This window comes from Ekhidna sp., from assembly GCF_965221965.1.
Lineage (GTDB): Bacteria > Bacteroidota > Bacteroidia > Cytophagales > Cyclobacteriaceae > Ekhidna.
This window is the reverse complement of the sequence record NZ_OZ244926.1, coordinates 57672-115342: the sequence shown is the minus strand read 5'-3', so window position 1 is coordinate 115342 and position 57671 is coordinate 57672. Positions and strand designations below refer to the sequence as shown.

The following is a 57671-nucleotide window of genomic DNA, read 5'->3' as shown; positions in this document are numbered from 1 at the left end:
CTTCTCAATTTTTCGATACACCATGCTGTATGGAGATTGTGTAGATGCCAGTTCAGTGACTGCCATGGCTTTTTTCATTAATGCCACATTGTGGTTGGAAACACCAACTGCTCGAATTTTTCCCTCCTTCTTTAGTTTTTCCATTTCCTCCATAGTTTCTTCAATTGGGGTGGTGGCGTCCGGTCGGTGAATCTGGTACAAATCGATGTAGTCTATCCCCAGTCTTCTCAGGCTGTCTTCCACCTCCATGCGGATGCCATCTTTTCCGGCATAAGAATACACTTTTTGAGATGGTCCTCCGGGTTCAGCTCCATCCATCACATACTCTCCTTTATCCATTTTCCAGTTCCAGCCATATTTAGTGAGGATCTCTACATTCTCCCTTCCCACTTCTTTGATGAATTTTCCGACCACTTTCTCACTATGACCTAAACCATAGATCGGTGCAGTATCAATGGAGGTCACTCCCAAATCATATCCGGCCTTCATTGCCTCGAGCGCAAGCTTATCATCAGTACCGCCCCACATCCAGCCACCAATGGCCCAGGCACCAAATACGATAGGAGATATTTCTAAATCTGATTTTCCGAGTTGTACTTTATCCATACCCAAAAAAACAAAAAAAGCGAGGAATGATTCCTCGCCTTCAGACTAAACTCAACAGTCATTACTGTCTCGTATTCATTCTACTGGTTAGATCAACTAGCTCAATAAACTCCGCTCGATAACCAAAATCATCTTTTCCTTTGGCTGACCTTGCAAGACTTAAAATATCTTCATAAGCTAACTTTCCCTTGTATTCAGAATCTCTCAAAAGCATTCCAAATCCTGCCACTGCCATCGACCAATCCAGGTTGTTACTTGACTTTCTAATTTCATTTTCCACAACCTGAGTGATCAACTTACTCTTTGATCCATCCGGTTCTTTGTAGCGGAATTTCACCGTAAGCAGCTCATCTGTAGAACTCGTTGTTTTTTGATCGTTGGACTGATACTTCAATGGATCGATATCCTTCACAAACGCACTCTCCACTCCCACCGGAATGATTTCATAAAGCGCAGTTACGGTGTGTCCACTTCCCAGCTCACCCGCATCTTTCTTATCGTCATTGAAATCTTCGTCATTGAGCAAACGATTTTCATACCCAATCAATCGGTAGGCCTGAACGACAGCCGGATTGAACTCCACCTGAATTTTTACATCCTTCGCGATGGTGAACATGGTGCCTCCAAACTCATTGACCAAGACCTTCTTTGCTTCTTTCATCGTATCGATATAGGCATAATTTCCATTGCCCTTGTCTGCCAAGATCTCCATTTTGGAATCTTTGTAATTGCCCATTCCAAATCCAAGTACTGTTAAGAAAACCCCTTCGTCTCGCTTCTCCTCAACCAATCGCTCCATCGATGCATTGCTGCTGGCACCTACATTAAAATCACCATCAGTAGCTAAAACCACTCTATTATTTCCACCCTCTACAAATTGCTCTTTGGCTAGTTTATAGGCCAGCTGAATCCCTGCACCTCCGGCAGTGGAGCCTCCAGCTTGTAAATTATCCAACGCCTCCATGATCTTCTTTTTATCATTTCCATCGGTCGGCTCAAGCACCACTCCTGCTGCTCCGGCATATACCACTATAGAAACTTTATCTTGAGGTCGAAGCTCATTCACTAAAAGTTTGAATGCAGACTTCAATAGTGGCAGTTTGTTTGGTGCGCTCATTGAGCCGGACACATCTAATAAAAACACAATGTTCGATGCAGGAAGATTTTCCAATTCGATCTTTTTTCCTTGCAATCCGATTTGTGCAATCAAATGCTGTTCATTCCAGGGGGCTCTAGCAACTTCCGTATTAATCGAGAAAGGATCTTTTCCGGTCGGATTTTCATAATCATAATTGAAGTAGTTGATCATTTCTTCAATGCGAACCGCATCCTTCGGAGGCAGTTGACCATTGTTGATAAATCTTCTCATGTTGCTGTAAGAAGCCGCATCCACATCAATTGAGAATGTGGAAAGCGCATTGTCAAGCACTTTTTTGAATCCATTTTCATGGATGGTTGCATACTCTTCGGTGTTGTGATACTGACCTTGATCATAGTAAGTAGGAGCATAGCTCATTGCCATATTTCCTGCTCCTTTTGCCAGTTTACTACGTTCCATCATGGGTCTGCTTACTGCATCTTCAGCAACCACCACTTCTTCAAGTTCAAGCTTGCCAATCTTAAGTGTAACATCCAGCACTTTGCTTTTCCCAACCTTAACCTCTTTACTTTCATAGCCAATAAGTGAGAACACCAGAATGGACTTCTCACTTTCGACCTCAACCGAGTAAAAACCATTTACATCTGTAGTGGTGCCATTACTTGTTCCCTTAATTAAAACATTTACCCCTGAGAGGGTCTGACCGTTTTCATCATATACGGTTCCGTTTACATATCTGGCATCAACATTGAGAGCCAGTATCATTGAGAAGAAGATTATTAGATTTTTCATGTCATTTTAATTTATGTTTTAAAAGGAGACATGGAATTCGCTGAAAAAAAGAATAATGGTTCATAGTTGTCATTCGCGAATTTTCGGCTCATTTCATGCCATTTTTCGTTTGATTTGACATTGAGATGCAGGCATGAATGGGATTCCATAAAAAAAAGTTGATTTTTTTCTGAGCCAGTCAAAATCAAGAGAAAATCAGTCAGCATGTCATCTCGACCATGGGGAGAGATATTTACCTTCAATGATTTTTTGAAATCAAAAAAAGATTTCTTTTATGTTCCAAGAAACGGAAAGAGAAACAGCAAATTTGTCATCTCGAACGAAGTGAGAGATATTTACTAAAAATGAATCACAACTACTTCGTTTATATAGCTACCAATCCGGCACGAACTGTAGTTTATGTAGGAATGACAAATGACCTCCCTACGAGACTTCTCCAGCATTATGAAAACAGAGGTAAAAGCAAAACATGGGCTGGTAGATATTATTGCTACAATCTCGTTTGGTACGAAAGACACCAGTATGTAACTAATGCAATTGACCGAGAACATGAGATAAAAAAGTGGCGAAGAAGTAAAAAGAATCAACTGATTGAATCAGTGAATCCAAATTGGAAATTCTTAAATGAAGAGATTGGAGCTTGGGATTATTTAAATAACAAGTAAAGATTTCTCGGTGAGCCTGCCGACAATGGCAGGCTAGAAATGAGCGAGCAATATTTCTTTGTCATCTCGAACGAAGTGAGAGATATTTACCAATAATGTATTTCTCGCAACAAGTAAAGATTTCTCCTTCGTCGAAATGACAGAAAACGGGAATATATCACCCACAGACGAATTACAGCTTCGGTTTTATCGGAATACCGGTAATCAGGAGGTGCTCGGTGAGATATTCAACAAATACATACATCTGGTGTATGGTCTTTGCCTGAAGTATCTGAAAAATCGAGACGATGCGCAGGATGCCGTGATGTCGATCTACGAGCAGATCTCAGAGAAACTCTTATATACGGAGGTGCAGCACTTCAAAAGCTGGCTGTATATGGTGAGTAAAAATCACTGTCTAATGGAGCTTAGAAAAAAGAATCCGGAAATTCATACTGAAGTTTTTATGGAATTGGGAGAGGAGGTGCATCTCAATGACGAAAAAATAGCATTAGAAAAAGATTTGGAAGCATTAGAAGCCTGCATTGAGGAATTAAAAACAGAACAACGTAAATGTGTAAAGCTCTTTTTCATTGAAAAGAAAAGCTATCAGCAGGTGAATGAAGAAACAGGGCTTGACTTAAAAAAAGTGAAAAGCCACATCCAAAATGGAAAACGTAACTTGAAAATGTGTTTGGAAAGCAAGAATGTCAAACGATAAAAACCATAGCGAACAATTTGAACGGTATCTAAAGGGCCAAATGAGTCCAGAAGAGGCGCATGCTTTTGAGCGTGAGGTTTTGGATGATCCATTTGCCCAAGAGGCCCTGGAAGGATTTGAAGAACAGAATGCTGATGCGCTGAAGGATCTGACACATTTAAGGTCACGAATTCGAAGAGAAAAGAAGAAGGCTTGGTCATGGATGCGCATGGCAGCTGTTGTTGCATTGCTAATGGTCGGGTACTTCACCGTTTATTTCTTCACCGAACAAATGGAGGGTGAGCAATTAGCCATGGAAAAAGAGCCGATCGAAGAACATACACAATCAGGCCCAAAGCCAGATACAATTCCTGCATCCAAGGAAATCCCGGAAGATGAGGCTTCATCAAAAGAAGTAGGCAATAAAGTAAAAGAGCTCGAAGAACGAGAAGAAATTTTAGCTAAAAAACCTGCACCTGAAGTAGAAGAGAGGGAAGCCCTTGCAATGTCGGATGATGTTGATGAAGTAGGTCAACTTGAAGGCAAAGGCGAGGCACTGCAATTAGCAGAAGCGGAAGATATTGAAAAAGAAGTGGTGATAGAGCCCATGACAGATGAAATGATAGTGATGGAAGAAGAGGTCGTAGTACCTATTCAAAGTTTTTCTGCGAAGAAAATAGAGGCCATAGAAGAGGTAAATTCAGATCAACCTGCTGCAGCCCGTTCTGCAGCAAGAAGTAGTGGAGCTACGATTGCTGAGATGAATGATCGGGAATCAATTGAAATTATTCCTCCAAAACCTTCCTTTGGAGACAGTCTATATCAAGAATATTTGAAACAAGAATTGATTTACCCGAAGGCGGCAAAAGAAAATAATATTGAAGGAGAGGTGATATTGAGTCTGACAATCAGTGAATTCGGGGAAATCCTTGATATTAAAATAGAAAAAAGTCTTGGATATGGATGTGATGAAGAGGCTATACGGTTAGTTAAAGAGGGGCCAGCATGGAATGCAGCAAAAAAAGATGGCTCCACTATTGAAGGCATAGCAACAGTTCGTGTGAATTTTCAGTTTGATTAATATTTTTGAACCATGAGCGATCTGATTCAAGAGCGAAAGAAAATCATTGAATCCTGGAACACTACCTGGAACATTAACAAGACTAGTAAAACAGGCCCCATGGGCTTTAGGTATGCATTCCCATTTCTTGCATTCATTATCATTTTAGGATTTGCAATAATTAATTACGCAATGCTCAATGAATTCTTTGAGCTAACAGAAAAATTTCGGTGGAATAATACAGCATTCTTTGGTGCAATGATGATTTCACTGATTTTTAATGCGCATCATCGAATACACCTGAAGAGCTTTTTATACGAACATTACAATGAGCTTGATTCAAAGAGCTTTAATCTGACCGAGGAGTCTAATCAACGGCTAAAGAGCCTAATCAACTTTGATAAACGACCAATCCACATAATTTTAATGATTCTCGGGGTACTGATTATGCTAGTTGGTTTTTTAGCTCATTTGGGAGATTACTTCTTGATTTGGCATTATACATGGCCTGCAGTCCTCATTTTCGAAGTGCTATATTTTTTTAACGCCAACATGTATCTTAAAGCGTTTAGGAACATGAAGACCGCACTTGGTTAATCATAAATTTCCACTCACCATCCGATCCTTGCCCTGCATATCTTTGTGAACTACAACATCTGAATAGCCTGCTTTTTTTAAACCCATTTTAACCTCAGAACCAAATCTCTCATGGATTTCAAAGTAGAGCTTACCCCCCCTTTTTAAAGATTTTAAGCCTTCTTTGGCAATTCTTTTATAAAAAATCAGCGGATCATCATCAGGAACAAAAAGTGCCAGTTCCGGCTCATGGTTCGTTACATTTTTTGCCATCTGTTCAAACTCCTTTTGTGGAATGTAAGGTGGATTGCTCACCAAAATATCCAGCTCATTCACCGGCAGGCGTTCCGATAGAATATCGCTTTGAATCAAATCAACGTTGGCGTTCAATCGATCCGCGTTGGATCGGGCAATGGAGAGTGCCTCCTCTGAAATGTCTGTTCCAAAGACTTCTCCTTTTAGTTCAAGTGCCAGTGCAATAGCAATACAACCTGACCCAACTCCAACATCCAGCACTTTAGGTTTTTCTATTCGATTTTCCTTCACAATCAAATCAACCAGCTCCTCTGTTTCTGGTCTGGGAATCAATGCACCGGGAGCCATTCGAAATTTCCTCCCATAAAAGTCTGCAACACCCGTTACATACTGCAATGGCTCATGATTAAGCAATCGGTTAATCGCCTGCTTAAGTTTTGCATGATCTACATCCAATGACTCTGCTGAGAGAATGGAAGCACGAGATACATCAAACAAATCTTCTAAAAGCAGATAACTAATATTCCCAGCTTCACGCTGATCATAAACTTTTTCCAGCTGTTTCGCTGTTTCTTGCCAGATTTGCTTCACATTTTTCATTCAAAAGCGAAATTACACACTCAGTGGATGATAGCCGATACATGCAAAGGGCCCTTGATCTGGCCAAGCGAGGCAAGGGCTCTGTCTCCCCCAACCCAATGGTTGGTTGTGTCATCGTACATGATGAAAAAATCATCGGTGAAGGCTATCATCAAAAATATGGAGAAGCACATGCTGAAGTGAATGCCATAACATCCGTAAAAGATCAATCATTACTCACGGAAAGTACTGCCTATGTCACTTTAGAGCCATGCGCTCATCACGGCAAAACCCCACCGTGTGCAGACTTACTCATTGAAAAGAAAATAAAGCGGGTGGTTATTGCTTGTCGGGATCCGTTTGATCAGGTTGATGGAAAAGGGATTGAAAAATTAAAATCAGCAGGAATAGAAGTAACCCTTGGTATAATAGAGCAGGAAGCACTTGAACTTAATAAACATTTCTTTACCTCGGTTCAAAAAGAACGACCTTATGTCATCCTCAAATGGGCCCAGACAGCTGATGGCTTTGTCGCTCGAGAAAACTTTGACTCTAAATGGATCAGTGAACCTTACTCCAGACAGCTTGTCCATAAATGGCGAACGGAAGAAGACGCCATTCTAGTTGGGAAAAACACAGCGATTCATGATAATCCTTCACTAACTGCCAGGGAGTGGACAGGCAGAAATCCAGTGAGGGTTTTATTGGACAGCAATCTGGAAGTACATAAGGATTTTAAACTATTTGATTCCTCAGCTTCTACCCTAATTCTCAATGCATTAAAGGAAGAGAAGAAAGAAAACATCGAATGGATCAAAACCGACCTGAATAATCCCTGGAGTGTATTGCGAAAACTCCACGAGAGGAAAATACAATCTGTCATCATCGAGGGAGGAGCACAAACAATGAACTCATTCATCAATGAAAACTGTTGGGATGAGGCAAGAGTGTTCACTTCTCCCACTACTTTTGGCAAGGGTATTCCCGCACCGGAAATAGAAGGTAAGCCGGAAAAAGAAGAGACTATTTTTGCAGATCGATTAACCATTTATAAAAACAACCATGGCTGAGGATTTAGCATTAATTAAGGAAGGAACGAAAGAGGAAAAATACGAATCGTTGATACCTCAAATCAATGGACTACTTTATGGTGAGACCAATCTGGTGGCTAACCTTGCTAATATCGCCGCTGCTCTGAAGGAAGCTATGGATTTCTTCTGGGTAGGTTTTTACCTCGTAGATTCAGAAGATGAATTGGTTCTTGGCCCGTTTCAAGGCCCGGTTGCTTGTACACGTATCAAAAAAGGGAAAGGGGTCTGTGGTTCCAGTTGGCAGAGGGAGCAAACACTTATTGTTCCAAATGTGGACGAATTTCCCGGTCATATAGCGTGTGCGTCAGCTTCTAAATCTGAGATCGTCATCCCTGTAGTAAAAGGGGGAAAGGTGATCGGCGTTTTAGATGTAGATAGTGACCAGCTGAATGATTTTGATGAGGTAGACAAAAAATATCTGCAACAAATTCTCAATCTACTTCCTTAACATACTTTAACCGGTTAAACCCACTCTTTAACCCTTTTGTAGCCTAAGGTCTGTATTTTTGTCGCCGTGTCGGACAAGGTGAAAATAAGACTTAGCTTTCTTGGAGCTATTATTTGCTGGCTGCTATTTACCGGCTCCAGCATTTACCTGCTTTTCGTACAGAGCTATGACATGAAGGTGGACTTCTCCAACTTCTTTCCACAGCTGTGCTTCACTGGCTTTGTGCTTTCCACATTTGCCTATTACAGATACATAATCACAAAAGCTGATAGCCTCAACTTCACCGACCTTCTGTGGAAAGTTTTTATTACAGGTTTAATCACAACGCTCATTTCGCTTGCGATTCAATTGTTCTTCAATCTATTCGCAAGTACTACGCTTGTAGAAAGCCCACTTACGATCAATTTCTTTTATAACATCTTAGTGGGGTTGGTGGTAATATTTATGGTTTCTACCCTCGTGGTTTGGAAACGTTTGATTCTTTACCAGAAATCCAAAAACCTTCTACAGCTATGGGGATTTTTTGAAATCGCTTTGGTTGCAGCACTTTTTTTTGATTTTCTGGGAGCCGGTGTTGCGCAAGCGAATTTTAGGGTAGCACTTGTTATACTGGGATGTTTTTCACTGATCCTTGTTTTCAATCTTAAGTGGGTAGCCTACCTGAATTTTAAGCAGAAATGGAAAGGCATTCTTTTTATTTTGTTATCCGGCATTTATCTCTATCACTTTCTTCTAAACCTGTTAAAATTCTCTTATACGGATGTGCTGGTGATTGACCTACTGGATCGAACTTTCACCTATGGGATTTTCGGATTCTTATTCCTCTATGCTGTCATCTCCATCCTGGTTACACTCTTCAACCTACCAACCTCTTCTGTTTTTGAACAGAAGCTCAAAGAGGCACTTGATTTTCAAAAACTTAGCCAGTCGATACCTCGAGGTGAGACGAAAGATCAAACCTACGAAATACTCCTGGAAAGCTCCATGAGTGCCGTTTTTGCAGATGCCGCCTGGCTGGAAGTAAAGGAAGAAAGCGGGACTACACAGATAATCCGCAACCTAAAAGATGAAGAGGTAGAAGAGGTAAAGTCAGCGATTAAAAGTGAAACCATAAAAAATATTCTTAGCCTAACGCTTAAAAGCGAGGCAAACCCCGGTAAACTCACGGATGACCTAAAACACTCGCAATACAAATCCATCATTGCTCTGCCGATCATGGTTCAAAATAGGCAAGTGGGATTCATTGTGTTGCTCAATGAAGTTTCTGAGGCATTCAATCGAGAGATGGTAAACATCATTACCACCTTCGTAAACCAAGCCAGCATCTCTTTGGAAAACCTTTCGCTGATTCAGGAGTCGATTGAAAATGAACGATACAAAGAGCAGCTTAAGATCGCAAAAAATGTTCAGAAGAGTTTGCTGCCAACTTCACTTATCAATAATGATCACCTGACAATGGCAGCTTTCTCCATGGCAGCCGATGAAGTAGGGGGTGACTATTACGATATCCTGGAGTACAGAAAAAATCGGTTTAGTTTGATTATTGGAGATGTATCCGGAAAAGGTACAAGCGCGGCTTTTCAGATGGCCCAAATGAAGGGTATTTTTCATAGTCTGGCTAATCAGGGCGTATCACCTGAAGAGTTTAACAAAAAGGCCAATATCGCGTTAGGTCAGTGCCTGGAAAAAACGTCATTCATTACGGCCACTTATTTCGATATTGATACCAATAAAAACATTTTAAATTTCTCCAGAGCTGGCCATTGCCCAAGTTTGTTTTATTGTAAAAATGAAAACTCTGTTGATTTCCTAAAGTGTGATGGCATGGGTTTAGGGATGGTGAGAAACTCAAGCTATGAAGATTACGTTCATAGCAATACTGTAAATTATCATGCGGGTGATACACTGCTGCTATATACAGATGGTATCACCGAGGCAAAGAATCCTGAAGGAGAGCAGTACGGAAGTGAGCGACTAAAAAAAGCTTTCACCACTCATGCCTCAAAAGCACCCGACCAAGTAAAAGAAGGAATTAAAAGTGATCTCTCTCACTTTATAGGAGATGAGATCATTGATGATGATTATACATTGGTAGTAGTCCAATTTAAAGACAAGAAAAATGGCTGAAATAAGCACAGAAAATAAAGATGGCGTTTACTTCATTGCCGTAAATGGAGAGATTGATGCAGGCTCAAGCATCTACCTGGACAATGCGCTAAAAGAGGCTATGGGAAATGGAGAAAAAAAGATAGTGGTTGATTTGTCCGGGCTAAACTATATCTCTTCCGCAGGTTTAGGCGTATTTATCTCTCACTTAGATGAATTCAAATTGCAAAAAATTGAGCTTGCAATTTTTGGAATAAATGAAACTGTGAAACAAGTTTTTGACATACTGGGTTTAGAAAAATTATTAACCATAGTAGAAACCAAAGAAGCAGCTGTAGAGACTTTGAATGGGTAAAAAGCTGACCATAGGATGTAAAAAAGATGAGCTGGTAAGAATACGCCAGTTCACGTCAGATATGCTGGAGGAGTACAATGTACCCGACCTTCAGGCACATAAGCTTGTGCTTGCAGTGGACGAAGTATGTGCTAACTTGATTATCCATGCAAACGACTGTAATCCACAAAGTCACATTGAATTCAACATAGATTTTAAGCCAAAACAAATCATTTTTACTTTTAGAGATAGAGGGGCAGGTTTCGATATCAATGAATATGAATCTCCATCCATGGAGGAGCTGGTCTCGACCAGAAGGCAAGGTGGTCTGGGTCTCATGCTTGTGAAAAGAATAATGGATAAAATTGAGTTCTCTACTGAAAAGAATCACAATATTTGCAGGCTCATAAAAATGTATCCTTAAAAGTGAGAAATATCCTCATTTTCAACATATTACTCATTACCGGATGTCAGTACTTTCAGCCAAAAGAGCAGACTGATGAAGAAGTAATCGCCAGGGTTGGAGAAAAGGAATTGTTGGCCTCCAACATCAGTGCATTGATTCCTGCCAATCTTACAGCAGCAGACAGCACAGTTTTTGTTGAAAAATTTGTGCTGGACTGGGTGAAGAAGCAGCTAATGATTAGTCGGGCGGAAGAAGCCATTGACTTCAATGAAGCAAGAATTCAGAACAAAGTACTCGACTACCAATATGCTCTTATGGTACATGAACTTGAAAAAAAATACATTGAAGCTAACCTCAATGAGGAAGTAAGTGATGAAGAGGTTCGCGGGTATTACGATGAAAAATCTGAGAACTTTGTTCTTCGACAGAACCTGGCCAAGTGCATTTATTTTAAGGTGCCATCAAAAGCACCTAATGTATGGAGACTCAGAAGGGCGTTGAGAAATTACCCTCAAGATACGACTGAAATCTGGAGCTATGCAGAGGAACATGCTGTAAAGGCTTTTGTAGAGGATTCTGTCTGGGTGAAATTTGACGAGGTTCTCATTGAAACACCACTTAAAGACGTAAACGACAAAACAGCATTCCTGAAAGCAAATAGCTCCATCGAAGTATCAGATGAAGAATTTATTTACTTCCTGAAAATTTTTGAGTACAAAACTGTGGGAGAAATTGCCCCGCTCGAATTCATTCGAGAGAGTGTAACTGATATCATCATCAACAAACGGAAAATTGCTCTGAAGAAGGAGCTGGAAAAGAAAATTTATGAAGAAGCAGAACAGACAAATGCGTTTGAGATTTACAGCAATTAGTGCGGCGATAATGTTTGCATTTTCCTCGTTTGCTCAGGAAAACGAGGTAGTGATCGATAAGATCATCGCCAAAGTAGATGACTATATCATTCTCAAATCGGAGCTGGAACGCTCCTATCTGGACTTCCTCTCTCGAGGGGAAATGCGTGGCAGTAATGCCAAATGTCAGATTTTGCAACAGTTGGTAGTCAATAAGATGCTAATGGCACAATCAGAAATCGATTCAATTTTTGTTGATGATGCTGAAGTAAATAATAACCTTGACCGAAGAATGTCAGTCATGGCTCAACAATTCGGTGGTGAAGAAGCAATCGAAAATGCTTATGGCAAAAGTATTGAGCAGATCAGATCAGAAATTTTCGATAACATCAAAGAGCAACTCACTATTCAGCGTATGCAATCTGAGCTCACATCCGGCCTAAAAGTGACTCCTGCAGAGGTTAGGAAATTTTTCAAAAACATACCCCAGGATTCTCTTCCGTACTTCTCAACAGAGGTATCCATTGCTCAGATTGTAAAAGAAGCCGAGCCAGGTAAGACCCAGAAAGACAAGGTGAAAAACCTTATGTTAGACATAAGAAGCCAACTCGAAAGCGGTATTGACTTTGCAGTTTTAGCTAAAAAATACTCTCAGGATCCCGGATCAGCCGCTAAAGGTGGGCAGCTTGGATTTTATAGTAGAGGAGAGTTAGCACCGGAATATGAAGCGGCAGCCCTTTCAATGAAACCCGGAGAGGTTTCTATGCCAGTAGAAACCCAGTTTGGTTTTCACTTGATCCAACTTCAGGAAAAAAGGGGTAACACATTTAAAACCAGACACATTTTGATTAGCCCACAACCAAATCAGAACGACTATCAGCGAGCAGAAAATTTTCTTGATAGCTTACGAACCCTAATTCAGCTTGATAGCATAACTTTTCAAGCTGCTGCCAAAGAGCATTCAGATGACCAGGAAACGTCATCCGCCGGTGGGTTTTTTCAGGATGAGACTGGTGCATTAAGAGTTCCTGCAGAACAGCTGGACCCGAATATTTTCTTCACCATAGATACAATGAAAATTGGTAACATCACGAAACCAATCCGGTTTCAGAAAAAGGATGGAACCTATGCTTTTAGGATAATCTATTACAAGAATAAAATAGCGCCACATCAGGCTAATCTGGATGAAGACTATCAGAAAATTGCCAACGCTGCACTCGCCCAAAAGAAAAACTCCAAAATCTCTCAGTGGTTTGAAAAAGCACGAGGCAATGTCTTCATTGAAATTGACCCTGAATACGATTATTGTAACCTCGAAAACTAAATTACGATTAAAAGGAGCAGTCACTTAAAGGAATAATTGAGCAATGGCAGAAACCACAGATGTGAAACTTGCAGATGAATTAGCAAATGATTTTCAAAATCTAGAGTCAGAAGTTTCGAAGAAAATTATCGGACAATCAGATGTAGTCCGACTGCTTATAACTGCTCTATTCTGCAATGGGCACTCACTTCTGGTTGGGGTACCAGGCCTTGCCAAAACATTGTTGGTTCAAACGGTTTCGAAGTGTCTGGGATTAGATTTTAACCGGATCCAGTTTACCCCGGATTTAATGCCGTCAGACATTCTTGGTGCTGAGACATTGGATAAGGAACGCAATTTACGATTTATCAAAGGCCCTGTTTTTTCCAATGTAATACTAGCTGACGAAATAAACAGAACTCCTCCTAAAACACAATCTGCTTTGCTAGAGGCCATGCAGGAAGGTGCTGTTACCATCGCAGGACAAAATTATGATTTGGATAAGCCATTCTTTGTCTTAGCTACCCAAAACCCAATAGAGCAAGAAGGAACATACCCCCTTCCGGAGGCGCAGCTGGATCGTTTTATGTTCATGATTAAGCTGGATTATCCTAAATATGAAGATGAAGTCGAGGTGATTAAAAGCACTACCTCTCAGCAATTAGGAGAAGTAAAAGAAATCATTTCTAAAGATAAAATCCTGAAATATCAAGAGCTGGTACGAAAAGTACCTGTAGCTGATAATGTGTTTGAATATGCTGTGAACCTTGTGTCAAAAACACGTCCATTAGGAGAGAAAGCTGATAAATTAGCTCAGGAATATCTGGAATGGGGTGCCGGTCCACGTGCTGGTCAGTTTCTAATACTGGCTGCCAAATGTAATGCCCTTATCACAGGAAAATATTCTCCTGATATTGAAGATGTGAAGCTGGTTGCTGCTCCAGTTCTTCGTCATAGAATCGTCCGGAATTTCAAAGCTGAGGCAGAAGGTGTTACGGAGGAAAAAATCATTTCAGACCTTCTTTAAAATTGCTTCAAAAAGCGGACGTCATTTTCTGAGAATAACCTAAGATCATCGATTTGGTATTTAAGCATAGTAATACGTTCTATGCCCATACCAAAAGCAAATCCGCTGTATTTGGTCGAATCGATCCCGCAGTTTTCCAAAACGTTGGGATCTACCATCCCTGATCCTGCAATTTCTACCCACCCCGTTTGCTTACAAATCTTACAGCCACTTCCTCCACAAATGAAACAGCTGATATCAATTTCAGCACTTGGCTCTGTAAACGGAAAATAAGAAGGTCTTAACCTGATCTTAGTATTCTTACCAAACATTTCCTTAGAGAAATGATAAAGTGTATTCTTCAGATCTCTGAAACTTATATTTTCACCTACGACCAATCCTTCAACCTGATGAAAAAAGCAATGAGCTCGAGCTGAAATAGCTTCATTTCGATACACTCTGCCAGGCATAATGGATCGAATGGGTGGTTTTTTCCTGCCCATCAATCTGATCTGAACATTGGAGGTATGTGTTCTCAACAGAATATCCGGATTCTTTTCAATGAAGTAAGTATCCTGCATCTCTCTGGCAGGATGATTTTCCGGGAAGTTGAGGGCAGTGAAGTTATTCCAGTCATTATCAATTTCCGGACCATCTTCCACATTAAAACCCTGACGCTCAAAAATCTCAATGATTCGACTTTTTGTTTGAGAAATGGGGTGGATAGACCCCTCCACTCCATATGCTCCGGGTAGTGTTACATCGATATCACTAGATGATGACTTTCCCGCGCTCACAGTGCTGGACAACTCCTTTAGCTTGTTCTGAGCAAGATTTTTTAAATTATTAAGTGCAGGGCCAAGTTCTCTTTTTTGCTCTGCCGGAACTTGCTTGAACTCTTCGAAAAGATCATTAATCACATTGTTTCTTCCGACAAACTTTAAGCGGAAGCTTTCCACCTCCTCTTCCGTTTTAGCAGTAGCATTTTCTACTTCAGAAATGAATGATTTTACCTTTTCGAGCATAAGTTTTGCAGTTCAAGAATTAACCGCAAAAATAGCAATTAAACTGAGGTATGCGATTTGCTCACCCTGATTTCAGGAGGAATGAGCTTGGCCAGTCTGGCAGACTCTCTTCTCATCAGTTTTCTATCCAGCAAAGCCCCGATGATTATAGTCGTTAGCGTCATGGTAAGCATGATCCACAGTTCCCCTATACTTTGAAATGTTACTGCAAACACGATCATTATCACATTATAGCCTGCGAGACAAACCGTTGATTGACCGTGATTTAATCCTAACTTTAGTAATACATGGTGAATATGATTTCTGTCTGGAGAGAGTGGTGGCCTTCCTGTAAATATCCTTATTAGCATCACTCTTAATGTGTCGTAGACAGGCAATACGAAAAGTGCCAAACTTGTAGCTACCGGCGATAAGATTGTTGATGGAGGGATAGGTGTAGTTAAAAACTTAACCATTAAAACGGTGAGCATAAATCCGAAAACCATCGACCCTGTATCACCCATGAAGACTTTAGATGGATACCAGTTATAAAGCAAAAATCCCAGAGTAGCTCCTGAAATAGCGAATGCCAGTGCTGAGTTAACATGGAGTCCACTTTCAAAGGCCGTCCAACCCAAGAATACTGATATGATCAGTGCAACACTTCCTGCTAACCCATCAATCCCATCGATCAGGTTAAATGCATTGGTCATAACCACAATGACAAATACGGTAAAAATCTCATCAAAGAGCCACGGGAAATTATTTACTCCAAATAAGCCATTGAATCCTTCTATCTTAACACCCCCCAAAAAAACCACAAGGAATGCAGCAAAAACCTGAACTACCAGCTTATGCTGAGCCAAAAGACTTGACAAATCATCCCTTACACCAAGTAAAAAAATAAGAGCGGTTGCTCCTAATAGATACTTCTCGGTTGCTAAATCAGCGATGGGCAGTGCCATCAATAGCGCCATGATTATTCCAATAAATATGGCGATACCGCCTAGAGATGGTGTGCTAACACTATGAATCTTTCTCTTATCCGGACGATCCAGCAGGTCAATAGATCTAAAGATCCTAATAACTACAGGCATCAGGGTAAGCGTTACTAAGAACGAGGTGGCTATGGCGAGCGGCAGTCCCATTATTTTAATTTTCAGACTTATGGAAATACACCCAAAGTCTTCTTCAAAAATGTTGATTTTTTAAGGGATATTTTAACTATTTCGGCAAACGGATGAATTTTATAGTTGAAATGCACTTTCGAAACATTATAAACTTTTTTGCCAGTCCCATGCTGACCGGGTCATATCATCCAGTCCCAATTCTGCCTTCCAGCCCAATACACTATTCACTTTAGTAGTATCGGCATAGATCTTCTCTATGTCCCCAGATCTACGGTCGACTATCTCATAATTCAGATTCACTCCGGAAACTCGTTCGAATGACCTGATCACTTCCAGCACAGAGTATCCATTTCCCGTTCCAACGTTGAACAAATCATAATTCTCTTTCATCTTCTCAGCATATTTAAGAGCCTCAATATGTGCCTTGGCCAAGTCAACTACATGGATATAGTCTCGGATGCATGTGCCATCCGGTGTGTCATAATCTCCACCAAATACCTTCAGTTTTTCTCGAATACCAGCAGCTGTCTGGGTGATGAAGGGAACAAGGTTATTTGGAACACCAAGAGGCAGCTCGCCTATTAGTGCTGTTTTATGTGCGCCAATCGGATTAAAATACCTAAGAGAAATTGCTTTGAAAGACGGTTTTACTTTGCAATAATCCTCTATAATCTCCTCACAAATTTGTTTCGTGTTTCCATAAGGTGATTCCGCAGGCTTCTTTGGTGTGTCCTCTGTAACAGGAAGCTTATCAGGCTGGCCATATACCGTACAGGATGAGGAAAAGACAAACTGGTTGACTCCATATACCCCACTCATTTCCAACAGATTAAGTAGAGATATCAGATTGTTTTGATAGTAAAGAATGGGCTTTTCCACAGATTCACCTACTGCTTTTGACGCTGCAAAATGAATGATAGCGTCTATTTCATGATTTTCAAATAGCACCTTGACAGATTCCTTATCTGCCAAATCACTTTGAATGAAATCAATTTTTTTACCAGTTATTTTCTCTATTCTGTCCTTTACTTCAAGTTCAGAATTAGAAAGATTATCAACAACGATGACTTTGTACCCCTGGCTTAGCAATTCCCCACAGGTATGCGAACCGATAAAACCCAGCCCTCCCGTCACTAATACTTTTTTCATGTGTATATAATTTGTTTTTCAGCGGCCACATGCCTGCCGTCAGGCAGGGAATTCGCATGAACCATATTCATCAACTGTTGGTATTCTATCAATAAGCTTTTTGATCCCCGCGAATGATTGAAATAGCAGTTAGCAAAATGATTTTAAAGTCAAGTGTCAGTGACCAGTTCTTTACATAAAAACGATCCAGCCTGACCCTTCCACTCATGTCGCTAAATTCAGCAGTCTCACCCCTAAACCCCCTTGCTTGCGCTAACCCGGTAATTCCTGGTTTTACAGCATGTCTTTGCCAAAATCGATCGATCTGAGGCTGGAATTCCTCATTCAAGGCAATTGGATGAGGACGGGGGCCAACCACCGACATGTCTCCTAAAAAAACATTAATGAACTGTGGTAACTCGTCGATCGATGTTTTACGTAAAACAGCACCAATTTTGGTTATTCGATTGTCATTTCTCTGAGCTTGCTTAAAGGCAGCATTCTTTTGGTACGTCATTGTGCGAAACTTCCAGCACATGAAATCCTGATTATCCTTGCCATGCCTCTTTTGCTTAAAGAATACGGGCCCTTTTGACTCGAGCTTAATAAGCAATCCGATTACGGGAATCAACCATGAAAGAATACAAATAATCACAAGGGAAGAAAACAAAATATCGAAGGTTCTTTTTACAATTCGATTCACTTCATGATCGAGAGGGATTGTATTTACATTGATAATTGGAATGTTTCCATACTGCTCTATAGATAGGTTGTGAGTCATGAGTCTACTGAACTGCGATATTAAGTTGACCTTAATTAAATTATTCTCAGCAAAATCAATAATCTCTTTGACATCATCTTCACTAAGATTTGGTAAATGGCAAAAAATGATGTCTGTATTTTTTTCTAAGGCCACCCGTTCCAACTTATGTATCGGGCCCTCTTCATTGATTTCAAAAACACCAACAAGATTATATCCCAACTCCGGATTTTCATGAAAATGTTGGATCAATGTATCAGTAAGGTCTCCACCCCCAATTACCATCACATTTCGAAGGTTATAGCCTTTAGTTCTGGAGTATCGAATGAAATAGTGCCAAACCGATCGCCAGCATATTATTGCTACAGTAAATATTAAATATGTGACAAAAAGGTACTTCCTTGAGTAGTCGACAGGCTGTAGAGCAAACCACAGCGCAAAGACTATAGAAAGATTAATTACTAATGCTGACAATACTCGATTTAGGTGATCTAAGAGTTGAGACTGTCTATTAATATCTTGTAACCGGCTACTAAAAAAAATTAGCACCCAAAGAATATTTAGAAAGAAATGAAGCGTTGTATATTTTGGTGGATAATCTAAGGAGTTGAACTGATAAAAAGAAGCAGCCAGTACTCCTATATTTAGTGAAATTAAGTCTCCCAAAAGGAAAATAAGGAGGAAGTATTTGGAGTAGCGGTGTTGCGGCATTCCAACATGAATTAGAGCGCAATTTTAACGAATTAAATGGTCATTATCACTTTAGCAGAGTTTTAAAAAAATTGTAGTATTGATCAGTTATTTTTTCCCATGTGTAATTCTCTATTATTCTATTACGTGCTGACTTGCGAAGTTCCTCAAGATGTCCGTTATCATTATCCACCTGCTCTATTAGCGATCTAAGATTTCCTTCTTCTTTAGAAAAATAAAATCCATGTTGATTACCTGACAGCATTTCCTGGGTAAAGGGAGTGTCTATTGCTAGAATTGCGCATCCATAAGCAAGTGCCTTAAGCATTGTTGGGTTGGTGCCACCAAATTCATGCCCGTGGAAGTAGGCATAACAATTATGATATAGCTCTGCTAATAAATCCTGATCTTTTACATATCCAGTAAAAACCACTCGAGGATCATTAACACTTTTAATCCTGTCTGCGTAGGCATCCTTATACGGCACGTCACCAACAATTACTAATTTCTTCTTCGACGTGGAGCTTATAAACTCACGAACGATAACATCTGCATTATTGTCGGGTATTAGACGACCGACAATAAGATAGTAAGATTGAGATTCTAGTTGCCACTGCTGTAAAATTTTAGGATTTTTTGATTCCCGGATATTTGCCCCATAAGCAATTACAGTTGAATCCGTATTGAATTCCTTTAAATAAAAATCACGCATTGCATCTGAGTCGTTAACAATCTTGTTAAAGGTTTTTGTGCAAAGCTTCGATGACCAGTAAAAATACTTAGCCCCGAGACCTTTCCATTTCGGCCTTAACCATTCCAGTCCATCTACATTTATCGCTGTTTTCTTCCCAAAAAGACGTGGTATCCAGCCAAATGGTCCGTTTGCAGAATTCACCGCAAATACAATATCGTAATTTGAAAAAGAAGCGTGAATAAATGACTGAAAAGAATGAACAAGCTGACTTAATGATTTGCTCTTAATGGTTGGAATATACTTCAACTTTATTCCATTGATTTCTTTTGGTCTAACCTCAAAAAGATTTTTATGACAGTATACAGTAATTTCAACATCATCCAACTTGACCAATCGTTCGCATACTTCCTTAACAAAAGTTTCATACCCACTATATACATACGGATAGCCTCTGGATCCTAAAATTGCTATTTTCATCCTAATACTTTGTCGATATATTCCTTAGCTATCGAATCCCATGAAAATTCAGATTTGACATACTCCCTGGCATTCCTGGATATTTTTTGCTTTAGATCTGAATTTTTTGCCAGCAAAGAGATAACATGAGCCAAAGATTTTGAATTGCCTTGCTCAAAGAGTAAGCCGTTTTCATTGTCTTCTATTATTTCTTTAAATGCTTTTATGTTTGATACAATTGGGCACACACCATATGACATAGCCATTAAAAGTACCCCACTTTGATACACTTCATCGTATGGCAAAACAATTGCATCAGCGGATTTAAAAAGATTTTCTCTTTCACTATCAGATATATAGCCAATATCTAAAGTAAGGCAAGTCGAGTCCTTACTATCAATAATCCGCTTATAGCTATCAAAATCATCTTTCCAGACCCTTCCAGCAACATGGTATCTAATATTCGAACCACATTCCACGGCCAATAAAAAAACATCCAGCCTTTTAATTCGCTTGATCTGTCCGAAAAAAACAGCAAAAAAATCACCTTCCTTAAGACCATACCTTTTTCTGGCTTTCTCCCTGGTGATGGAGCTATCAACCAGGTTTTCAAACGAGCCATGTTTGATGCTTACAATTTTATCCTTTTTATTAATCAATGGAAGTGTGGATTCCAAGGAGTAGGCATTATGAACAATGATTCTGGATGCTAAAATGTTATAACAAAATTTTCTCAGACCCATAGATTCAGATCCGGCAAAACTTTGAGAATCATGGCTAATCAGAATCAACCTTTGGCCTGAAATTTTCAATAATAGAAGTAGAAAAACATAATATAAATCAGCACTGAACAAGTGGACAATTGAATGCTTAATCCTATTTTTCTTCAACGAAGAAATAGCCAATGCAAACCCTCTGAATATGCGAACAAATCGAAGTATTGGATTCTTTACAAAGAAAGGAAAAACACTAAATGCTTTATAAGATGTGTTTGACACAGCAAAGTTTGAATAAATAAACACATCTGCACCATTTTCTGCAAGCCCTTCTGCCAACGAAGAGGTATAATAATCCATACCGGCCTTTCTCCCTACATGATCAATTATGCCTACTTTCATCTCAAAAGTGAATTTGTATCTATTCCTGTAAGGTCCTCTACCTTTCTCAAATCATGCTTGTAATGATCCTGCAACCTTACTTTTATTTTCTGGTCTATCGAAGGTTTTCTTGTGGTCTGCAGGAAAATAAATCGAAGAAAATTTTGTGCAGAGGCGGGTAGTATACTTTTTACAATAGACCTAATTCTCCTTTTTTCATACAAAAATCTCCCAATAAATCCTCTAGGCTCTGAAAATCTATTGCTGCTTGCAAGTGATAAATCTTGTTCTTGAATCTTCAAGAATTTCTGAATTTCGTCAAGTACGTTTTTTCCATTATTGAGAAGGTCATCGTATGTGCAAACAAAGAGATTCTTTTCGAATAGTTCATAGTACCTGCTTAGAGATTCAGAATATTCACTTAAGCTAAAATATTGACGAGTTTTGAGATCCTTTTTATTGTTGAGATATTGATTAGCTAACTCCTCAAATGTTTCAGTACAATGACCTAGCTTCCTATCCATGAGGTAGTGAGAAAAAGCTCTCTGCACAGGATTTCTTAATACAATGAGGATTTTAGCCTCCGGATTATACTCCCTTATTTTTAGCGGAACTGAGGAGTAGCCAAAATATGAGACACTGGATTCACCAAGTATTGTCTCATTCCTATCCTGAAATATTTTTTCATAATCGACGAGGCTAGAAACCACACCTGCCCGATAGTACAAATTTTCATTCAAAATATCTTCAGCTGAGAAATAGTTTACCTCTTTCGGGTCGGACATGTACACTTGCGAATGCCTGGCCAATGTGTCATGCAATGAAGTTGTACCCGCCTTCGGAACCCCTACAATAAAAAAGTTTACTCTACTCATTCCTCTTCTTGGCTACATTTTGATAGTACTTATCACTTTTGTAAGCTTCGATATCGTGCTTCATCCGGGAAAACCGTCGCTTCCAGTTTATAATTCGGAGCAATCGCAACAGTTTAAATAGTGCTAGATAGAAGGGATTACATTGAACTGAAACATTCATAAAATGACCATAAGTAGCCAAAAAAGGTTTGAAGGCATACGGATACTTTGTAGGAAAAGTCACCTCTATCTTTTTACCGGTTTTATTAAAGACAGGCAAATCTCTTTTAGGAGTCAATCCTATAGACTTAATGCATTCCTTAAAAGAGTCATTGAGATCGTGAAAATTAATCACAAAGTCCAGGTACTTATGATTGTAGCTGTAAAGTGTATCTACCGGTAATTTGAATTTTCCTTTTAGAAATTCATCAAAAGACAGCCCAAGTTGAATCCTGCGGAACCATTTTCTATCTGCTTTAGTAATGTGTCCGCCATTCTCTCTAAAGTATTTTTTTGTTTCAAAGACCTTGCCTGGATTATTCAAAAATTTGGAGTACTGAGAAAATGCAATATCAATAGGGTTTCTTATACATGCGAAAAGTCGGTACTCATTGAGGTCAATAGAGGTTTGGGTCTTCAATTCGTAAGCGTTGCTATGCTTTTCCAGTATTGGTTCTCCATCGTATTGCTCAATCAGCTCCTTGGAAATGGCGCTTGAAGCTGAAAATGGTAAACCAATGAATACATACTTATATTTATGGGAAATTATCACTTATGAGAGTAATATTTATTGTGTTGACACTTTTATTAGCTGGCAAAGATAGCAGGCTTCAGACTTCAGCATCAAGCACTGACCTAAATATATGGAGAGGAGGGAACATTAAGCCTTTTGTCTATCATAAAGGATCGGTTACTACTGGTGAATTTGTCACCAAAGAGATGATAGAAAAATATAAGGAATGGGGAGTTAACTTGTTGAGAGTTCAAGTATTTCTGGATAAATCATCCTCATTTTTTGAGTCAAGTCGAAGAAAAAATAGAAAAAAACATAATAGCGATGGATCTGAAGACGAGAGTGAAAAACTTGAAGATACTTATGGTAGGTATTTGCAGGGATTAGACTCTGTTGCTAAATATTGCCGGGATCTTAATATAGATTTTTTTGTAGCGCTTCATGGGGTTAAACATAGGTATGATGAACCAGAAAATCTTTACACAAATATGAAAGAGTTCTGGATGATGATTGCAAATAGATATAACTCAAATAAAAATTTGATCGGGTATGACCTTTTGAATGAGCCAAATACCGAATACGAAACAAAGAATCTTTATCACGGCAAAAAAATATTTGATCAGCTAATTAACGATATTCGAGAAGTTGATACAACTCGATATATGATAGCGCAAGTCACTGAAAATGGGGCCCCACATGGTTTTAAAGAGATTCGACCTTTGGAAGACAATAAGGTTATATATTCATTTCACTTCTATGAGCCTCATCAATTCACATACCAAGGAATGAAGGGACTTAAATCATCAAGCACAGATTATCCGGGAATGATTAGGCCAGATAATTCAAATGAAGCAGTATATCATGACAAAGAAGAATTAAAGAGAAGCTTAAGAGCGGTTAGAAAATTTCAAAAAGAACATAACGCGCGTATCTTGGTTGGTGAGTTTAGTGCTGTAAGGTGGGCAAACGGAGCAGACCTATTTTTGAAGGACGCTATGGAAATTTTTGAAGAGTGGGAGTGGGATTGGACATACTTTACTCTGTACGCAGAATGGAACGGATGGTGTCTAACGGTGAGTAGTGATTATGAAGATGAATATGGTTTCATTTCTAATGATATAACCAACAATAGATTTAGTACGGTTAAATCATTCTGGAATAAGAATAAAAAAGATTAGAACAAAATCTTGAACCACATCAGCGCCGGTTTAAACCGGCCGTTTAATGAAAATTTTAAGGCGTGAAAGCTAACATCAAAAAAGAACAGCAGGTTAAATACAAACTTTTCTTTTCCATTTAAATGCATATTCATTGCGATTCTCCTATTACGATAAATATTAAGAAAATGAAATGCCAGGTTTGGATTCTTAATATGTGTACCACTATAATTATTTTTATTATGACTTGCAGCACTTCCATGAACCTTATGATAAATGTAGATGCTACCGAGATATTTCATCTTAAGTCCCATTCGATTGATTCGAATACATAGTTCAAGGTCTTCACAATACATAAAGAAACGGTCATCAAACAATGTATTTTTATCAAAAAAATCCCTCTTGAATAACATTGAGCAGCCGGAAACAAATGTCACATATCTATCCTTAAGAGAACGAGATTTAGACGGGTATTCACCAAAATCATAAATATATGGTCTCCCAGAGGACATTCTTATTTCACCTCCTCCATACCAAACCTTTTCAGGTTCACTCAAATACATTATTCGCGGAGTTGCAATAACGACATCTCTCTCTTCATCAAGTACTTTTGCTAACGCAGTAATAACCCCCCGATCAATAACCGTATCGTTATTAAGAACATAAACGTATTCAAAGTCTAAGTGCTTGAATGCCCAATCCAACGCATAATTATTCGCACGGCCAAAGCCTATGTTACTCTCAGGATAGAGAATATTAACCCTTTCATCATTAGATAACTCATTGAGAATCTTCTTTTGCTTAAATGCATTAACAACTATTACAACATTTACATCACACTCTTCCTCATGACGAAATAATGAGTCTACACATACTTTAGTATCCGTTTCGGAATTGTAGTTTACAAGAATTACTAATACTTTCCTCAATTCAACTAATAATTTAATTCCTGAAGATTTAACCCGATAAGCTTGCTAAGCTTCTCATTAGAGGATTGATAACGATTCCCAACAAAAAATTTTACTTGTCCTCTGACTTTTTTCGTAATATATTCTTCTAGAAAATTTGGTGATAACCAGCCCATAACCTTAAATGCTTTAATGATGAGCCATGCCAATAGTGGGTGATAGAAGGGAGAGTACCCATTCATTGAAGACCTGTATGCAAGCAGATTTAAAAAGCGTAAATAATAAGTAAGGAACTTTGCCTTTTTTTGATTTCTGATCTCAACAAATCTAGACTTGTTGAAATCGATTTCTCTTCCAATAAAACGTGATAATTGTGAAACAAAATTGTCAGGGTTTTTCTTAAACAACTCGAAGGGATAAACCAATACATTGTTTTGACCAAAAAAGCGTTGATAAGTGGCAACTAAATCAGTGAAGTCAAAATGATCAGGTGAAAAATACGGCATTCGCATGTCATATGAATCATTGAGATATTTTTTTATTGACTTGGTTCCACCTTTAGATAGGTATTGAAAATAACATGAGGTGATTAAGTCAACCTGATTTCTAATAAGAATTAGAATTCTTGCATTTGGAAAAGTATTATGTAATCTTTTTGCTATAATTGGTGCATCGAACGCACTTGCTTGAGGGTTTCCCGACAATCTTTCGTGAGAAATAGTCAAAATTTTGTCGCTGCTTTTCTTTCTTTCGTAAACCCTTAATATTTCATCTAATTCCACGTGTTCACTGAATGGAGAAAGTAGGTAACCTTCTTTGTTCTGAAAAAACAATTCACCTAATGTGCTATGTGCTTTATCACGCGTAGAAAAAGGTTCGAAAACTTCGTTTGCGGAAATAAACAGTTCATTTTGCAACCAAGTAGAGGCAGTTTTATGGTAACCCAAATGAACCAATATCTTTTGGTTTTTCAGTTCTTTAAGTAGACTTTCCAATCCTTTCATCAATCTTGAATGTGGTGAATAAAAAAATTAGGACACTTACCATGATAAAGTGGTGTGGCTTCCAAATAATTTTTGCAGTCTGAATTGAAATAAGCAAAAGATATAATTGATATGCAACCAAGCCTTTTGTTATTAGTTCAAAGCGAGGCTTTCGAGTCGATTTTGATATCAATCTATAAATTGAATATAAGGAAACTGCCATAACTAATGAATATAATCCAAAAGTGTATAGCGCCCCAAGGGGACCTAAATCCGACACATGAAAATAAAACTCTTCTCCATAAAGCTCCTGAATAAACGAAGATCTAAGAAATCCATTTCCCAGTACAAAGTTGTTGACTAGCCCTTCATACATAAAAAGAAATTGTGTAATTCTTCCCTGACTTGAAGAATCATCTGAGTCAATTCCAAGTACTGCCATTATTGCTTCATTGAAATAATCGATTTTTTCTCGAAAAAAATATTGAAATGGTTCTACAAAAAGGATTACCAACACAATACCTCCTACTAAAACCATCAAAAAACCGATAAACTCAAATGATGATGAATTATTCTTGTTTCTAATCAGAAGTATCCCAGACAGAAAGACCGTGATCAGAAACTGTCCTCGTTGCAATTCGATAAGATGAGGAATAAAAAAAAGCAATCCAGCTAATATCAAAAATTCGTGTTTTCTATCTTCAAGATACCTTAGAAAATAGTACAGATAACCAAAAATTATGAAAGTTCGCGTATATATTTCTGGCCTAAACTCTAGCAATGAATTAGAAAAAGGAGATCTAAACTCAACACTATCCCTGTATATGATATTAATCAAAATGTATAAGGAAAAATTTAACCAAACGCCTGCAATTAGCCACTTTTCAAGCCATTTTATATCGTCAATATGTTTGATAAACAAAACGTATAAGTAGACTGGCCCTAGAATTAGTACATATTTGTAGCAAGCGATAATTCCAGATATTATGGGCTGACCTATGGTTCGGTATGATTGAATAACTGATAGGCATAACCCTATGCCAATGATGAGACTTACTCTAAAAAATTTTTTTATGAAAGGATCTTCCGATCTGTTTATTAAAAGAGTAATTCCTCCTAGTACAGAAACACCTAATAACCAAAGAGTTTGAAATAACTCAAAAACTGTATTATCCAAAAAATGGAAATAGAAAAAAACTGAAATTAAAAAAACAAACTTGGGCTGAATAGTATTCATTTTTCAACTTCATCATAGCCAAAATACTTTACAAGAGGATAAGTTTTATATTTTTCAAATAACCCTCTTAGCTTCTCATTTTTTAAAAATGAATTCTTTCTATCATGTTTTAATCGTGATATGAACTCATTGATTGTTTCAGTTTTATCCTCAACATTCAAAAATGAATTTATTCGCTTAAGATGATCTCGGGGATCATCCAGAAAATCTTCATATTTAAACATAAGGCAATTTTCTTCCATCTCTTGGTGGATTTGTACAACGCACTCATTATACTGCATCCATAACTTAATTCCTTCCTCCAACTCATTCATTCTTGTCGATTGTTGATAACCTATTCTTCCAAAAAGGAAAAAGCGTCTAATTTTCTTTATGAAGCCTATTTTATTATGCTTTAGCTTGGTATTTCTAACATATAAGCTATTGGCTACATCGAAAGGGTTTCTTACCACAATAACAACCTTCATTTTTGGAAACAACTTTTTCCAAATAGAGTATGTAATCGTTGTTCTGGGATCCTTCCATCCCCACAAAAATGTACTTGAAAATGGATTCTTTCCTAAAAAGAACCTAAAGCCTAAAAAGCGATTTAGATACCTTTCTACGTCTAAAGACAGCCTTTCTTGAGCACTTTCATCTATAAATTTAAAATTATATGGGTTGTCCCAAGAAGCATTTGTCTCTCTTAATAGCCAATCGTTAAGCTTAATAAAAAAGCGAGACTCATTGTTTACATCCTTCCTCTTAAAGGGACCTGACCAAATACCAATTGAATCCAAATATTTGGATATCATTGTGGTACCAGATCGATGCATTCCAATAATTAGAATCGGAGGTTTAAGGCTTCCAATTTTCACAACTGATATTTGTTAAATGCTCTAGTTTCTTAATGTCGTCTTTATAAAACTGATATGCGAAATCCTTTAAATCATTCGGCATTGATTCATAACGATTAGAAAAAACAACCTCATTTTCAATTTTTTTGTACTCGCTAACCCCCAGAAATGACAATATTTTATTCAGAAACGAAAGTAAATCCCTCTCCATTTCATCATGATTAAGCACCAAAATGGAATTTCTGGGAAAAAAGTTAAGATATTCCTCTATCATTTGTCCATAAAAGCCTCTCTGCAAATAATGAAACTTGTTTTTGTATCTGGTCTTTTTAAAAGGAAATTTTCTCACCACAGTAATGGCCCTTTTAAAATCCCAACTTTCAATTCCTCTAGAAACCATCATTTGATAATGTGAGTAAGCTCGATACATCGGATTCCTCAAAACAAAAATCAGCTTAATATTAGGATTGTATTTAAAAATACGCTTCGCATACCTTCTATCCGTCATATAGGATGGTGTTATTTCCCCCTTGACGTCTTGGAGAGAAGCATTCTCAAAGTTTTTATGATATGATTTATAATTGATATCAAGCAAATACTTTAAGCTATCATCGAAATAGTGAAGCTCTTTTTTATCTGGAATAAAAATGCTTTCATGGTTTCCTAAGAACTTATGCAAAGCCGTTGTTCCAGATTTTTGAGCCCCAGCAATAATGAAATCGATTTTCATAATTTATTTATTTCAGCAGGGGGAAAGAGTAGAAACCAAACTTTCTGTACACGAGAATAACTTGTGCTAAATTCCCAAGAACTAGAAACAAAGATGAGCTTATGGCAGCTCCAAGAATACCGAAATAGTGTATTAAAGGTATAGAAGCAAGTATGTTTAGAACTCCGGATACTCCATTTACTTTTAAAACATCACTTTGATTACCTGAATAAGTCAAAAGTGTTCCAACAACTCCAGTTCCCATATTCACAATTTGTCCTAAGGTCAATATCACCAACACAGGAGAACCTGCTAAAAACTCTTTACCAAATACCCCCATAGCAAATTGAGGAAAAAGTAAGCAAAACAACGTTACTGGAAGAGTAATTATGACTATTCCCAAACTTACACGCCGAATTAATTGCTTTAGACCCATCCAATTCTCTTTAGATAATAGCAGTGAGATTTTTGGTGCACTTATAAGTGAAAATGCAAGCAAAACAAACTGTAATAAGACAGAGTACCTTAATGAGGTGGTGTAAATTCCCAAATCAACAGCAGAAACCATAATACTCAAAATAAGCACATCACTGTATCTCAGTGGAATATTTACCAATTTTATATAGTAGAATTTTTTCGACTCATTAAATAGAGGAATTTTTCTTGAAATTATATCCTGATATCTAGGGGAAATTTTTATGGATACAATGAAGCTGACTAAAGATATAAGACTGGCAATTAAGCAATATGAAATTAAAAAATTATTGACATTTAACTGATTTGTTGATTTTAGGATTAGCACAACACCAAAAAGCAATGAGGGGATCAGAAAACTTTGAAAGATCGCTGATATTCTGGGTCTTAAAAGTGCCCTTAAATAATCTGCAGATAACGGTATAATAGTCATCGCCCCCACACTTAAGCTTGTGAACCTAAGTGCAATCTCCAAATTTCCATTGATGGATTGATGATAAGAAACTAGCCAAAGTATCAAGCTAATTATAAGAGAAGTACCAAAAGAATATTTAACAGCCCTAGTAAACAAGCTGGATATTTTTACCTGCTCCAATACAAATTGAGGGACAATTTTTGTTAAAAGATTATTAAATCCTAATAGCGCTATTGTTGAAAAAACTGTTGATAAAGTCAGCACCAAATGGTAACTACCAATACCGTCAGCTCCTATTTCGCGTGCAACAATTATATTCATGAAAAAGGAAATAGCAGCTCCAAAAGATCTGAAAACGAAAGTAAAAAAAGCTCCGGAGAGAATATAGGATAAATCCTCTCCTAGAAAATCCTTAAGCCTTTTAAGGTTAATCATTGATAGATTTTACAACAATGATTCCTGCATGAACCATAAAAGAGCAAATGACAGTTAAAAGCAAAATTAATGTCCTATTCGGTGAAGCCTTTTCCACAGGAACAACCACTGGTTCAATTACAGTAAACACAGGGGTCTTATTTTCCAACTGAATCCTACTTGACTGATATTCATTTGCAAATTGAAAGTAAACCTCACTACTTAAGTTCACTTTGGATTCCAACTCTTGCTGACGCATTTGCACTCTTGGATCACGAATATTTTGATTGGATAGCATATAATTAGCCAATTCTCTTTGATCAGATTCATAAGTCTTCTTTGCTTTCTCATATTGCCCACTCACGAAATCCAACTTCCTTTTTTCTTTTGCAGTAGTATAAACCTCAATGTATTCCATTAAAAATTTATAACCTTCTTTTGCAATTTTTGCAGATATTAATGGGTCTTGCATTTCAACAAAGAGTCCAATTGTACCTGTTTCTTCATCCATTTCAACCCAAATTCGTTCTCGAAAGCCATCCATAATTTCCAATTCCGAATAAGAAATTCTAATAAGTGAAGTGTCAGAATGAGACTTATTATCGATTTCTTTGTCAAAAATTTCTCTCTTTAAACGAACAGGAAAATATGCCAAGGATTTAACATAACCGAACGGTGTTTTTCTTATCTCCTCTTCTATATATTCCCTTAAAAAGATTTTTTCATTCTTATAGTTGATTTCAGTTTTCAAACATTTTAAAACAAAGGGTGTGCTTCCTATTATTTTAGGATAAAGTTCAGGTGACAAAGATTCAGAAGGTGCCAAACCACCAATATCAACACCCGCTATTGAGGCAAGGTTGCTCAAATTGCTACCACTAAGTGGGGATGAACTCTCTTCAGGAATAACAACAACTTTTGAGACATACTCATTTGGCATGATTAAAACTAAAACAAGCGTGATAGACGCAGCTATTCCCATTGTTTTTAACAAAGAAAATCGCTTATTCCAAATAAGTTGTATAAGTAAGTTAATGGATACCTCTTTCATTAATCGTTTATTTGAACGAAATACATTTACCTGTTAATTTGAGTGATAACCAAAACCAAAGTAGCAAGGGAAGAAGTAATTCCTATCAATTGCTGGGCATTTAACGGCTCTCTTTCTCTTACTCGCTGTGGCACAATTACTTCAGCGCCAGGCTCCAGTTTTGGATAGTCTTTGAAGAACAAAAAACTCCTGGTCCGCTCTGCAGACCCATTTGCATATATCACATAGGTTTTTCTCGGTCGTGCATCATCAGTGAAACCACCTGCTTGCGATATAGCGCGTTTGGCACTCATACCTGGCTCATACCTTACAGTGTTGGGATAGAGAATACTTCCTCTTACTCTCACCGTCTGGATTCTTCTTGGAATACTAATAACATCTCCATCTTTCAAAATCAGATCATATTTTGAACCAGGCTTGTCCAATGATTCCCCCAGATCAATACCAATACTTTCTTTTTCACCAAGTTGATTCACATCATTATTCACATCTCTTTTCTGCAAATCCTTCAAGCGCTTAGATCTGAATAAATCAGCCTCAAGGTCCTCTCCCACATCCATCGAAGTAGTATCTTCAAAATATTCACTTCTTCGCAAGATTGTGGCTCCATCGGCATAAGCAAACTCCGTCAACCCCCCTGCTCTTTCGATTAGATCTGATATCTTGTCCTCCCGTGTTTCAAGCGCATAGAACCCCGGATAAAGTACCTCACCCTCAATTTTTACCAATTTTTGTGCTTGATAATACGAAGAGCGTTTAATCAAAACAACATCAAAAGGTTTGAGCTCAAAAGAAGAAGCAGAATCAGAAATTCCCAATCCTTCGTTAATAGGGAATGTAAATATCTCTGCGGTACGATCGATATCTCCATTGTCTGAGCTTAATTGTCTTGCTACCTCTACCACTGATTTATTGGCAGATTCCTTGAATCCTCCGGACCTAGTTATCAAATCTTCCACAGTCATTCCATCCAGGTATTGATAGGTACCAGGGTTCCTTACTTCTCCTTTTATTTGAACATTCAATGAAGCTCTTAGGTCAAAGATCGATTGGATAACGATTCTATCATCTCTTTGCAACACCACATCTTCTTTGCCCTCTTTCACGTCTTTTACACTAAAAGAAATATTTTTTAGTGTTAAGTCATTATTAAGTCGGAAGATGTTACCTCTTCCCAAAAATGCATCCTCACGAAGGCCCTCTGCTTTTTTGAGGAGACCGGAAAGCATCATCCCTTCCTTGAGCTCATAATCACCTGGCCTAAATACTGCTCCATTTATGGATACTCTGTTTTCAAATCGGTTAATGATGCTACCAATGTTGATGGAATCGCCGTTTTGAAGAATTACCTGATCAAACTCATCATTTTCAACAGATAACATCGATTTCATTTTACTGGTGGGCCTTTCTATCACCAAATTATCTGTGTATGCACCCTCTGAAAAGCCTCCTGAATACTGAAAAAGATCAGTTAATGTCTCCTGTGGCAGCATTTCAAATCGTGCTTCATTCTTCACTGCTCCGGATAAACTCACTCTGTTTATGTACGCGTCAACGACAACATTATCTCCATCTTGTAGTACCAGGTTTTCAACTTCCTCAGGACTAAAAAGATATTTGTACACATCCAATGTAGCAACTTCTTTCGCATTCCTTACAACTCTAATACTTCTCAAAGAGCCTTTTTCAGTAGGTCCGCCCGCTGCATATACGGCGTTGAATGCACTTGAAAAAGAATTGAGGATGTAGGTTCCGGGCTGTGAAACCTGCCCAATGACATTTACGCTTATTGTTCGAATATTTCCAACAGTAACCTGAAGGAAAGTATTTGGGTTACTCCCTTTGAGGCCGGAGTAAATGGAGGATAGCCTATTCAACACTTTGCTTTGAGCTGCCTCCACTTTTAGGCCTGCCAAATTGATCGGGCCAATTCCTGAGATGATAATTTGTCCATCAGGAGATATTTCCTGCTGATAGGTGATTTCTGATGCCCCATATACATCAATAATTATTTCATCCCCGGCACCCAAAACATAGTTCGCGGGCGTAGGGATATTCAATGGTGAGGCAAAGCTTACATCCTCACTTTGTCTCTGAAAAAAGTCCATCCCAAAAATTGGAAAAGCCCTTTTTTTGGAAGTAGTAATACTTTCCTTGTTATCGAAAGGATTTGCTTCTGCAGGGTCTGTCCTTAGCCTGCTGAGCGACACTGAAGTTTCACCCTCTGTGGTCTGCATTTCAGCTAGTTCCGGGTTGAGTGTATAGATCCGTGATCTAAGTTTGGAGATTTCAACTTCTGACATTCCTCTCTGTCTTGCAATCTCTTCCATCTGGGTTTGTGTCAGCCCTGAAGATTGAGCTCTCTCCACGAATTTCTGAATTTGCTCGTCTGTCAGATTATCCACATTTATGGTCTTCAAATCAACGCTTTGAAAGTCCTGAGCGTTCATCTCAAATGAAGTCAAACAAAACAAAGAGAGTATTATAAATAGCTTTCTCATTCTTATGAAGGTAATACGATAAAGTATGGATTTAATAAATTTTTCTTATTGTAAGCCAATTGAGTTCTCTGATCTTCTAATGTCACTCGTCCTCCGGATTCAGAGACAATTGCATGAGCAGCAGCTGTATCCCATTCCATCGTTGGCCCAAAACGCGGGTACACATCTGCTTCTCCGGAAGCAACTAACAAAAACTTTAAAGAACTTCCTTTTGAAACCACTTCCGGTGAATCCAGTTTCGATACAAAGGCCTCAGTTTCTTCACTCATGTGAGACCGTGACGCCACCACTTTTAACCCTGACTCAGAAAGTGACTTTTTAGTTGTATTTATCTTATCCACTTGTCCATTTCGCTCTCTAAAAGCCCCTCTTTTCTTAATACTCCAAAAGATTTCTCCCAAAACAGGAGGATAAACCACTCCTAGAATTGGTTCGCCATTGTGGATTAAAGCAATATTGACAGTGAATTCACCGTTTTTTTTGATGAACTCTTTGGTTCCATCCAAAGGGTCTACCAACCAAAAATATTCCCATTTGGATCTCTCCTCATAAGAAATATCCCGACCCTCCTCACTTAAAATAGGTATTCCCGTTTCCTCTAAAAATGAGACTATCTTATTGTGCGCTGCTTTATCCGCAAGAGTCAATGGGGAGTCATCTGCCTTGGCTTCAATAGAGAAATCACCAGATTCATAGATCTTGAGAATCTCAGTTCCTGCCGAAAGAGCTGCTTTCTTGGCGACTTCCAAAAGTAATTCTGGATTTATACTCATATGATCATTCCGGCAGCTACCGTCTCATTAGTTCCCTCGTCCACAAGAATGATACTTCCCGTATTCCTGTTTTTTCTGTAAGGATCAACCAAAAGAGGTCGAGTCGTTCTCAACTGTGCTCTACATATATCATTAGCTGTAATGCTCTTATCCTCCTCATTTCTATGAAGTGTATTAATATCCAGCTTGTAACGAATATCCTTAATCATTGCCTTGGCATCAGCCGTCGTATGACGAATCGTATACTTAGCACGTGGTTGAGGTCCTTTTGCATTTAACCAGCATAGCATCACCTCCACATCTTGCTTTGGTTCAGGCTGGTTATTTGTTCGTACAATCATGTCACCTCGACTAATATCAATATCATCTTCCAAAGTAATCGTCACGGACATAGGTGCGAAAGCTTCTTCAACTTCACCATCGAACGTATCAATTGACTTGATCCTGGAGGTAAAGCCAGACGGAAGCACAATTATTTCATCGCCGGGCTTAAAAACTCCTCCCGCAATTCTTCCTGCATAGCCACGATAATCATGGTACTCATCGGTCTGTGGTCTGATAACCGTCTGAACGGGGAATCTGCAATCAATATGATTATGATCGCTACCTATGTGAATATTCTCCAAAGTGTACAGGAGAGTAGAGCCTTCGAACCACTTCATCTTTTCACTCCTGTTCACCACATTGTCACCTTTCAACGCACTGATTGGAATAAACCGAACATCCTTTACATCAAGCTTTGAAGCAAAATCTTCAAAATCTTCTTTGATTTCATTGAATCGCTCTTCGCTATAGTCTACCAAATCCATTTTGTTGACACAAACAATAATGTGAGGGATCTGAAGAAGAGAAGCGATGATAGAGTGCCTGCACGTTTGTTCAACTACGCCATTCCGTGCATCAATTAAAATAAGAGCCACATTTGCAGTAGATGCACCTGTTACCATATTTCGCGTATACTGAATATGTCCCGGGGTATCTGCTATAATAAACTTTCTTTTCGGAGTTGCGAAATACCTATAAGCAACGTCAATGGTGATTCCCTGCTCTCTTTCGTCTTTTAAGCCGTCTGTTAGCAATGCCAGATCTACCTCTGTAGCGCCACGACGTTCGCTGGTTTGCTTAACCTGATCCAACTGATCCTCAAAAATTGATTTCGAGTCAAAAAGCAGTCTTCCGATTAACGTACTCTTTCCATCATCTACGCTACCGGCAGTGGTAAAGCGCAATAGTTCCATATCTAAATATCCTTCCATGTCTTTCTAAATGTAGTGATTAAAAATACCCCTCTTTCTTTCTGTCTTCCATTGCTGTCTCAGATCGCTTGTCATCTGCTCTATTTCCACGCTCAGTGTGTCTGGCTGCAGCAACCTCTTCAATGATTTTTTCGTAGGTGTCGGCATCAGACTCTACACCCCCGGTGATTGTTATATCACCTAAAGTTCTAAACCGAAGCTTTTTCTTAACAATTTCCTCTGAATCTTCTATCTGAATGAATTCAGATACAGGCAGCCAGGTATTATTTCTCCAAACTACTTCTCTATCATGCGCAAAATAAAGTGACGGTATATCAATATTCTCAGCCATGATGTATTGCCAAACATCCATCTCCGTCCAGTTGCTCAAAGGAAACACTCTGAAGTGCTCACCAAACTGATGTTTGCCATTGAATATATTCCATAGCTCAGGACGCTGGTTTTTTGGATCCCACTGGCCAAATTCATCCCTGTGAGAAAAAAAACGTTCCTTAGCTCTCGCTTTCTCTTCATCTCTCCGGGCTCCTCCTATACATGCATCAAATCCATATTCTTCTATGGTATCCAAAAGTGTAACTGTCTGAATTGCATTCCTGCTTGCATTTTTCCCCTTTTCCTCCGCTGCTCTACCATCATCAATTGATTTTTGGACAGATCCAACAACCAGTTTAGCACCTAATTCATTAATTAGGTTATCTCGAAACTCCATGGTTTCAGGGAAATTATGGCCGGTATCAATGTGTACCAAAGGAAATGGAATCTTTGCAGGATGAAATGCTTTTCTTGCAAGATGTGTCACACAAATTGAATCCTTCCCTCCTGAAAACAGGATTGCAGGTTTTTGAAATTGCGCGGCAACTTCCCGCAATATGTAAATAGATTCGGCTTCCAGCTCTTTTAAATGAGTCAGATTGTATTTGTTCATAACCTAAATTGTGGTTCTATTTTTTCTATTAATTGCTCTAAACACTTTTCTAATGAATCCTTTGCCGTACTAACCCTCACGTCAGGGTTATCTGGTTCCTCAAAAGGCGAGTCTATACCCGTAAAGTGTTTTATTTCACCTGCTCTTGCTTTTTTGTAAAGCCCTTTTACATCCCTCTGCTCGCATACCTCCAAAGGACAATCCACAAATATTTCGAGGAAGTTTTCTTCACCGACAACCTGTTTTGCTGCCTGACGATCCTCTTTAAATGGTGAAATAAATGCCGTCAGCACAATGACACCAGCATCTATAAAAAGATTTGCAACCTCCGCGATCCGACGGATATTCTCTTTCCGACTTTCATCAGAAAAATCCAGATCATTGTTTAAACCTGTTCTTATATTATCACCATCCAGAATGTATGTGCATAGGCCTTTATTGTGCAAATATGTCTCAAATCTTCCAGCCAAAGTAGATTTACCTGATCCCGAAAGCCCTGTGAACCATAAGACTTTGGCTTTATGACCATTCTTACGTTGGCGATCTTCCCGGCCTACGGCGTGTGAATGGGGGATGATATGTTTTCTAAAGTCTTCCATCAACAAGATTTTTTGGCAATACACTCTTTACATCATAGATGATTGATGTATTCTTTCTTATTTCGTCCCAGTTCATTGAAAGGAATTCTAAATGAGAAACGGCAAGTACAACTGCATCATACTGTCCTTCAAATCCAGAAGACAACACAATCCCATACTCCTCGACAACTTGGGATGCATCTGCTTGAGGATCGTATATGTCAACGGATATACCATATGACTTTAGCTCCTCATATACATCGATGACTCTTGTATTACGAGTATCCGGGCAATTTTCTTTGAAAGTAAACCCTAAGATCATGACACGTGCGCTTCTGCTAAGCTTTCCCTTTTGACCCAGCATTTTAATGACTTTTTGAGCGACATATTGTCCCATTTGGTCATTTATCTTTCTACCAGAAAGAATCACCTGAGGGTGATAACCAACTGACTCGGCTTTTTGCGTCAAATAAAATGGGTCCACACCTATACAGTGACCTCCAACCAGCCCCGGCGTAAATGGCAGGAAGTTCCATTTTGTTCCTGCAGCTTCTAATACTTCGGAAGTATCAATACTAAGTTTGTCGAAAATAATAGCTAGCTCATTAACAAAAGCAATATTGATATCCCTCTGTGAGTTTTCGATGACTTTAGCAGCCTCTGCCACTTTAATGGAAGAAGCCTTGTGGGTTCCAGCTTCAATTAATGTCTTGTAAAAAGTATCAACCTCATCAGCTGCCTCAGGTGTGCTTCCGCTGGTGACCTTCAATATATTAGTGATCCTGTGTTTCTTATCTCCCGGATTTATTCTCTCCGGAGAATAACCACAGAAGAAATCTTTATTGAATACCAAGCCACTTTCCTCTTCAATGATTGGCACACATACTTCTTCCGTACATCCAGGAAAAACTGTCGATTCAAACACCACAATGTCCCCACTTTTTAACAAGGATGCCACCAGCAGCGAGGCTTTTTTTAAGGGTCTCAAATCGGGGTTATTGTTTTCATCTACAGGAGTGGGTACCGTAATTATGAAAAAATTACAGGATCGTAAATCTTCAATATCAGAGGTGAAGCTAAGGTTTTGCACCTCACTTAATTCTCCATTTTCAACCTCAAAAGTCCGGTCATGACCAGAACAAAGCTCTTTTATTCTATTTTTATTTATGTCATAGCCCACAGTGGGGTAGTGCTTTCCACTTTCTACTGCAAGCGGAAGCCCGACATAACCAAGCCCTATGATACCAACGGAGTAACTCACTGAAAATCAGAATCAGGCCGCAAAAATAGGTGAAACCTTTCAGCCTAGTACCTTCTTCTGGAAATATTCTAATGTAGGCTTAAGTCCATCTGCTCTTGTGAATTTAGGCTCCCACCTCAAAATCTTCCTGGCTAGTGAGATATCAGGCTTACGTTGCTTGGGATCGTCCTTCGGCAAATCCTTATATATGATTTTGGATTTACTTCCGGTTAATCGAATGATTTCCTCGCCGAATTCTTTAATGGTTATTTCTTCGGGATTTCCAATATTTACCGGCTGTGCATAATCACTTTTTAGTAGTCGGTAAATCCCTTCGATAAGATCATCAACATATGTGAAAGAACGAGTCTGGGATCCATCACCAAAAGCGGTGAGATCCTCACCTTTTAGTGCTTGCGAAATAAATGTTGGTAAGACCCTTCCGTCATCGAGTCTCATCCGAGGACCAAACGTATTAAAAATCCGAACGATTCTGGTTTCTAAATTATGGAATGTATGGTAGGCCATTGTCAGTGCCTCCTGAAATCGTTTCGCCTCATCGTACACTCCCCTTGGTCCTACTGGATTTACATTTCCCCAGTACTCTTCGCTTTGAGGGTGAACGAGAGGGTCACCATATACTTCTGAGGTTGATGCAATGAGCATCCTTGCTCCTTTATCCTTTGCCAGGCCCAAGCAGTTGAGTGTTCCCAAAGAGCCTACTTTCATGGTTTGAATAGGCATTTTAAGATAGTCAATTGGACTCGCCGGGGAAGCAAAGTGCAGTATGTATTCCAGCTCACCAGGAACGTGGACGTATTTTGAGACATCATGATGATGAAACTCAAAATCCTCATTCCCAATCAGGTGTTCAATGTTTTCGATATCTCCTGTAAGAAGATTATCCATTGCCACAACATGGTAGCCTTCTTTTATGAATCGATCACACAGATGCGAACCCAAAAAACCTGCCCCACCAGTTATTAAAACTTTCTTTTTAGGCATTAAAAGTCAATTTTAGCATCTTTTAGTAAAGGTAAGTGTTTATCCTTTTCTGATAGAATCATCTCGCTTTCAGTCATTCCCCAACTAATGTTTAGATTCGGATCATTATAAATGATGCCTGCATCATGTTCTTTAGAGTATAGTTCATCCACCAAATACATTAGTTTCGCTGACTCGCTTAGTACTAAAAATCCGTGAGCCATTCCTTTAGGTATGAATAGCTGTTTTTTATTGTGAGCTGAGAGTCGAATCATGAAGTACTTACCATAGGTAGGTGACTTTGGGCGTAAATCAACCGCCACATCCAATAGCTCTCCATCAATACAGGAAATTAACTTAGCCTGCGCTTTCTCCTGAGTTTGGAAATGTAAGCCTCTCAAAACTCCTTTAGTTGATCTCGAGTGATTAATTTGTTTTACCTCAAAATCAAATCCAGTGGAACTCTTAAATCTCTTTGAATTAAAGCCCTCAAAGAAGTACCCCCTTTCATCTTCAAAAACATTGGGCTCAAGTACCCAACAGTCTTTTAACTCCGTCTCCTCTGCTTTCATTTGTTAAGTAAGTTAAGTAAGTATAATCCATATCCACTTTTCTCCAGTGGCTTTGCAAGCTTTTCTAATTGCTCAGAAGATATGTACCCCATTTTATATGCAACCTCTTCAATACAACCGACTTTCAATCCCTGCCTTTCTTCAATAACCTCTACAAAATTCCCAGCTTGCATCAAGGATGCAAACGTTCCTGTATCTAACCAGGCTGTTCCCCTGTCAAAAACCTGAACATTTAATTTATTCGCTTGTAAATAGTGGTTGTTTATATCTGTAATTTCAAGTTCTCCTCTTGGACTGGGCTTTACGTTCCTGGCTATTTCCACTACTTCATTATCATAATAGTAGAGACCGGGAACCGCATAATTTGATTTGGGCTGAACCGGTTTTTCTTCAATTGAAATTGCCTTGTTTTGATTATCAAATTCAACCACCCCGTATCGTTCCGGATCGTTTACATGATAAGCAAATACGATTCCACCGTCTGGGTTTATGCAAGCTTGCAATTTTTTGGACAGGCCAGAAGCATAAAATATATTGTCTCCAAGTATCAAAGCAGCACTATCGTTTCCAATAAAATCTGCACCAATAATAAATGCTTCAGCTAGTCCTCTTGGCTCATCTTGCACAGCATATGAAAAAGAGCATCCTAAAGAAGAGCCATCACCTAACAAGTTTTTGAAGATTGGTAAATCCCTGGGGGTACTGATTATGAGGACCTCATTTATCCCAGACAACATTAATGTTGAAAGTGGATAATAAATCATGGGCTTATCGTATACTGGAAGAATCTGTTTGCTTACCGAATATGTCAATGGGTGTAATCGGGTTCCCGAACCTCCAGCTAGTATTATTCCTTTCATGTATTTGATCTATTTAATAAATGGCAAACATAGAATTCTCCATGCTCATTATTCATCTATCCGATGTTTGATGGCGTGCATGCTCATCACAACCTTCACCTATTTGAATAGTGCTCATCGTAATATTTAAGATAATCACCTGACGTCACGTCATTTAACCACTTCTCATTGTTGAAATACCAATCTACTGTCTTTTCTAATCCTTCTTCAAACTGCAATGACGGCTCCCAACCAAGCTCTTGGTTAAGTTTAGATGCATCGATTGCATATCTCATATCATGTCCCGCCCGATCTTTAACTAAGGTGATCAATTCTCGAGAAGTGCCTTTTTTGTTACCAAGTTTACGATCCATTACATCACAAAGCAGATTCACCAGATCTATGTTTTTCCATTCATTGAAACCTCCAATATTGTAAGTTTCTCCGCTTTTACCTTTTTCATAGATAAGTTCTATGGCTCTTGCATGATCCTCAACAAAGAGCCAATCTCTAATATTCTCCCCTTTCCCATAAACCGGAAGTGGTTTCTTATTCCTGATGTTATGAATCATCAGTGGAATTAGTTTCTCTGGAAAATGATTGGGCCCATAATTATTAGAACAATTCGAAACCACATAAGGCAGACCATAAGTATTTCCATAGGCCCTAACAAAATGATCAGAAGAAGCCTTCGAGGCTGAGTATGGGGATTTTGGATCATAAGAAGTAGATTCTACAAAAAAACCTTCCTCGCCAAGCGAACCATAAACCTCATCTGTGGAGACATGATAGAACCTTCGATTCTCCTTTCCTGCCCATGATTCTTTCGCTGCATTGAGAAGACTTACTGTACCTACAACGTTCGTTTGGATAAATTCCATCGGATTGGAGATGGAGCGATCTACGTGAGATTCAGCAGCGAGGTGAATAACTCCCTTAAAATCATAATCATTGAAAAGCTCACTTATAAAATCAAAATCGCATATGTCTCCTTTTATGAATTCATAATTTGATTCCTTTTCTATATCCCGAAGATTTTCAAGATTTCCAGCATAAGTGAGCTTATCCAGATTGACCACATGATATTTTCCGGATTTCACGAATCTTCTCACTACGTGTGAACCTATAAAGCCTGCACCACCCGTTATTAATATTTTTTGGTTTATAAATGTCACTTTACTCTTGCTTCATTGTTTTTATACCATTCAATTGTGTGCTCTAAGCCCTCCTTTATGTAGTATTCTGGAGTGTAACTGAGTGCCTCTTTTGCTTTTGAAATATCTGCTAAACTATGTTTGATATCCCCTTCTCTATTGTTCGCAAAAATAGGTTCTAAATCTTGCCTCACAATTTCATTTATGTACCGGACCAGTTCTCTTAGCGTGGTTTGCTCTCCACATGCTACATTGTAGACAGTGTTATAATTATTTAAAGGAGCTTCCAAAGCCAGAATATTAGCTAAAACAGCATTAGTCACAAACGTAAAATCTCTACTATAACTTCCATCTCCGTTTATAGTCGGACGTTGGTTTGAAAGTATTGCGCTGATGAATAAAGGAATGACTGCAGCATAAGGGCCATTGGGGTCTTGTTTGGGACCAAATACATTGAAATATCTAAGCCCAATGCTATTGAGTCCGTATACTCTTTGAAAAACATCGGCATATAGCTCGTTTACTAACTTCGTTACAGCATAAGGCGAAAGTGGCTTTCCTATCTCACTCTCTTTTTTTGGCAATTTCTTTGAATCACCATAAGTGGAGGAGGAAGCGGCATAAACAACTCGTTCCACTTTATTATCCACACATGCTTTAAATACATTTAGAGTGCCTTCAATATTTACTCTGTTCGATGTAATAGGGTCTTTTATGGAGCGTGGAACCGAACCGAGAGCCGCTTGGTGTGAAACTGCATAAATTCCTTCTGTCAATTTTGACACTAGGTTAAAATCCAAAATATCTCCCAATACAAACTCAAAATTCTTGTCCCCTTCAAAGTCTTTAATGTTATTCACCGATCCGGTTGCAAGATTATCCAGGCAAACAACTCGATAGCCACGATCAAGCAAAGATTCGATCAAATTAGAACCGATAAACCCGGCACCACCAGTTACAAGAATTTTTTTCATCGTTTAGAAGCAAATGTCGAGATTTCAACAAAACGCCATATTCAAAGATTTTATGCAATGCTAAAGGGAATGCTAAGTATTTGCAAGGAGTGCGGAAGTTTGAATCTATCTTTGCGATGTGCGACGTGTTATGGCCCTTATTAAGAAAGACTTCTTCGTTGACTGGAGACAGCAAAATCCCATTTCAGGAATTCTTTTGTATTTAGCCTCTACCATTTTTGCCACATACATGGCTTTTAAAGGTTTTGTGTCCATGGAAGTATGGAATGCCTTATTCTGGATTATCCTTCTTTTTACAGCTATTAACGCCATCTCCAAAAGCTTCATTCAGGAAGAACGCCGAACACACTACTATTTTTTTCTTTGTCGTCCTGCTGAAATCATCCAGGCCAAACTCATTTACTCTTTTCTTTATCTGACAGGCATTGCTTTCATTTCACTGATTATCTATGTTGTGCTCATGGGCAATCCCATCATCAACTATCCCTTGTTTATCCTCAACTTATTTTTAGGCTGCCTCGGGTTAAGTTCGGCATTCACCATGGTTTCATCCATTGCCTTTCGATCTACCAACCGCTCAATTATGATGGCGGTCTTAGGATTTCCGGTTATAATTCCGGTATTGATCTTAGCCATTAGCAACAGCTTCAAAATACTTGATAGCTACGTTTTTACGCAGATTCAAGGTAATATTATCACCCTGTTCTCAGTCGATGTGATTATCATTGCGCTCACATTCGTTTTGTTCCCTTTTACCTGGAAATCGTGATGGGTTATTTACTAAAAACAGATTGGTGGAAATGGTTATGTGCGGTTCTTTTAACCTATACAGTAGTTGCGGGATTACTCTTTCCTGTCCCCAAACTTCCCATCTTAAACGAAACCATTCGAGCACTTCATTTTCATGTCCCGATGTGGTTTGGGATGATCTTGCTTTTCCTTGGTTCTGTTATTCACGCAATCAGATATTTAAGAACTGGTAAAAACCAATATGATATTTATAGTTTCCAGCTAGCTAATATGGGTATTGCTTTTGGCGTATTAGGCATTGTCACCGGAATGATTTGGGCAAACTTTACCTGGGGTGAGCCATGGAGCAACGACCCCAAGCAAAATGCATCGGCCATCTCACTTCTAATCTATCTGGCTTATTTCGTGCTTAGGGGATCCATTCAGGATGAACAGCAACGAAATAGAATATCAGCTGTGTTCAACATTTTTGCCTTTTTTCTCATGATCCCACTGCTTTTCATTCTACCCAGAATGTCTGACAGTCTGCATCCCGGAAATGGAGGCAATCCCGGGTTCAATGCTTACGACCTGGATAGTAATTTGAGGAAGGTATTCTATCTGGCAGTCATTGGTTGGTCTCTTCTGGGGTACTGGCTTGCGACCATAGCTATACGACTATCACTCACAAAACAAAAACTGGAAGATGCTTAGATATATTTTAGGAATATTGATGCTCGTCGGAACTCAATTTGCCCATGCTCAGGTTGAAATGGCAGATGATTTTCGTGATGAAGGAAAAATCTATGTGGTGATCGCTATTATCCTGATCATATTAGCTGGATTTTTCTTTTTGCTGTTTAAACTGGACAAGCGATCAAAGCGTTTAGAAAAGGAAATAGAGGAGAAATGAAGAAGAAATACATAGTAGCAATAATCATCATTGCAGTAGCGATCACGATGATCATTTCCATGGCGGGAGATGCGAGCACATATGTCTCTTTTAAAGAAGCAAAAGAGCTATCCGAAAAGGGCTTTAAAAAAAGCATCCATGTCGTAGGTGAATTGCCTAAAACTGCATCAGGAGATGTAGTAGGAATTGAAGAAAGTCCGGATAAGCTTTCATTCAAATTTGACATGATAGATGAAAATGGATCTCGTCAGCAAGTACTGTATGCTGAACCTATACCGACGGACTTTACCCGCTCTGAACAGGTGGTGATCGTGGGAGCATATCAGGGAGATAAATTCGTTGCGGAGAAAATCTTACTTAAGTGCCCTTCTAAATACCAGGAAGAACCAGAATTTACCAGCTAAAATCAATGGCTAAAATCTAAGCCTGCTTATGATACATTATTTCGAGGGACAATTGGGTCATGCGTTTGTCATCATTGCATTCGTTACGAGCATGCTTTCAGCATATGCCTACTTCAAGGGAAGAAATCAGGATGCACAATGGACTTCATTTGGGTCCAAAGTATTTTATGCTCACGCCATTGCAATCCTTGGAATAATCGGAACACTGTTTTATCTGATCACCAACCATTACTTTGAGTATCACTACGTTTTTAGTCACAGTTCCAAGCTCCTTCCGGTCTATTATCAAATCTCCTGTTTCTGGGAAGGACAAGAAGGTTCATTTTTACTCTGGATGTTCTGGAATGCAGTCCTGGGAGTTGTATTAATCAATACCAACAAGTTCTGGAAAGCTCCAGTGATGCTCATCATGTCACTTACACAGGTATTCCTTGCTTCGATGATTTTAGGAGTGGTAATTTTTGATATGAAGCTGGGCAGCTCCCCATTCATGCTGCTTCGTGATGTAATAGATGCACCTATTTTCAAAACCAATCCAAATTTTATCCCTGAAGATGGAAACGGGTTAAATCCACTCCTTCAAAACTACTGGATGGTCATTCACCCTCCTACCTTGTTCCTCGGATTTGCAACCACCGTCATTCCATTTGCTTATTGCATTGGTGGGTTGATCATTGGAAAAAACAAAGAATGGATTCGTCCCGCACTACCATGGGCTCAGTTCTCAGCAATGATCCTTGGAGTGGGTATTTTAATGGGCGCCTATTGGGCCTACGAAACACTAAATTTTGGAGGTTATTGGAACTGGGATCCGGTAGAAAATGCCATCTATATTCCATGGCTTGTATTGGTTGGATCGATCCATGTCATGATCGCCTACAAAAAAAGTGGATCTGCCCTCAAACTTTCTATGATACTTGTCGTGGCTAGTTTTCTTTTAGTTCTGTATGCCACATTCCTTACCAGAAGTGGGATCCTTGGAAATTCATCGGTGCACTCGTTTACGGATTTAGGCCTATCCGGCCAGCTTTTAGTCTACTTATTAGCATTTCTAACCTTGTCTATTTTCTTCATTGCCAAAAGATGGAAAGAAGTTCCAAGCACTAAAGAAGAGACATCTACATATTCCAGAGAGTTCTGGATTTTTATGGGGGCAGCCATTCTGTGTCTAATGGCATTTCAAGTGTTGGTTTACACTTCCATGCCTGTTTACAACAAGATTGCCGGATCGCTTGGTTTTGATTTGAATCTTGCCCCACCAACCGACATCTATGATGCGTACTCACTGCCACAAATGATACTGGCCATTTTCCTTGCCATTCTTTCCGGTACCGGGCAATTCTTTTGGTGGAAGAAGATGGATCGCCAAAAGCTGAAAGCTGAACTAACAACCCCATTTCTCATCTCTTTGATTATTTCAGGGTTGGTGATTGTGCTGGGTAGAATCACAAATCCTTACTACCTGATACTTTTGATAGCAAGTGTTTATTCCATCGTTGCAAATGCAAAGATTTTCATTGGAGTAGCCAAGTCAAACATCAAGCTCTCAGGTGGAGCTATCACGCATATAGGCATTGCACTGATGTTGATAGGCATTCTATTTTCTAGCGGATATTCAACTATTCTTTCCACAAACTATACCTCTATGGTCTGGAGCACGGAGTTCCCTGAAGAGGTGAATAGAGATAACCTGCTCCTTTTCATCAACGAGCCGCGGCAAATGAAGGAATACTCAATGATTTACAGAGGAATTCGAAAAATGACACGTGAGGAGGGGTACGTGGATGAAAGTGAATTAGCGCTTACGCCAGATCCCCTTAAAGTCACAAGGAAGGGCGATACATTGACGTTGATAAACCCTGAAAACAGCTATTTTGAGGTCGAATATCATAAGGAAGGAGAAAAACAATTCACACTCTTTCCGAGGGTACAAATCAATGAGACGATGGACATGATCGTCTATTCTCCAGATATCAAAAGGAACTTAAGTGCTGACATGTACACACACGTCCGCACATTTCCTGATCCAGAACAGGAGCCGGATTGGAGTGATCCAAAAGAAGTAAAAGTTGAAATAGGAGACCAGTTTTTTATCAATGACTATGTAGCCACACTCACACGAATGGAGCCAATCTCTGAAATTGATGGTACTCCTCTATCCAGTGGAGATGTAGCGGTAAAAGCAGTCATAGAGGTTCAGGGTGAGTATAAAACGTATGCTTCCGAGCCTGTTTTTGTCATTCGCGATCGAGAATATATTGGTAGAATTGATGATCAGGTTAATGACCTGGCTTTTAGAATCTCAATACAAAATATTGTTCCTCAAGAAAACGCAGTAGTTCTGGCCTACCAAACCACCCAAAAAGACTGGATCATTATGGAGGCTGTGAAAAAACCGTGGATCAACTTATTATGGCTGGGCACCTTCCTATTGGTCATTGGCTTTGTAGTGGCGATCAATCGTCGTTATATCGAGTTTATAAAAATGCGTGACAAGGGAGTAGAGGTATAAAGTCCATGTTAGGGTTATAAATCCATCAGCATTAAATTTACTCAATGAGCAAAGTAGCAATCATTGGGTATGGGAATGTCGGCTATCACCTGGCCAACAGAATTTCCTCCAAAAGACATGAGGTAACCATATTTTCACGAACGCCAACTGAGGACTTCATCTTGTCAATGGATCAGTTGGATCCGGATGCATTTGATTTCATAATTTTGACCGTGCCGGACGACAAAATCAAAGAAGTATCTGATAGTCTGACTGCTTCTGAAGCCATCATTCTTCACACCTCAGGTGCCAATGCAATATCAGACCTGAATAAGCATGAAAAGCATGGTGTCATGTATCCACTTCAGACTTTCAGCAAAACCAAGGAAGTAGACTTTAATGTGATACCCATTTTTGTGGAAGGATCTGATGAGGGGGAAAAAGAAATTTTCACTTTCGTGAGAAGCTTTAGTAATGATGTAAGGTTAATGACGTCATTGAATCGTTCCAAACTTCACCTAGCGGCCGTTTTTGCATGCAATTTCAGCAATCATATGTTTCATTTATCAGAGAAACTGCTTGCGGACTTGGATATGAGGTTCCAGGATATACAACCTCTGGTGGAAGAAACCTTTCGGAAAGCCATTGAACTAAATCCCTCCAAATCGCAAACAGGTCCTGCAATACGTGACGATGAAGAGACTATTGGCAGACATATGGGAATGCTGAAAGACGAACAAATGAAAAACCTGTATCGAATGATCTCAGAAAGTATTCGCCAGCACCAGTGAAAATTCCCACTAACGACGCTACCGGATTTTTGATCGCCAGTAGAATTCCAAACCTGATCATTATCGGATTGACACAATTCATTACCGCTTACTTTCTTTTGGACATGCCGTTGTGGATGCTGATGAAAGCCAGGTTTATTTTATTCATTCTAAGTACTGGAATGATTGGGGCTGCAGGATATATCATCAATGACTACTTTGATCAAAAGATCGATATGGTGAATCGACCAGGGAAGGTGATCATTGGCACAACGTTGGGGCGAAGACTTGCACTGTTGTTTCATATTGTGCTTACCTTATCTGGGATTGGTGTTGGCTTTTTTGTGGATCCCTTTATAGGTGCTATACATATTTTTTCAGCCGGAGCGCTCTGGACATACAGTGCCGTTTTGAAGCGATGGATTTTATTGGGCACGCTCACCATTGCTTTCCTCACAAGCCTGACATTGCTTCTTGTGATGATCTATTTCAGAGAGTTTAGTTTACTCGTAGTGGCTTATTCTTTGTTTGGTTGTGTAACCATATTTATCCGTGAAAACATCAAAGACATTATCAGTGCGAAAGGTGAGGGGCAGTTTGGCTTTCAATCTGTCCCCATTGTTTGGGGAATCAGGGGTGCAAAGACGGTTATTTATCTGGCAGGAATTGCAGGTGTTGGTATGCTTACCTTTTATTTATGGTCGATCCCCAACTGGAGCGTTCGGTACTTTTTTTTTAGCGTACTGATTTTCGTTTTCTGGATGGCTTATAAACTTGCTAAAGCAGATAAAATGCGAGATTTTATAAACTTAAAGAGGTATATAGATGTGATTATCGTAGCTGGCTTATTGAGTGTAGTACTGGTCTAAAACATTTCCATTAATGCATTCACTGTAAATCCTCCCACCTTCCACGCGATCACACCACCCAAAATAATTGAATAGAGAAGTTTTAGGGCCGTGGCTACAATAAAACCAAGGAATGAGCCAAATCCTGATTTAAATGCCGACTTAATTCTGTTTCCGCCATAAAGATCACCAATAATTGCTCCTAATAATGGACCTAAAATGATTCCAAATGGAATGGGTAATAGGATACCTGCCACCATTCCAATCATCCCACCAATCACACCGGCTTTTGTTCCACCAAAACGTTTGGTTGCGGCAACTGGTAATATATAGTCAGCCACCAGGATTATAATTCCGATTATCGCCCATATCACAAATGAGGTGATACTAAACTGAGTATCGTTAGAAACAGCGTGCGTACAGATCATAGCACCATATGTGAGCAAGGGCCCGGGTAAAGGAGGAAGAATAGAAAAAATTATTCCGCCTGCAATTAGTAGAATGGATAGGATAATTAGAAATGCTTCCATTAAAACTCTTTAAAGACCGTTTTACGAATGTCCGGCCATTCGGATTTCAATATGCTGTAAACCACTGTATTTCTTCTTCGTCCACCTTGTGTAGAGCGATGGTTGCGCAACGTGCCGTCATGCTTTGCACCAATTTTTTCCATGGCCTTTCTTGACCTGATGTTTTCCTCATCTGTTCTTAACTCCAGACGCTCGATACCCATTGCATTAAATGCATGACTAAGCATTAAGTATTTCATATGCTTGTTGATTCCTGAACCAATAAACTCTTTACCTAACCAAGTCCATCCGATCTCAATTCCTTTCTCCGTCCAATCGATATGGCCATAGCTTGAAGAACCAATAATTTCTCCGGTTTCGTTCAGCTGAACAGCATAAGACATCTTTTCTCCACGCTGAGATTCTTCCAGCCGTTTAGTCATCCACGATTCCAGTCCATCGGGATCTGTAAGGTCTTCTGTGTACCATGTCCAGATGTCTGGGTCACCACTTAGCCGCCGCATTTCCTGAATATGGTCAGCTGTGAGCGGAAGTAGCGTGATTTTATCATCACCTAACTCGGAATAATATGCTTTCATTCGTAGTTAAAAATGCCGTGCTCAGATTGAATAATTAGCTCTTTCTTATCAGAAGGCTCTACTCGCCCGATTACTTGTGCTTCCACATTAAAAGAACGTGCTATTTCCACAATTTCATCTGCTGACTCCTCTGGTGCATAAATCTCCATTCGATGACCCATATTGAACACCTTATACATCTCTCTCCAGTCTGTGCCACTTTCCTCATGGATCATTTGAAATAAAGGAGGGATCGGAAGCATATTATCCTTTACAATTCGAAGGTTGTCAATAAAATGAAGGATTTTCGTCTGGGCTCCTCCGCTACAGTGAATCATGCCGTGAATTTCAGATCGCATTTCTCTAAGGACTGACTGAATAATTGGACCGTATGTTCTGGTTGGAGAAAGTACCAGTTTCCCTGCATCCAAAGGAGATCCTTCTACCGAATCTGTTAGTTTTTTTGACCCGCTATAAACCAAGTCTTTAGGCACCCCGTGATCGTAAGATTCGGGATATTTATCAGCATAAATCTTATCAAAAACATCATGACGAGCGGAAGTCAACCCATTACTACCCATACCTCCGTTGTACTCTTTTTCATAGGAAGCCTGACCATAGGAAGCAATACCGATGATGAAATCTCCAGCCCGAATGTTCTCATTGTTGATCACATCCATTCGCTTCATTCGTGCGGTCACCGTACTGTCTACAATGATCGTCTTAACCAAATCGCCTACATCTGCCGTCTCTCCTCCTGTAGATTTGATATTGATGCCATTATCCCGTAGCATCTGAAGTATTTCCTCCGTTCCATTAATGATTTCAGCGATTACTTCGCCCGGAATCAGGTTCTTGTTGCGGCCGATAGTCGAAGAGAGGAGAATATTATCGGTACTGCCTACACACAGCAGATCGTCTACATTCATAATAATGGCATCCTGAGCAATACCTTTCCAGACGCTTAGATCACCCGTTTCTTTCCAGTAGAGATATGCCAATGAAGATTTAGTCCCGGCCCCATCTGCATGCATGATCGTGCAGTATTCAGGATCACCGGAGATATCTTCTACGATTTTACAAAAAGCCTTCGGAAAAAGTCCTTTGTCAATATTTTTGATTGCTGAGTGAACGTCCTCTTTGTCTGCTGAAACGCCTCGTTGTGCGTACCGATCAGTCATACTCCTTTTTTTATTTGCAAAGAAAAGTGTTTATCCGTTTCCATCGCCCGAATCCTTAAAGAATCGATCATATTCGTCTACAGGCTCGTCAGGTGGTAGATCATCGTCTCGATCCCGCGGATTGTAGCGGAGCACTTTAAACTCTGTACGTCGATTTTTTTGATGCTGCTCCTCCGTTTGTGCATTTTTTATAATCAACTTGGTCTCTCCATATCCTTTCGCTACGATTCTGTCTGACTCTATTCCTTCGTTGATAATATAGCTAACCGCAGACTGTGCTCTTCGCTGAGATAGTTTCATGTTGTAATCGTCATCAGCTCTACTATCTGTATGCGATCCAAGCTCAATGTAGATTTCCGGATTATCATTCATGATTTGAACAAGACTATCCAAAACTAATGCTGCATCAGGCCTGATATTAGCTTTATCCAGATCATAGTAGATGTTTTCCAGCACGATGGCTTTTTCCAATACAATTGGGTCCATCATGATTTTAGTCTCAAAATTTATATCGGTGATAAATTCAGTAAGTGTTGTTTTATCCACCGTCTTTCCAATAGTGGTAAAGTCTTTTCTTACTGTGAAATAGTCTGTTTTTTCACTTATCAGATCATAGTGTTCTTCTGGATACACTCTGAACTTGAATTGTCCATCAGCACCTGTAAATGAAGCATCCAAAACATCACCATTATCTGCCGTGAGGGATACTTTAGTATTTGGTAAAATGATTTCTTGTCCAGCGTCATCTTTTGTGACTGTAACGCCAGTAAGAAAGTAGTTTACAATTTTAAGGTCCGGATCATCATTTACATAAGTGTAGATATCGTCATCTCCTTTTCCTCCTCTTCTATTAGAAGTGAAAAAGCCTTTTTGGAGGTCAAATTGGTATAAACCGAAATCATCAGCAGAAGAATTCATTGGTTTTCCCAGATTATTGATTGAGATCGTCCCTCCCTCGCGAACTGCCCGAAACATATCCAGTTTTCCAAAACCCGGATGACCATCCGAGGAAAAATATAGACTGCCATCTTCACTAACGTATGGAAACATTTCATCACCTGCTGTATTGATCTCAGGCCCCAGGTTTCTCACATCTACCCACCGGCCTCTACGATTTACTTTAGCTTGATACAAGTCCGCACCGCCATATCCACCTTCTCTGGTTGAAGAAAAGTACAAGGTTGTTCCATCTGGCGAAAATGCAGGAGTGGAATCCCATGCCTCAGCTATGTTGATGGAAAGCGGGACAGGCTCAGACCAACGACCATTTCTGTATCTGGTAAAAAATAAGTTTACCTCACTATAGCCTTTTGCCTTTCCGTCATTCCCCTTGGCAAATATCATGGAAGTGCCATCCGGAGAGATAGCGACTGACCCCTCATTTGTATCTACATGATTGATGATTGGATCAAGTGAATTTAGTGTTGTCAGGTTTACATTCGCTCCTCGGGTAGCTACACGATAAATGTCCGTAAACGGAGTACCCGTGGTTCGGTAAATTTTCCCTCCTTCCCGATTGGATGTGAAATAGAGATAATTGTTGCTATAAACCGGTGAATATTCTGCCTTGTCGGTATTAATATCTTCCAGGTTCTTCACCCGATAATAACTTTCATCCTCCTCCAGTTCATCAATTTTCCGAAGGTTTTGAAGCTCCTTTTCCGCAAGCTTTTTCGTCTTTTCATCTCTGGCTCTTGGAAGGTAATTATTAAGAATGCGTTCTGCCTCAGCGTAATTTTGTTCCACTTTAAGGCCTTGTGCTAAATAAAGATTGGCTTCCTCAGGTGCACCTCCATCCTTGATGGCGGCTTCATAGAATGGGATAGACTCTACTATTCGATTGGATTTACGATAGGCATCACCAACCATGACGTTCTCTTCTACTGAATTTCTCTCTGGTGAGTCCCCCAGTTTGGCTATCACTGCGTCAAATTCAGCATTATTCATACTTTTTTCAAGCGAACAGCCAAACATGAAAAGTGATATGAGTACGTATTGAATGAATCGCATATAGGAATAACGAAATTCTTGTTCAGATGATTTTCCGAAATTAGCTAAACCTGAAACAAGAAACGAACCAAAAGCCCTACTTAAAGTACCTTTTTACCCATGTCTTACTACTTTCTTTCAGCCAACCAGATCGAAATTGCGCTACGTTTTGCACAGTATTGTCAAAAACAAGTGTGTTTGGTGTGATCGCTTTTTCTTCCACATGTGATCTAAGTTGATTGAATGCATAGAGATTGATTTGATCATCCTGCAAAAAAGCAACTTGACTGGTGGTCATGAAAGAAACCTCCAGTTCATTCTCCAATGCTTTAATTAAATGGACAGACGCATCAATACTGCAGCCACTGGCCTGACTGAATGACTCATCAACAGATATAATTAAAAACTGATCATACTCAATAGAAAAGGAAGCTTTCAGGTCCTGACCGTGGGCCTGCCATTGATTTAAAAAAGCTTTGGTGTTTTCCTCGACAAATCGAAGCTCTTCCCGTTTTAGTTTTCGCTCAGCCTGGTAGATCCAAAGGCGAGCGTTTTCAGGCATTTGTTCAAATGGAATCAACATATCAATCCAAACCTTCTGATTCTGCGATGAGTTCCGCCAGATCCTTCACTTTTACTGAATCTTCCTTCTCCTTGTTCTTAATCCCATCAGACATCATGGTCATACAGAAGGGGCATGCCACAGCAATCGTTTCTGCTTTTGTTTCAAGAGCTTCTTCTGTGCGTTCAATATTTATTTCCTTATTACCTGGCTCTGCGTCCTTAAACATCTGAGCTCCCCCTGCTCCGCAGCAAAGTCCTTTAGTTCTGCATCGCTTCATCTCCACCAGTTCAGCATCCAGCGCTTCTAAAACAGCTCTAGGAGCCGAATAAACATTATTGGCACGTCCCAAAAAGCATGAGTCGTGATAGGTGATTTTCTTTCCTTTAAACTCACCTCCGCCTTTCAGCTCTACTTTACCCTCATTGATGAGTTCCTGAAGAAACTGGGAGTGGTGCACAACATCATAATTACCACCAAGCTCAGGGTATTCATTTTTAATTGTATTGAAACAATGTGGGCAGGCAGTTACAATTTTTTTGATTTCATATCCATTCAAAACCTGGATATTAGACATTGCTTGCATCTGAAACAAGAATTCATTTCCTGCTCTTCTTGCCGGATCACCAGTACAGGTTTCTTCCGGTCCCAGCACAGCGAAATTTACACCTACTTTATTTAGAATTTTCACAAATGCCTTTGTCACACTTTTGTATCGGTCGTCATAAGATCCGGCACAACCTACCCAAAACAATACTTCGGGTTTCTCTCCTTTAGCTGCTAAATCTGCTACGGTTGGTATTTGTATTTCGCTCATTTTCCTTCTTTTAATTCGTTAGACCAGTTAAACCTATCCTGCACGCCAAACTTCCATGGGGCAAAGTTTGTCTCCACATTTTGAAACATCATATTCCATGATTCGGGAGCCGCAGACTCCTCCATTGCTACATATCTACGTGTTTGCAGGATAATGTCTAGCGGGTTAATATTTACCGGACAAGCCTCTACACACGCATTACAGTTTGTACATGCATTAATTTCTTCTTTTTGGATGTAATCGCCAAGCAAGGATTTTCCATCATCCAAACCATTTTTTCCCACGTCTTCCAGCCGATCTCGGGTATCCATCATGATTTTTCGGGGCGATAGTTTTTTACCTGTAAGATTCGCCGGACACTCCGAGGTACATCGGCCACACTCGGTACAGGCATAGGCATCCATTAAGTTCTTCCAAGTCAGGTCGTTTACGTCTTTTGCGCCAAAACGCATGCCTTCAGGTGGTGGTGATTGATCTCCTTCTACCGGCATACCCAGCATCATCTTTACCTCATTCGTGATCTCATCCATGTTGGTCATCTTACCCTTAGGGTCAAGTCTGCTGTAATAGGTATTTGGAAACGCCATAAAAATATGGAGGTGCTTGGAGTAGGTTACGTATAGAGCAAAAGCAAATATTCCTACAATGTGAAACCACCATGCGGTGCGCTCGACAAATATGAGTGAACTGGTGTCTAGTTGATCCAGCCATCCAAACATCATTGAACTGAAATAGAAAGATCCGGTCTGTACATAATGATCCGCTCCACGTGTCTGAAGAATTTGATCTGCACCATTCATTCCAAGAATGGCTACCATCAATAAAATTTCTATGATGAGAATGAGGTTGGCATCCAATGCTGGCCAGCCAACCATCTCAATTTTCTTGAATCGATTAATTCGAAGGATGTTTCTTCTAATTAAAAAGACCACACATGAGAAAAGTACACCTACAGCTAAAAATTCAAAGAAGTTGATCAACCCCGTATATAGCCCGCCTAGGATTGGAGCCGCGATTCTGTGAGTTCCAAATATCCCGTCGATCACAATTTCGAGAACTTCGATATTAATCAGGACGAAACCTATGTAAATCAATAAATGCAAAAAGGCAGGTATCGGACGCTTAAACATCTTCTTTTGGCCAAAAGCGACCAGAATCATATTCTTTAACCGCTCACCCTTATTGTCTGTGAGGTCTACATCTTTACCTAATTTGATATTACTGGAAATACGCTTGATTCTTCTGAAAATAAGGAAACCGAAGAAACCGGCTACCAGTACAAAAACGATTTGAGGGATATATTCCATAATGCTTTAAAAAATTCCTGCTACGAACTTCAATTTAAATTTTGCCTTTTCAAAGAAATACCTACTTTTGCCAACCCAAATTTTGGTGCTGTAGCTCAGTTGGTAGAGCATCGGACTGAAAATCCGTGAGTCGGTGGTTCGAATCCACTCAGCACCACCCAAGCCATCCTTCCTTAAGGGTGGCTTTTTTTATTCCACTAACCCAAAGATTTTGAAAATCCGTGAGTCGGTGGCTGGTACGCCAGCCCGGTCGATCCACTCAGCACCACCCAAGCCATCCTTCCTTAAGGGTGGCTTTTTTTATTCCACTAACCCAAAGATTTTGAAAATCCGTGAGTCGGTGGCTGGTACGCCAGCCCGGTCGATCCACTCAGCACCACCCAAGCCATCCTTCCTTAAGGGTGGCTTTTTTTATTCCACTAACTCAAAGACTTGAAAAATCCGTGAGTCAGTGGGTGGGACGCAACTCCGATGGACGCCAGTACCATCGAATCCCTGCCTACCCGGCAGGCAGGCACTCAGCACCACCCAAGCCATCCTCTCAAGGGTGGCTTTTTTCTTTTTCACTCAACAATCAGCTCTTCACATAAAGCTACCTAATTTCAGCTTTCTTCAATAGCACCCCGAAGATAAAATCAAATCAACAAAATAGTATGCATGCATACTATTTTAGAATAGTTATAAATTGATTTTTATTTTAATATACCGATTGGTATATTTGCATCATGGCGAGAAATCCCGAACATACCAGGCAGCTCATCATTGATAAAGCCCTTCCCATTTTTAACACGAAGGGTTACAACGCTGCGTCTATTTCCGACATTACCTCCGCTACAGGTATTACCAAAGGAGCCATATATGGGAATTTTAAAAATAAAGATGAGGTAGCCACTGCTGCATTTGAACGTGGAGTTGAAATCGTCGCAGGAGAGATTGCCAAAAGAGTCCGTATGAAAAATACTGCACCTGATAAACTGAAAGCTATCATCGATTTTTATGAGGAATATCTTAATGAACCACCGATTCCCGGAGGTTGTCCTGTTCTGAATTCTTCTATAGAAGCTGATGACAGTCTTCCCTTTCTTAGGTCGAGAGTTATTAGATCTATCGCCTTACTCAAAGATTCATTGACGAAGATCATTAATCGAGGGATACTTGAAGGGCAGATTAAACGCGAGGTAGATGCTGAGGAGTTCGCCAATTTTTTCTACTCGACTATCGAAGGAGTGATTTCTGTTTCAAGAATAGAAGGCGATAGCAGATCCTTTCAGCTTGTGAAACGTTTCATGGAAAAACAAATTAACGCAATAAGTATTTAAAAAAATTTATACATTAAAATACCGATTGGTATATTAAGTTATGGTAACTCACATTGAAATAAAAGGGGAAGATATCAGCCGACCAGCTGAACGCCCACCAAAAACAAACTGGAAAATTGAGGTAATAAAAAAAGGCCTTGGTCTGCTTCAGCACGCCTCTGCAAAAAGATCCGCCTCAATTATCTGGCATTATTTCACTATGCCGGGCAGAGTTGGATATAGCGATCCACAGCGTCAAATCATTAGCGAAGCTGAAGTATCTCAAACCAGCTATCAAAGAGATTTGATTAAGTACTACCGATGGGGAACTTCAGGACCTAAAGTTTTATTATGTCACGGCTGGCGATCAAAAGCCGCAGACTTTAGACGGATGATCAAAAAATTGGTAGCTGAGGGTTATCAGGTTGAAGCAATCGATATGCGCGCCCACGGAAACTCTCAGGGAAAGCATACGGCAATGCCCGAGTTTAGAGATATCATTAAAAATCACATTGCTAAAAATGGCCCTTATCAAACAGTAGTTGGTCATTCCATTGGAGCACTTGCTTCAGGAATTGCATTGAGTGAGCTTGGTTCAGCCTTTCAGCCTAAGCATTTTTTCGTCATCGCAGCTCCTCCTTATATCCGCTACTTTTTTAAGGATATTGTCAATGATGTTGGGTGCAACGAGTCTGTTTATCAGGCAATGTGCGGACTTGTCAAGGATAAATACCATCACTCTATAGATTACTTTGACCTTCGAATCAAAGCAAACGATCTAAAGAACATAAATACCCACCTTTTTTACTGTGAAGATGATCAGGTTATCCCGTTTGGAAAAGGAGAAGAGTTGGAAAATGCCTGGCCACATGCTTCGTTCGTTCATGTAAAAG

The 57671-nt window shown here is 39.4% G+C and carries 58 protein-coding genes and 1 tRNA gene (2 of these 59 cut by a window edge); 23 read left to right on the top strand and 36 right to left on the bottom strand.

Going from position 1 to position 57671, the window contains the following annotated elements:
- Together ACOQON_RS00565 and ACOQON_RS00560 are read right to left on the bottom strand one after the other, a co-directional pair.
- Positions 1–606, bottom strand: partial view of an aldo/keto reductase gene (locus tag ACOQON_RS00565; RefSeq protein WP_420576982.1) — the 5' portion only. The gene continues 396 nt to the left of window position 1, outside the view; only the first 606 of its 1002 coding nucleotides appear in the window; the start codon lies at positions 604–606; the stop codon falls past the left edge of the window.
- A 61-nt stretch (positions 607–667) separates the two neighbouring features.
- Entirely contained in the window at positions 668–2497 is a 1830-nt protein-coding gene (locus tag ACOQON_RS00560) for a YfbK domain-containing protein (RefSeq protein ID WP_420576981.1), read from the bottom strand.
- A 344-nt stretch (positions 2498–2841) separates the two neighbouring features.
- On the opposite strand from ACOQON_RS00560, the gene ACOQON_RS00555 reads away from it, so the two are divergent.
- From ACOQON_RS00555 to ACOQON_RS00540, 4 genes are all read left to right on the top strand, one after another.
- Positions 2842–3162 carry a GIY-YIG nuclease family protein gene (locus ACOQON_RS00555; RefSeq protein ID WP_420576980.1) on the top strand — a complete coding sequence of 107 codons (321 nt, stop codon included), beginning with the start codon at positions 2842–2844 and terminating at the stop codon, positions 3160–3162.
- A 136-nt stretch (positions 3163–3298) separates the two neighbouring features.
- Complete coding sequence (locus ACOQON_RS00550; RefSeq protein ID WP_420576979.1) at positions 3299–3862, top strand: RNA polymerase sigma factor; 564 nt, start codon at positions 3299–3301, stop codon at positions 3860–3862.
- Positions 3863–3902: 40 nt separating this feature from the next.
- Positions 3903–4922 (top strand): TonB family protein, encoded by a 1020-nt coding sequence (locus ACOQON_RS00545; RefSeq protein ID WP_420576978.1) that lies wholly within the window; start codon positions 3903–3905, stop codon positions 4920–4922.
- Positions 4923–4934: 12 nt separating this feature from the next.
- Entirely contained in the window at positions 4935–5498 is a 564-nt protein-coding gene (locus tag ACOQON_RS00540; RefSeq protein WP_420576977.1) for a hypothetical protein, read from the top strand.
- Here ACOQON_RS00540 and prmC read toward each other — a convergent pair whose 3' ends face one another.
- Positions 5499–6332, bottom strand: a complete 834-nt coding sequence (gene prmC, locus ACOQON_RS00535) for a peptide chain release factor N(5)-glutamine methyltransferase (protein ID WP_420576976.1) — start codon at positions 6330–6332, stop codon at positions 5499–5501.
- A 23-nt stretch (positions 6333–6355) separates the two neighbouring features.
- On the opposite strand from prmC, the gene ribD reads away from it, so the two are divergent.
- From ribD to ACOQON_RS00495, 8 genes are all read left to right on the top strand, one after another.
- Entirely contained in the window at positions 6356–7381 is a 1026-nt protein-coding gene (gene ribD, locus ACOQON_RS00530; protein ID WP_420576975.1) for a bifunctional diaminohydroxyphosphoribosylaminopyrimidine deaminase/5-amino-6-(5-phosphoribosylamino)uracil reductase RibD, read from the top strand.
- Positions 7374–7850 carry a GAF domain-containing protein gene (locus ACOQON_RS00525; protein WP_420576974.1) on the top strand — a complete coding sequence of 159 codons (477 nt, stop codon included), beginning with the start codon at positions 7374–7376 and terminating at the stop codon, positions 7848–7850. The genes ribD and ACOQON_RS00525 overlap by 8 nt, the downstream gene beginning before the upstream one ends.
- 78 nt (positions 7851–7928) lie before the next feature.
- Positions 7929–9977, top strand: coding sequence for a GAF domain-containing SpoIIE family protein phosphatase (locus ACOQON_RS00520; RefSeq protein ID WP_420576973.1), 2049 nt, complete (start codon positions 7929–7931; stop codon positions 9975–9977).
- Positions 9970–10311 carry an STAS domain-containing protein gene (locus tag ACOQON_RS00515; RefSeq protein WP_420576972.1) on the top strand — a complete coding sequence of 114 codons (342 nt, stop codon included), beginning with the start codon at positions 9970–9972 and terminating at the stop codon, positions 10309–10311. The genes ACOQON_RS00520 and ACOQON_RS00515 overlap by 8 nt, the downstream gene beginning before the upstream one ends.
- A complete protein-coding gene (locus ACOQON_RS00510; protein ID WP_420576971.1) occupies positions 10304–10714 on the top strand; it encodes an ATP-binding protein in 411 nt (136 codons plus the stop codon). The genes ACOQON_RS00515 and ACOQON_RS00510 overlap by 8 nt, the downstream gene beginning before the upstream one ends.
- Positions 10715–10716: 2 nt before the next feature.
- Complete coding sequence (locus ACOQON_RS00505) at positions 10717–11568, top strand: peptidyl-prolyl cis-trans isomerase (RefSeq protein ID WP_420576970.1); 852 nt, start codon at positions 10717–10719, stop codon at positions 11566–11568.
- Positions 11522–12871: a peptidylprolyl isomerase gene (locus ACOQON_RS00500; RefSeq protein ID WP_420576969.1), complete on the top strand. Its 1350-nt coding sequence runs from the start codon at positions 11522–11524 to the stop codon at positions 12869–12871. Before ACOQON_RS00505 ends, ACOQON_RS00500 begins: the two co-directional genes overlap by 47 nt.
- A 43-nt stretch (positions 12872–12914) precedes the next feature.
- Positions 12915–13877, top strand: a complete 963-nt coding sequence (locus ACOQON_RS00495) for an AAA family ATPase (protein WP_420576968.1) — start codon at positions 12915–12917, stop codon at positions 13875–13877.
- Here ACOQON_RS00495 and pheS read toward each other — a convergent pair.
- The 8 genes from pheS to ACOQON_RS00455 all read right to left on the bottom strand — a co-directional run bounded on the left by pheS (position 13874) and on the right by ACOQON_RS00455 (position 22441).
- The gene (gene pheS / locus ACOQON_RS00490) at positions 13874–14881 is read right to left on the bottom strand and encodes a phenylalanine--tRNA ligase subunit alpha (protein ID WP_420576967.1); all 1008 of its coding nucleotides are present in this window, start codon (positions 14879–14881) and stop codon (positions 13874–13876) included. The two genes, ACOQON_RS00495 and pheS, sit on opposite strands and share 4 nt — an antisense overlap.
- A 38-nt stretch (positions 14882–14919) precedes the next feature.
- The gene (locus ACOQON_RS00485) at positions 14920–16008 is read right to left on the bottom strand and encodes a glycosyltransferase family 4 protein (RefSeq protein WP_420576966.1); all 1089 of its coding nucleotides are present in this window, start codon (positions 16006–16008) and stop codon (positions 14920–14922) included.
- A 126-nt stretch (positions 16009–16134) separates the two neighbouring features.
- Positions 16135–17139, bottom strand: a complete 1005-nt coding sequence (gene galE / locus ACOQON_RS00480) for a UDP-glucose 4-epimerase GalE (RefSeq protein ID WP_420576965.1) — start codon at positions 17137–17139, stop codon at positions 16135–16137.
- Between the two features lie 88 nt (positions 17140–17227).
- Positions 17228–18589 (bottom strand): undecaprenyl-phosphate glucose phosphotransferase, encoded by a 1362-nt coding sequence (locus tag ACOQON_RS00475; RefSeq protein ID WP_420576964.1) that lies wholly within the window; start codon positions 18587–18589, stop codon positions 17228–17230.
- Between the two features lie 46 nt (positions 18590–18635).
- Positions 18636–19739, bottom strand: a complete 1104-nt coding sequence (locus tag ACOQON_RS00470; RefSeq protein ID WP_420576963.1) for a DUF1972 domain-containing protein — start codon at positions 19737–19739, stop codon at positions 18636–18638.
- Positions 19736–20836: a glycosyltransferase family 4 protein gene (locus tag ACOQON_RS00465; RefSeq protein ID WP_420576962.1), complete on the bottom strand. Its 1101-nt coding sequence runs from the start codon at positions 20834–20836 to the stop codon at positions 19736–19738. The genes ACOQON_RS00470 and ACOQON_RS00465 overlap by 4 nt, the downstream gene beginning before the upstream one ends.
- Positions 20833–21690: a sulfotransferase family protein gene (locus ACOQON_RS00460; RefSeq protein WP_420576961.1), complete on the bottom strand. Its 858-nt coding sequence runs from the start codon at positions 21688–21690 to the stop codon at positions 20833–20835. Before ACOQON_RS00460 ends, ACOQON_RS00465 begins: the two co-directional genes overlap by 4 nt.
- Positions 21683–22441, bottom strand: coding sequence for a hypothetical protein (locus tag ACOQON_RS00455; RefSeq protein ID WP_420576960.1), 759 nt, complete (start codon positions 22439–22441; stop codon positions 21683–21685). The genes ACOQON_RS00460 and ACOQON_RS00455 overlap by 8 nt, the downstream gene beginning before the upstream one ends.
- A gap of 2 nt (positions 22442–22443) precedes the next feature.
- Between ACOQON_RS00455 and ACOQON_RS00450 the strand changes: the two genes are divergently transcribed.
- The gene (locus ACOQON_RS00450) at positions 22444–23580 is read left to right on the top strand and encodes a glycoside hydrolase family 5 protein (RefSeq protein WP_420576959.1); all 1137 of its coding nucleotides are present in this window, start codon (positions 22444–22446) and stop codon (positions 23578–23580) included.
- Here the strand turns inward: ACOQON_RS00450 and ACOQON_RS00445 are convergent.
- The 18 genes from ACOQON_RS00445 to ACOQON_RS00360 all read right to left on the bottom strand — a co-directional run bounded on the left by ACOQON_RS00445 (position 23577) and on the right by ACOQON_RS00360 (position 42382).
- A complete protein-coding gene (locus tag ACOQON_RS00445; protein ID WP_420576958.1) occupies positions 23577–24488 on the bottom strand; it encodes a glycosyltransferase family 2 protein in 912 nt (303 codons plus the stop codon). The genes ACOQON_RS00450 and ACOQON_RS00445 overlap by 4 nt on opposite strands.
- 5 nt (positions 24489–24493) lie before the next feature.
- Positions 24494–25471: a sulfotransferase domain-containing protein gene (locus ACOQON_RS00440; protein ID WP_420576957.1), complete on the bottom strand. Its 978-nt coding sequence runs from the start codon at positions 25469–25471 to the stop codon at positions 24494–24496.
- Positions 25446–26687 carry a hypothetical protein gene (locus ACOQON_RS00435; RefSeq protein WP_420576956.1) on the bottom strand — a complete coding sequence of 414 codons (1242 nt, stop codon included), beginning with the start codon at positions 26685–26687 and terminating at the stop codon, positions 25446–25448. Before ACOQON_RS00435 ends, ACOQON_RS00440 begins: the two co-directional genes overlap by 26 nt.
- Positions 26684–27544, bottom strand: coding sequence for a sulfotransferase (locus tag ACOQON_RS00430; RefSeq protein WP_420576955.1), 861 nt, complete (start codon positions 27542–27544; stop codon positions 26684–26686). Before ACOQON_RS00430 ends, ACOQON_RS00435 begins: the two co-directional genes overlap by 4 nt.
- Positions 27525–28253: a sulfotransferase family protein gene (locus tag ACOQON_RS00425; RefSeq protein WP_420576954.1), complete on the bottom strand. Its 729-nt coding sequence runs from the start codon at positions 28251–28253 to the stop codon at positions 27525–27527. Before ACOQON_RS00425 ends, ACOQON_RS00430 begins: the two co-directional genes overlap by 20 nt.
- Before the next feature lie 7 nt (positions 28254–28260).
- On the bottom strand, positions 28261–29556 hold the full coding sequence (locus ACOQON_RS00420; protein ID WP_420576953.1) for a polysaccharide biosynthesis C-terminal domain-containing protein: 1296 nt from the start codon (positions 29554–29556) through the stop codon (positions 28261–28263).
- Positions 29549–30586, bottom strand: a complete 1038-nt coding sequence (locus ACOQON_RS00415) for a GNVR domain-containing protein (RefSeq protein WP_420576952.1) — start codon at positions 30584–30586, stop codon at positions 29549–29551. The genes ACOQON_RS00420 and ACOQON_RS00415 overlap by 8 nt, the downstream gene beginning before the upstream one ends.
- A 26-nt stretch (positions 30587–30612) precedes the next feature.
- Positions 30613–33087, bottom strand: a complete 2475-nt coding sequence (locus ACOQON_RS00410; protein ID WP_420576951.1) for an SLBB domain-containing protein — start codon at positions 33085–33087, stop codon at positions 30613–30615.
- 2 nt (positions 33088–33089) lie between these two features.
- Positions 33090–33860: a 3'(2'),5'-bisphosphate nucleotidase CysQ gene (gene cysQ, locus ACOQON_RS00405; RefSeq protein WP_420576950.1), complete on the bottom strand. Its 771-nt coding sequence runs from the start codon at positions 33858–33860 to the stop codon at positions 33090–33092.
- Complete coding sequence (gene cysN / locus ACOQON_RS00400; protein ID WP_420576949.1) at positions 33857–35116, bottom strand: sulfate adenylyltransferase subunit CysN; 1260 nt, start codon at positions 35114–35116, stop codon at positions 33857–33859. The genes cysQ and cysN overlap by 4 nt, the downstream gene beginning before the upstream one ends.
- A 19-nt stretch (positions 35117–35135) precedes the next feature.
- Positions 35136–36041 carry a sulfate adenylyltransferase subunit CysD gene (cysD, locus tag ACOQON_RS00395; protein WP_420576948.1) on the bottom strand — a complete coding sequence of 302 codons (906 nt, stop codon included), beginning with the start codon at positions 36039–36041 and terminating at the stop codon, positions 35136–35138.
- Positions 36038–36640, bottom strand: coding sequence for an adenylyl-sulfate kinase (cysC, locus tag ACOQON_RS00390; protein ID WP_420576947.1), 603 nt, complete (start codon positions 36638–36640; stop codon positions 36038–36040). The genes cysD and cysC overlap by 4 nt, the downstream gene beginning before the upstream one ends.
- Positions 36627–37880: a nucleotide sugar dehydrogenase gene (locus ACOQON_RS00385; RefSeq protein ID WP_420576946.1), complete on the bottom strand. Its 1254-nt coding sequence runs from the start codon at positions 37878–37880 to the stop codon at positions 36627–36629. Before ACOQON_RS00385 ends, cysC begins: the two co-directional genes overlap by 14 nt.
- Positions 37881–37919: 39 nt before the next feature.
- Positions 37920–38864 (bottom strand): UDP-glucuronic acid decarboxylase family protein, encoded by a 945-nt coding sequence (locus tag ACOQON_RS00380; protein WP_420576945.1) that lies wholly within the window; start codon positions 38862–38864, stop codon positions 37920–37922.
- A complete protein-coding gene (gene rfbC, locus ACOQON_RS00375) occupies positions 38864–39415 on the bottom strand; it encodes a dTDP-4-dehydrorhamnose 3,5-epimerase (RefSeq protein ID WP_420576944.1) in 552 nt (183 codons plus the stop codon). Before rfbC ends, ACOQON_RS00380 begins: the two co-directional genes overlap by 1 nt.
- Complete coding sequence (rfbA, locus tag ACOQON_RS00370; protein WP_420576943.1) at positions 39412–40275, bottom strand: glucose-1-phosphate thymidylyltransferase RfbA; 864 nt, start codon at positions 40273–40275, stop codon at positions 39412–39414. The genes rfbC and rfbA overlap by 4 nt, the downstream gene beginning before the upstream one ends.
- A gap of 95 nt (positions 40276–40370) precedes the next feature.
- Complete coding sequence (gene rfbB, locus ACOQON_RS00365; RefSeq protein WP_420578703.1) at positions 40371–41420, bottom strand: dTDP-glucose 4,6-dehydratase; 1050 nt, start codon at positions 41418–41420, stop codon at positions 40371–40373.
- A gap of 5 nt (positions 41421–41425) precedes the next feature.
- Positions 41426–42382: an SDR family oxidoreductase gene (locus ACOQON_RS00360; RefSeq protein WP_420576942.1), complete on the bottom strand. Its 957-nt coding sequence runs from the start codon at positions 42380–42382 to the stop codon at positions 41426–41428.
- A gap of 118 nt (positions 42383–42500) precedes the next feature.
- On the opposite strand from ACOQON_RS00360, the gene ACOQON_RS00355 reads away from it, so the two are divergent.
- The 7 genes from ACOQON_RS00355 to ACOQON_RS00325 are packed head-to-tail and all read left to right on the top strand — an operon-like array spanning position 42501 to position 48558.
- Positions 42501–43151 carry a heme exporter protein CcmB gene (locus tag ACOQON_RS00355; RefSeq protein WP_420576941.1) on the top strand — a complete coding sequence of 217 codons (651 nt, stop codon included), beginning with the start codon at positions 42501–42503 and terminating at the stop codon, positions 43149–43151.
- Complete coding sequence (ccsA, locus tag ACOQON_RS00350) at positions 43151–43825, top strand: cytochrome c biogenesis protein CcsA (RefSeq protein WP_420576940.1); 675 nt, start codon at positions 43151–43153, stop codon at positions 43823–43825. Before ACOQON_RS00355 ends, ccsA begins: the two co-directional genes overlap by 1 nt.
- Positions 43818–44024, top strand: a complete 207-nt coding sequence (locus ACOQON_RS00345; RefSeq protein WP_420576939.1) for a CcmD family protein — start codon at positions 43818–43820, stop codon at positions 44022–44024. Before ccsA ends, ACOQON_RS00345 begins: the two co-directional genes overlap by 8 nt.
- Positions 44021–44428 (top strand): cytochrome c maturation protein CcmE, encoded by a 408-nt coding sequence (locus ACOQON_RS00340; protein ID WP_420576938.1) that lies wholly within the window; start codon positions 44021–44023, stop codon positions 44426–44428. The genes ACOQON_RS00345 and ACOQON_RS00340 overlap by 4 nt, the downstream gene beginning before the upstream one ends.
- Positions 44429–44456: 28 nt before the next feature.
- Positions 44457–46940 carry a heme lyase CcmF/NrfE family subunit gene (locus tag ACOQON_RS00335; protein ID WP_420576937.1) on the top strand — a complete coding sequence of 828 codons (2484 nt, stop codon included), beginning with the start codon at positions 44457–44459 and terminating at the stop codon, positions 46938–46940.
- 44 nt (positions 46941–46984) lie between these two features.
- Positions 46985–47710 carry a Rossmann-like and DUF2520 domain-containing protein gene (locus ACOQON_RS00330; RefSeq protein WP_420576936.1) on the top strand — a complete coding sequence of 242 codons (726 nt, stop codon included), beginning with the start codon at positions 46985–46987 and terminating at the stop codon, positions 47708–47710.
- Positions 47707–48558, top strand: a complete 852-nt coding sequence (locus tag ACOQON_RS00325; RefSeq protein WP_420576935.1) for a geranylgeranylglycerol-phosphate geranylgeranyltransferase — start codon at positions 47707–47709, stop codon at positions 48556–48558. Before ACOQON_RS00330 ends, ACOQON_RS00325 begins: the two co-directional genes overlap by 4 nt.
- On the opposite strand, the gene ACOQON_RS00320 is transcribed toward ACOQON_RS00325, so the two are convergent.
- The 7 genes from ACOQON_RS00320 to ACOQON_RS00290 all read right to left on the bottom strand — a co-directional run bounded on the left by ACOQON_RS00320 (position 48555) and on the right by ACOQON_RS00290 (position 55480).
- A complete protein-coding gene (locus ACOQON_RS00320) occupies positions 48555–49067 on the bottom strand; it encodes a DUF456 domain-containing protein (RefSeq protein ID WP_420576934.1) in 513 nt (170 codons plus the stop codon). The genes ACOQON_RS00325 and ACOQON_RS00320 overlap by 4 nt on opposite strands.
- The gene (locus ACOQON_RS00315) at positions 49067–49645 is read right to left on the bottom strand and encodes a GNAT family N-acetyltransferase (RefSeq protein ID WP_420576933.1); all 579 of its coding nucleotides are present in this window, start codon (positions 49643–49645) and stop codon (positions 49067–49069) included. Before ACOQON_RS00315 ends, ACOQON_RS00320 begins: the two co-directional genes overlap by 1 nt.
- Positions 49642–50805 carry an AIR synthase related protein gene (locus tag ACOQON_RS00310; RefSeq protein WP_420576932.1) on the bottom strand — a complete coding sequence of 388 codons (1164 nt, stop codon included), beginning with the start codon at positions 50803–50805 and terminating at the stop codon, positions 49642–49644. Before ACOQON_RS00310 ends, ACOQON_RS00315 begins: the two co-directional genes overlap by 4 nt.
- 30 nt (positions 50806–50835) lie before the next feature.
- Positions 50836–52815: an OmpA family protein gene (locus ACOQON_RS00305; RefSeq protein ID WP_420576931.1), complete on the bottom strand. Its 1980-nt coding sequence runs from the start codon at positions 52813–52815 to the stop codon at positions 50836–50838.
- Between the two features lie 76 nt (positions 52816–52891).
- Positions 52892–53377: a hypothetical protein gene (locus tag ACOQON_RS00300; protein ID WP_420576930.1), complete on the bottom strand. Its 486-nt coding sequence runs from the start codon at positions 53375–53377 to the stop codon at positions 52892–52894.
- Between the two features lies 1 nt (position 53378).
- The gene (locus tag ACOQON_RS00295) at positions 53379–54173 is read right to left on the bottom strand and encodes a (Fe-S)-binding protein (RefSeq protein ID WP_420576929.1); all 795 of its coding nucleotides are present in this window, start codon (positions 54171–54173) and stop codon (positions 53379–53381) included.
- Positions 54170–55480, bottom strand: a complete 1311-nt coding sequence (locus tag ACOQON_RS00290) for a 4Fe-4S dicluster domain-containing protein (RefSeq protein ID WP_420576928.1) — start codon at positions 55478–55480, stop codon at positions 54170–54172. Before ACOQON_RS00290 ends, ACOQON_RS00295 begins: the two co-directional genes overlap by 4 nt.
- An 84-nt stretch (positions 55481–55564) precedes the next feature.
- Between ACOQON_RS00290 and ACOQON_RS00285 the strand changes: the two genes are divergently transcribed.
- From ACOQON_RS00285 to ACOQON_RS00275, 3 genes are all read left to right on the top strand, one after another.
- A tRNA-Phe gene (locus ACOQON_RS00285) sits at positions 55565–55637 on the top strand.
- A gap of 568 nt (positions 55638–56205) precedes the next feature.
- Positions 56206–56799: a TetR/AcrR family transcriptional regulator gene (locus ACOQON_RS00280; RefSeq protein ID WP_420576927.1), complete on the top strand. Its 594-nt coding sequence runs from the start codon at positions 56206–56208 to the stop codon at positions 56797–56799.
- A gap of 40 nt (positions 56800–56839) precedes the next feature.
- Positions 56840–57671 carry the 5' portion of an alpha/beta fold hydrolase gene (locus ACOQON_RS00275; RefSeq protein WP_420576926.1) on the top strand. It continues 68 nt past the right edge of the window, so the window shows 832 of its 900 coding nt (coding positions 1–832); its start codon is at positions 56840–56842; its stop codon lies beyond the right edge, outside the window.

Bases quoted from the DNA above. Each gene is read 5' to 3' on its own strand.
- cysD (WP_420576948.1), bottom strand. From the start codon at position 36,041: ATGAACAAATACAATCTGACTCATTTAAAAGAGCTGGAAGCCGAATCT.
- ACOQON_RS00410 (WP_420576951.1), bottom strand. From the start codon at position 33,087: ATGAGAAAGCTATTTATAATACTCTCTTTGTTTTGTTTGACTTCATTT.
- ACOQON_RS00525 (WP_420576974.1), top strand. From the start codon at position 7,374: ATGGCTGAGGATTTAGCATTAATTAAGGAAGGAACGAAAGAGGAAAAA.
- ACOQON_RS00345 (WP_420576939.1), top strand. From the start codon at position 43,818: ATGCTTAGATATATTTTAGGAATATTGATGCTCGTCGGAACTCAATTT.
- ACOQON_RS00475 (WP_420576964.1), bottom strand. From the start codon at position 18,589: ATGCCGCAACACCGCTACTCCAAATACTTCCTCCTTATTTTCCTTTTG.
- ACOQON_RS00425 (WP_420576954.1), bottom strand. From the start codon at position 28,253: ATGAAAATCGATTTCATTATTGCTGGGGCTCAAAAATCTGGAACAACG.
- ACOQON_RS00540 (WP_420576977.1), top strand. From the start codon at position 4,935: ATGAGCGATCTGATTCAAGAGCGAAAGAAAATCATTGAATCCTGGAAC.
- rfbA (WP_420576943.1), bottom strand. From the start codon at position 40,275: ATGAAAGGAATAATACTAGCTGGAGGTTCGGGAACCCGATTACACCCA.
- ACOQON_RS00415 (WP_420576952.1), bottom strand. From the start codon at position 30,586: ATGAAAGAGGTATCCATTAACTTACTTATACAACTTATTTGGAATAAG.
- ACOQON_RS00560 (WP_420576981.1), bottom strand. From the start codon at position 2,497: ATGAAAAATCTAATAATCTTCTTCTCAATGATACTGGCTCTCAATGTT.
- ACOQON_RS00465 (WP_420576962.1), bottom strand. From the start codon at position 20,836: ATGAAAGTAGGCATAATTGATCATGTAGGGAGAAAGGCCGGTATGGAT.
- ACOQON_RS00420 (WP_420576953.1), bottom strand. From the start codon at position 29,556: ATGATTAACCTTAAAAGGCTTAAGGATTTTCTAGGAGAGGATTTATCC.
- galE (WP_420576965.1), bottom strand. From the start codon at position 17,139: ATGAAAAAAGTATTAGTGACGGGAGGGCTGGGTTTTATCGGTTCGCAT.
- ACOQON_RS00335 (WP_420576937.1), top strand. From the start codon at position 44,457: ATGATACATTATTTCGAGGGACAATTGGGTCATGCGTTTGTCATCATT.
- prmC (WP_420576976.1), bottom strand. From the start codon at position 6,332: ATGAAAAATGTGAAGCAAATCTGGCAAGAAACAGCGAAACAGCTGGAA.
- ACOQON_RS00500 (WP_420576969.1), top strand. From the start codon at position 11,522: ATGAAGAAGCAGAACAGACAAATGCGTTTGAGATTTACAGCAATTAGT.
- ACOQON_RS00315 (WP_420576933.1), bottom strand. From the start codon at position 49,645: ATGAAAGCATATTATTCCGAGTTAGGTGATGATAAAATCACGCTACTT.
- ccsA (WP_420576940.1), top strand. From the start codon at position 43,151: ATGGGTTATTTACTAAAAACAGATTGGTGGAAATGGTTATGTGCGGTT.
- ACOQON_RS00305 (WP_420576931.1), bottom strand. From the start codon at position 52,815: ATGCGATTCATTCAATACGTACTCATATCACTTTTCATGTTTGGCTGT.
- ACOQON_RS00380 (WP_420576945.1), bottom strand. From the start codon at position 38,864: ATGCCTAAAAAGAAAGTTTTAATAACTGGTGGGGCAGGTTTTTTGGGT.
- ACOQON_RS00515 (WP_420576972.1), top strand. From the start codon at position 9,970: ATGGCTGAAATAAGCACAGAAAATAAAGATGGCGTTTACTTCATTGCC.
- ACOQON_RS00320 (WP_420576934.1), bottom strand. From the start codon at position 49,067: ATGGAAGCATTTCTAATTATCCTATCCATTCTACTAATTGCAGGCGGA.
- cysQ (WP_420576950.1), bottom strand. From the start codon at position 33,860: ATGAGTATAAATCCAGAATTACTTTTGGAAGTCGCCAAGAAAGCAGCT.
- ACOQON_RS00450 (WP_420576959.1), top strand. From the start codon at position 22,444: ATGAGAGTAATATTTATTGTGTTGACACTTTTATTAGCTGGCAAAGAT.
- ACOQON_RS00295 (WP_420576929.1), bottom strand. From the start codon at position 54,173: ATGAGCGAAATACAAATACCAACCGTAGCAGATTTAGCAGCTAAAGGA.
- ACOQON_RS00290 (WP_420576928.1), bottom strand. From the start codon at position 55,480: ATGGAATATATCCCTCAAATCGTTTTTGTACTGGTAGCCGGTTTCTTC.
- ACOQON_RS00330 (WP_420576936.1), top strand. From the start codon at position 46,985: ATGAGCAAAGTAGCAATCATTGGGTATGGGAATGTCGGCTATCACCTG.
- ACOQON_RS00510 (WP_420576971.1), top strand. From the start codon at position 10,304: ATGGGTAAAAAGCTGACCATAGGATGTAAAAAAGATGAGCTGGTAAGA.
- cysN (WP_420576949.1), bottom strand. From the start codon at position 35,116: ATGGAAGGATATTTAGATATGGAACTATTGCGCTTTACCACTGCCGGT.
- ACOQON_RS00470 (WP_420576963.1), bottom strand. From the start codon at position 19,739: ATGAAAATAGCAATTTTAGGATCCAGAGGCTATCCGTATGTATATAGT.
- rfbC (WP_420576944.1), bottom strand. From the start codon at position 39,415: ATGAAAGCAGAGGAGACGGAGTTAAAAGACTGTTGGGTACTTGAGCCC.
- ACOQON_RS00555 (WP_420576980.1), top strand. From the start codon at position 2,842: ATGAATCACAACTACTTCGTTTATATAGCTACCAATCCGGCACGAACT.
- ACOQON_RS00460 (WP_420576961.1), bottom strand. From the start codon at position 21,690: ATGAGTAGAGTAAACTTTTTTATTGTAGGGGTTCCGAAGGCGGGTACA.
- ACOQON_RS00340 (WP_420576938.1), top strand. From the start codon at position 44,021: ATGAAGAAGAAATACATAGTAGCAATAATCATCATTGCAGTAGCGATC.
- ACOQON_RS00435 (WP_420576956.1), bottom strand. From the start codon at position 26,687: ATGAATACTATTCAGCCCAAGTTTGTTTTTTTAATTTCAGTTTTTTTC.
- ACOQON_RS00545 (WP_420576978.1), top strand. From the start codon at position 3,903: ATGAGTCCAGAAGAGGCGCATGCTTTTGAGCGTGAGGTTTTGGATGAT.
- ACOQON_RS00440 (WP_420576957.1), bottom strand. From the start codon at position 25,471: ATGAAAGGATTGGAAAGTCTACTTAAAGAACTGAAAAACCAAAAGATA.
- ACOQON_RS00280 (WP_420576927.1), top strand. From the start codon at position 56,206: ATGGCGAGAAATCCCGAACATACCAGGCAGCTCATCATTGATAAAGCC.
- pheS (WP_420576967.1), bottom strand. From the start codon at position 14,881: ATGCTCGAAAAGGTAAAATCATTCATTTCTGAAGTAGAAAATGCTACT.
- ACOQON_RS00485 (WP_420576966.1), bottom strand. From the start codon at position 16,008: ATGGGACTGCCGCTCGCCATAGCCACCTCGTTCTTAGTAACGCTTACC.
- cysC (WP_420576947.1), bottom strand. From the start codon at position 36,640: ATGGAAGACTTTAGAAAACATATCATCCCCCATTCACACGCCGTAGGC.
- ACOQON_RS00360 (WP_420576942.1), bottom strand. From the start codon at position 42,382: ATGAAAAAAATTCTTGTAACTGGTGGTGCCGGGTTTATCGGTTCTAAT.
- ACOQON_RS00495 (WP_420576968.1), top strand. From the start codon at position 12,915: ATGGCAGAAACCACAGATGTGAAACTTGCAGATGAATTAGCAAATGAT.
- ACOQON_RS00300 (WP_420576930.1), bottom strand. From the start codon at position 53,377: ATGTTGATTCCATTTGAACAAATGCCTGAAAACGCTCGCCTTTGGATC.
- ACOQON_RS00310 (WP_420576932.1), bottom strand. From the start codon at position 50,805: ATGACTGATCGGTACGCACAACGAGGCGTTTCAGCAGACAAAGAGGAC.
- ACOQON_RS00550 (WP_420576979.1), top strand. From the start codon at position 3,299: ATGACAGAAAACGGGAATATATCACCCACAGACGAATTACAGCTTCGG.